Origin of the sequence: Clostridioides sp. GD02377, assembly GCF_045899875.1 — a bacterium.
In the GTDB taxonomy this organism is placed as follows: domain Bacteria; phylum Bacillota; class Clostridia; order Peptostreptococcales; family Peptostreptococcaceae; genus Clostridioides; species Clostridioides difficile_A.
The window spans coordinates 1-49356 of sequence record NZ_JBJODA010000025.1 but is presented as its reverse complement, the minus strand read 5'-3'; the positions used below and the strand labels follow the sequence as shown (position 1 = coordinate 49356).

At 29.6% G+C, this 49356-nt stretch carries 45 protein-coding genes and 1 pseudogene; 40 read left to right on the top strand and 6 right to left on the bottom strand.

The annotated features are described in order from the left end of the window. Positions 1-77: 77 nt before the first annotated feature. Both Q3304_RS18425 and Q3304_RS18420 read left to right on the top strand, forming a co-directional pair. Positions 78-548 (top strand): annotated as a pseudogene (locus Q3304_RS18425) (metallopeptidase TldD-related protein); the annotation flags it as partial. 189 nt (positions 549-737) lie between these two features. Continuing rightward, positions 738-1547: an alpha/beta fold hydrolase gene (locus Q3304_RS18420; protein ID WP_054271459.1), complete on the top strand. Its 810-nt coding sequence runs from the start codon at positions 738-740 to the stop codon at positions 1545-1547. Positions 1548-1791: 244 nt separating this feature from the next. On the opposite strand, the gene Q3304_RS18415 is transcribed toward Q3304_RS18420, so the two are convergent. Both Q3304_RS18415 and Q3304_RS18410 read right to left on the bottom strand, forming a co-directional pair. Beyond that, on the bottom strand, positions 1792-3027 hold the full coding sequence (locus Q3304_RS18415; protein ID WP_407814702.1) for an MFS transporter: 1236 nt from the start codon (positions 3025-3027) through the stop codon (positions 1792-1794). 148 nt (positions 3028-3175) lie between these two features. Then, a complete protein-coding gene (locus Q3304_RS18410) occupies positions 3176-3649 on the bottom strand; it encodes a MarR family transcriptional regulator (RefSeq protein ID WP_054271457.1) in 474 nt (157 codons plus the stop codon). Between the two features lie 246 nt (positions 3650-3895). On the opposite strand from Q3304_RS18410, the gene Q3304_RS18405 reads away from it, so the two are divergent. The 34 genes from Q3304_RS18405 (at position 3896) to Q3304_RS18240 (ending at position 41003) form a co-directional block, all read left to right on the top strand. Continuing rightward, complete coding sequence (locus Q3304_RS18405) at positions 3896-4336, top strand: hypothetical protein (RefSeq protein WP_407814701.1); 441 nt, start codon at positions 3896-3898, stop codon at positions 4334-4336. Beyond that, positions 4333-5925, top strand: coding sequence for a sigma-54 interaction domain-containing protein (locus Q3304_RS18400; protein ID WP_407814700.1), 1593 nt, complete (start codon positions 4333-4335; stop codon positions 5923-5925). The genes Q3304_RS18405 and Q3304_RS18400 overlap by 4 nt, the downstream gene beginning before the upstream one ends. A 259-nt stretch (positions 5926-6184) precedes the next feature. Then, positions 6185-7384 (top strand): dipeptidase, encoded by a 1200-nt coding sequence (locus tag Q3304_RS18395; protein WP_407814699.1) that lies wholly within the window; start codon positions 6185-6187, stop codon positions 7382-7384. A gap of 55 nt (positions 7385-7439) precedes the next feature. After that, the gene (locus tag Q3304_RS18390; RefSeq protein ID WP_054271454.1) at positions 7440-8135 is read left to right on the top strand and encodes a DUF5058 family protein; all 696 of its coding nucleotides are present in this window, start codon (positions 7440-7442) and stop codon (positions 8133-8135) included. 13 nt (positions 8136-8148) lie between these two features. Continuing rightward, the gene (locus Q3304_RS18385) at positions 8149-8826 is read left to right on the top strand and encodes a hypothetical protein (RefSeq protein ID WP_054271453.1); all 678 of its coding nucleotides are present in this window, start codon (positions 8149-8151) and stop codon (positions 8824-8826) included. A gap of 105 nt (positions 8827-8931) precedes the next feature. After that, a complete protein-coding gene (locus Q3304_RS18380) occupies positions 8932-10533 on the top strand; it encodes an N-acyl-D-amino-acid deacylase family protein (protein ID WP_407814698.1) in 1602 nt (533 codons plus the stop codon). 1016 nt (positions 10534-11549) lie between these two features. Next, the gene (locus Q3304_RS18375; protein ID WP_054271451.1) at positions 11550-12875 is read left to right on the top strand and encodes a uracil-xanthine permease family protein; all 1326 of its coding nucleotides are present in this window, start codon (positions 11550-11552) and stop codon (positions 12873-12875) included. Between the two features lie 373 nt (positions 12876-13248). Continuing rightward, complete coding sequence (locus Q3304_RS18370; RefSeq protein ID WP_407814697.1) at positions 13249-13728, top strand: (2Fe-2S)-binding protein; 480 nt, start codon at positions 13249-13251, stop codon at positions 13726-13728. Further along, on the top strand, positions 13721-15973 hold the full coding sequence (locus tag Q3304_RS18365) for a xanthine dehydrogenase family protein molybdopterin-binding subunit (protein ID WP_407814696.1): 2253 nt from the start codon (positions 13721-13723) through the stop codon (positions 15971-15973). Before Q3304_RS18370 ends, Q3304_RS18365 begins: the two co-directional genes overlap by 8 nt. A gap of 110 nt (positions 15974-16083) precedes the next feature. Continuing rightward, on the top strand, positions 16084-16818 hold the full coding sequence (locus Q3304_RS18360) for an SDR family NAD(P)-dependent oxidoreductase (RefSeq protein ID WP_054271448.1): 735 nt from the start codon (positions 16084-16086) through the stop codon (positions 16816-16818). Positions 16819-16843: 25 nt separating this feature from the next. Then, positions 16844-17803, top strand: a complete 960-nt coding sequence (gene mch, locus Q3304_RS18355) for a methenyltetrahydromethanopterin cyclohydrolase (protein ID WP_407814695.1) — start codon at positions 16844-16846, stop codon at positions 17801-17803. Positions 17804-17838: 35 nt separating this feature from the next. After that, a complete protein-coding gene (locus Q3304_RS18350) occupies positions 17839-18819 on the top strand; it encodes a thiamine pyrophosphate-dependent dehydrogenase E1 component subunit alpha (protein ID WP_054271446.1) in 981 nt (326 codons plus the stop codon). Beyond that, complete coding sequence (locus tag Q3304_RS18345) at positions 18819-19796, top strand: alpha-ketoacid dehydrogenase subunit beta (protein ID WP_407814694.1); 978 nt, start codon at positions 18819-18821, stop codon at positions 19794-19796. The genes Q3304_RS18350 and Q3304_RS18345 overlap by 1 nt, the downstream gene beginning before the upstream one ends. A 17-nt stretch (positions 19797-19813) precedes the next feature. After that, a complete protein-coding gene (locus tag Q3304_RS18340) occupies positions 19814-21079 on the top strand; it encodes a dihydrolipoamide acetyltransferase family protein (protein ID WP_407814693.1) in 1266 nt (421 codons plus the stop codon). Between the two features lie 123 nt (positions 21080-21202). After that, complete coding sequence (locus tag Q3304_RS18335; RefSeq protein ID WP_243193316.1) at positions 21203-22600, top strand: amidohydrolase; 1398 nt, start codon at positions 21203-21205, stop codon at positions 22598-22600. A 26-nt stretch (positions 22601-22626) separates the two neighbouring features. Next, entirely contained in the window at positions 22627-23634 is a 1008-nt protein-coding gene (locus tag Q3304_RS18330; RefSeq protein WP_407814692.1) for a dihydrofolate reductase family protein, read from the top strand. A gap of 59 nt (positions 23635-23693) precedes the next feature. Further along, positions 23694-25094, top strand: coding sequence for a dihydrolipoyl dehydrogenase (lpdA, locus tag Q3304_RS18325; protein WP_407814691.1), 1401 nt, complete (start codon positions 23694-23696; stop codon positions 25092-25094). A 109-nt stretch (positions 25095-25203) separates the two neighbouring features. Beyond that, complete coding sequence (locus tag Q3304_RS18320; RefSeq protein WP_407814690.1) at positions 25204-25554, top strand: TIGR03792 family protein; 351 nt, start codon at positions 25204-25206, stop codon at positions 25552-25554. 71 nt (positions 25555-25625) lie between these two features. Continuing rightward, positions 25626-25859, top strand: a complete 234-nt coding sequence (locus Q3304_RS18315) for a hypothetical protein (RefSeq protein WP_407814689.1) — start codon at positions 25626-25628, stop codon at positions 25857-25859. Between the two features lie 182 nt (positions 25860-26041). After that, positions 26042-27331, top strand: coding sequence for a hemolysin family protein (locus tag Q3304_RS18310; RefSeq protein WP_167640392.1), 1290 nt, complete (start codon positions 26042-26044; stop codon positions 27329-27331). 28 nt (positions 27332-27359) lie between these two features. Then, entirely contained in the window at positions 27360-28040 is a 681-nt protein-coding gene (locus Q3304_RS18305) for an HAD family phosphatase (RefSeq protein WP_054271438.1), read from the top strand. Between the two features lie 101 nt (positions 28041-28141). Next, the gene (locus tag Q3304_RS18300; protein ID WP_407814688.1) at positions 28142-28681 is read left to right on the top strand and encodes a putative ABC transporter permease; all 540 of its coding nucleotides are present in this window, start codon (positions 28142-28144) and stop codon (positions 28679-28681) included. A gap of 178 nt (positions 28682-28859) precedes the next feature. Further along, positions 28860-29876, top strand: coding sequence for a Gfo/Idh/MocA family protein (locus Q3304_RS18295; RefSeq protein ID WP_243193319.1), 1017 nt, complete (start codon positions 28860-28862; stop codon positions 29874-29876). Between the two features lie 48 nt (positions 29877-29924). Further along, positions 29925-30359, top strand: coding sequence for a Gfo/Idh/MocA family protein (locus Q3304_RS18290; RefSeq protein ID WP_407814687.1), 435 nt, complete (start codon positions 29925-29927; stop codon positions 30357-30359). 1 nt (position 30360) lies between these two features. Further along, positions 30361-30894 (top strand): hypothetical protein, encoded by a 534-nt coding sequence (locus Q3304_RS18285; RefSeq protein WP_407814686.1) that lies wholly within the window; start codon positions 30361-30363, stop codon positions 30892-30894. Positions 30895-31137: 243 nt separating this feature from the next. Then, complete coding sequence (gene dltD, locus Q3304_RS18280; RefSeq protein ID WP_407814685.1) at positions 31138-32328, top strand: D-alanyl-lipoteichoic acid biosynthesis protein DltD; 1191 nt, start codon at positions 31138-31140, stop codon at positions 32326-32328. 120 nt (positions 32329-32448) lie between these two features. Further along, positions 32449-33963: a D-alanine--poly(phosphoribitol) ligase gene (locus Q3304_RS18275; protein WP_407814684.1), complete on the top strand. Its 1515-nt coding sequence runs from the start codon at positions 32449-32451 to the stop codon at positions 33961-33963. Continuing rightward, entirely contained in the window at positions 33963-35111 is a 1149-nt protein-coding gene (gene dltB, locus Q3304_RS18270) for a D-alanyl-lipoteichoic acid biosynthesis protein DltB (protein ID WP_407814683.1), read from the top strand. Before Q3304_RS18275 ends, dltB begins: the two co-directional genes overlap by 1 nt. Before the next feature lie 18 nt (positions 35112-35129). Then, positions 35130-35360: a D-alanine--poly(phosphoribitol) ligase subunit DltC gene (dltC, locus tag Q3304_RS18265; RefSeq protein WP_003422749.1), complete on the top strand. Its 231-nt coding sequence runs from the start codon at positions 35130-35132 to the stop codon at positions 35358-35360. 215 nt (positions 35361-35575) lie between these two features. After that, positions 35576-36361 (top strand): DeoR/GlpR family DNA-binding transcription regulator, encoded by a 786-nt coding sequence (locus Q3304_RS18260; RefSeq protein WP_407814682.1) that lies wholly within the window; start codon positions 35576-35578, stop codon positions 36359-36361. Between the two features lie 173 nt (positions 36362-36534). Further along, on the top strand, positions 36535-38445 hold the full coding sequence (gene phnW, locus Q3304_RS18255) for a 2-aminoethylphosphonate--pyruvate transaminase (protein WP_407814681.1): 1911 nt from the start codon (positions 36535-36537) through the stop codon (positions 38443-38445). A 300-nt stretch (positions 38446-38745) separates the two neighbouring features. Further along, on the top strand, positions 38746-39567 hold the full coding sequence (locus Q3304_RS18250; RefSeq protein WP_407814680.1) for a polymer-forming cytoskeletal protein: 822 nt from the start codon (positions 38746-38748) through the stop codon (positions 39565-39567). 40 nt (positions 39568-39607) lie between these two features. Beyond that, a complete protein-coding gene (locus tag Q3304_RS18245) occupies positions 39608-40375 on the top strand; it encodes a polymer-forming cytoskeletal protein (protein ID WP_407814679.1) in 768 nt (255 codons plus the stop codon). A gap of 7 nt (positions 40376-40382) precedes the next feature. Beyond that, positions 40383-41003 (top strand): YhbD family protein, encoded by a 621-nt coding sequence (locus Q3304_RS18240; RefSeq protein ID WP_054271428.1) that lies wholly within the window; start codon positions 40383-40385, stop codon positions 41001-41003. Between the two features lie 222 nt (positions 41004-41225). Here Q3304_RS18240 and rbr read toward each other — a convergent pair whose 3' ends face one another. Both rbr and Q3304_RS18230 read right to left on the bottom strand, forming a co-directional pair. Next, the gene (gene rbr, locus Q3304_RS18235) at positions 41226-41813 is read right to left on the bottom strand and encodes a rubrerythrin (RefSeq protein ID WP_054277428.1); all 588 of its coding nucleotides are present in this window, start codon (positions 41811-41813) and stop codon (positions 41226-41228) included. An 85-nt stretch (positions 41814-41898) separates the two neighbouring features. Next, positions 41899-42336: a MarR family winged helix-turn-helix transcriptional regulator gene (locus Q3304_RS18230; protein ID WP_407814678.1), complete on the bottom strand. Its 438-nt coding sequence runs from the start codon at positions 42334-42336 to the stop codon at positions 41899-41901. A gap of 103 nt (positions 42337-42439) precedes the next feature. Between Q3304_RS18230 and Q3304_RS18225 the strand changes: the two genes are divergently transcribed. Continuing rightward, the gene (locus Q3304_RS18225; protein WP_407814677.1) at positions 42440-43438 is read left to right on the top strand and encodes a YhdH/YhfP family quinone oxidoreductase; all 999 of its coding nucleotides are present in this window, start codon (positions 42440-42442) and stop codon (positions 43436-43438) included. 102 nt (positions 43439-43540) lie between these two features. On the opposite strand, the gene Q3304_RS18220 is transcribed toward Q3304_RS18225, so the two are convergent. Beyond that, complete coding sequence (locus Q3304_RS18220; RefSeq protein ID WP_054271424.1) at positions 43541-44467, bottom strand: carbon-nitrogen hydrolase family protein; 927 nt, start codon at positions 44465-44467, stop codon at positions 43541-43543. Positions 44468-44850: 383 nt separating this feature from the next. Here Q3304_RS18220 and Q3304_RS18215 point away from each other — a divergent pair, with 383 nt between their 5' ends. Continuing rightward, positions 44851-46455, top strand: a complete 1605-nt coding sequence (locus tag Q3304_RS18215; RefSeq protein WP_074179761.1) for an amidohydrolase — start codon at positions 44851-44853, stop codon at positions 46453-46455. Between the two features lie 188 nt (positions 46456-46643). On the opposite strand, the gene Q3304_RS18210 is transcribed toward Q3304_RS18215, so the two are convergent. Continuing rightward, positions 46644-47186: a helix-turn-helix domain-containing protein gene (locus Q3304_RS18210; protein WP_054277425.1), complete on the bottom strand. Its 543-nt coding sequence runs from the start codon at positions 47184-47186 to the stop codon at positions 46644-46646. Between the two features lie 346 nt (positions 47187-47532). Between Q3304_RS18210 and serS the strand changes: the two genes are divergently transcribed. Both serS and Q3304_RS18200 read left to right on the top strand, forming a co-directional pair. After that, complete coding sequence (gene serS, locus Q3304_RS18205) at positions 47533-48804, top strand: serine--tRNA ligase (RefSeq protein WP_407814676.1); 1272 nt, start codon at positions 47533-47535, stop codon at positions 48802-48804. 187 nt (positions 48805-48991) lie between these two features. Beyond that, positions 48992-49356 (top strand): cupin domain-containing protein (locus tag Q3304_RS18200; protein WP_407815456.1); only part of this gene is annotated, 365 nt, incomplete at its 3' end.

Sequence of the window (49356 nt, the reverse complement as noted above, 5' to 3'; positions counted from 1 at the left end):
GGTAAGACATATTTTAGTATGCGAAATTCTATGAAACAGGAACCCTGTGACTTTAGTCATGGGAGGTTCAGGATGAGGGCGTAGCTACATTTAAAAAAGAAGTCATTTCAAATGGAAAGCTTATAACTTTACTTCATAATTTAAAGACAGCTAATAAGGCAAGTGTAAAGACTACAGGAAATGGAATAAAATCTTCATATTCATCACCTATAGGTATACATCCAACTAATTTCTATATAGAGAAAGGGGATAAACCTCTAGATGAAATTATGAAGTATATAGGTGAAGGTTTGATGGTTACTAGTTTCGCAGGTCTTCATTCAGGTGCAAATTCAGTAACAGGAGATTTTTCTTTAGCAGCTAAAGGTTTTTATATTAAAGAAGGTAAAAAAGTATTTCCAGTAGAGCAAATTACAGTAGCAGGGAACTATTTTGACTTGTTGAAAGATATTGAAGTTATAGGGGATGATTTGGAATTTCCAATGAGTAGTATAGGTTCACCTTCAGTTGTTATTAAAGAACTATCAGTAGCAGGTAAGGATGAATAATTAAAAATAATTGTATAAGTAAAAAGCCAGATTAAATAGAATAATTTTAGATGAAAAGGTTCATGTAGGTCTATTTAAAAAAGCAATAGAAAAGTATTGTAGATAAACTCAAAAGTTTAGTTATTCATCATTTTATTCATATATATAAAATTACTATCATACATTTTCTTGAAGGGAGTTGCTATTGATATGTATTATGTATATGTAAATGATATAAATATAGCAGTTTATGATTTAAATCCGAGTGCTAAAAAAACAGTACTTTTTATACATGGTTGGCCATTAGGACATAAGATATTTGAATATCAAACTAACATACTGCCAAAACTCGGATATAGAACAGTTTCAATTGATTTAAGGGGTTTTGGTAAATCTAGTGCAACATCAGGAGGATATACTTATAGCCAATTAGCAGATGATATTTATAAGGTAGTACATGCTATTGGATTAAAAGATTTTACTCTTGTTGGTTTTTCAATGGGAGGAGCAATTGTACTTAGATATATGAGCCTGTTTCATGGATATGGAGTATCAAAGTTGGCATTGTTTGCTGCTGCTGCACCATCATTTGTACAAAGACCTCCAGAGTTTCCATATGGCATGACACGTGAAGATGTTAATAAACTGATAGCTCAGGCATGTACTGATAGACCAGCAATGGTAAGCCATTTTGGAGAAAAAGTATTTGCATCAAATCCACCTGAAAGCTTTAGAAGGTGGTTTGACGATATTGGTTTTAGAGCATCAGGCATTGGTACAATTGCAACAGCAGTATCTTTAAGAGATGAAGAATTATTTAACGATTTAAAATGTGTAAGAGTGCCAACAGGTATCTTTCATGGAAAACTAGACCAGGTATGCCCATATGAGTTTGCAGTTTTTATGAATGAAAAAATAGAAAATTCAACTTTATATACTTTTGAGTATAGTGGCCATGCTATATTCTATGATGAACTCAAACTATTTAATCAGGAATTTTTACAGTTTTTAGAGGGATAGAAATATTTTAGAATATTTAAAATAAAGTAATATTATATAAAGTGGTATAGATGAAGTCTTATGTCACTTCATATACTATAGACAAATGGGGTTTTAGAACTATCACTAGTTCTGAGACCCTATTATTATATGTTCCTAAAGTTAAGTGTTATGTATATTATTTAGAAAAAATTTCTTTATAAATAATATTAATAAATATATAATCGAAAATAAAAATAGATACTTATCTGAATAAAGTATGTGTTCACTCATTTATTTGTATACCCTTGTATAGGACTGATATAGCTGCTGATATAAGTATTATACCCATAAAAGCAGGAGAAGCATGACCAAATAATACATAGATTTGACCTCCAATAATAGGTCCAATTATTCTTGCTAAAGATTGAATTGACTGGCTACCTCCTTGAATTCTTCCTTGTTCACTAGAATCTACAGATTTGGATACCATGCCGTTAAATGAAGGTCCAAAGATTGAATCACCAAAGCCAAATATAAACATTCCAATAATAAAAAGAGGATAGAATGAGAATAAAGCTGATGTGGCTATAAAACAGTAACCTGTAATCTCTGAAACCATTCCTAGAATTACTATTTGTATATCACTAAATTTTAACAAAAGTTTTGGCATTATAAAGCCTTGTGAGATTATATCTTGTATACCCATAATTGAAAACATAAGTCCAATTAGTGTAGGTCCCCAACTAAAAGTATCTAATGTAAATTGAGAGAAGACAGCCTGCAAAGAGCCATTAGGTATCCAAAGTAAAAATCCTGATATAAGCAACCTTTTTAATGTCTTTATTGAAAGTACATTCGTGAGTTGCGTGAATGGGTTCAATCTCGCCAATGTAATTTTCTTAAGTCTATTAGTTTTGTCAAGGCTCTCAGGCATATAAAAGAATCCATAGATAAAATTTAATAAAGTAATTGTAGCACCAAAATACATAGGTACAGAATAACCAAATCTTGCAAGTAATCCACCAATAGTGGGTCCTATAGCAGCACCTGCACCTGCAACTGCACTAACCCATCCAAAGTATTTTGTTCGTTGTTCTATAGGAGTGATATCTGCAAAATATGCCAAAATAGTACTTATACTACCTCCTGTTAGACCTTCTATTATACGTCCAACAAATAGTATCCATAGAGCTCCTCCTATACCAAAGACTAAGTATCCAATTGCAGAGCCTAAGAAGCATATTAAGAGTAAAGGGCGTCGACCATATCTGTCACTCAAAGCTCCAAGCCCAGGAGCAGCAAAAAATACACAGAATGCATAAATGGATGTAAGTAGAGTAACGACTATAGCTTGATTTTGAGGATTAGTTATATAAGGCTGTACTAAGAATGGGACAACAGGATTTATAATACTGAAGCCTATTCCACAAAGAAACACAGACATAAGACCAAATGTTAAAGCTTTTTTATTTAGAGTTTGTTCTGTGTTTTGTTTATTGTTTGATTTAAATTTGAACATTTAAATTCTCCTTTCAAAAGTTGATTTTGATTCCTTGGAAACATATTTATCGTATCATCGTTTTGTTTCTTTGTCAACAAAAATTGGAAATAAAAAAGCAACCTGTTCTCATTAGAGTCTGGTTGCCTGTAATTTTATTCATTTGAATTTATTCTGATTTAATATCTATATCAAGTTTTTTAATCTCTGCGTCCAAATGCTTATTATATTTTTCTACAAGGTTAATCATACTGTTAAGTTGTTCTTCTGTTACATCTTCAAATACAGTTTTATCTCTTTCTTGAAATTCTCTATGAAGTTCCTCATGAACCTTATTAATTGCTTTTCCTTGCTTAGTAAGCCTAAAATAGATTTCTTTTTTATTATCCTGTTTTTGATAACTTTCAATATAGCCTTTTTTCATGAGTTTTTTAGTTACTTTACTCATAGCCCCTCTAGTCATATAAAAAGATTCTGCAAGTTTTGTTACGTTGGAATCTGTATTTTTTGCAATGTATTCTATACAATGTACCTCAGAAGGTTTATAATCCTTAAGAGCTTCTTCCATCTTAGACTTATTAAGCCAAGCCAGTTTGTTAAATAAGTTCCTAAAGCCTGTTATGACTTGTTCTTCTTTATTCATGAACCATCCTCCAATTCGTTGATGCATTAGCAATATTATATTAAATTTTTGTTATTATTTCAACAACGTCAAAATAATCATACTAGAAATTAAATGATATATAAAAAAGACAGCATACACAGGCTTTTTGTAGAAAATAATACCAAATGATATAAAATATGATTTTTAAGATTTAAAACTTTTTCAAAAAGTGCTACAATAGACCAAATTATTAGTTTCTATATTCACTAAACAGGAGGTGATGGTATGAAAAAACATAATATTTTATTTATATCAACAGATGACAAAATAAATATAGATACATCAAAACAGTTAGAAAATATATTTGGAGAATTTTGTAATATAGATAACTTGGTCTATATAGATAGAATTGATATTGAAGTATTAAAGTATGAGCTTATAGTATGTTCAGATAATGAGATAAAAGAACATATACACAATAATATCGATAAAAATATACCTATTGTAATAATACATCGTACAATAAACATTGAAAATATAAACCAGATAATAAGTATAGAAAATGATTCTGAAGTTATGGTCATAGATGATTATAAAGAGTCAGCAGATGAAACAGCCAAGATAATTAGAAAACTAGGCCTAATTCATATTATCCAGGATGCAATAAGTCTAAATGTGAAATTGGGATTATTACAGGAAGTAGAAATAATGTACCACAAAATGTGAAGCAAATAATTGATATAGGGGATAAAATAATCGATATAAATACAGTCATAGAAATCTTTACAAAGCTGAACATATCTATAGATAAGTTACATATTATTAAAGAAAAATATAATGAAGATACAGTAAGTGGATATAGGTATTATACAACTATGAATAAAACTATGAAGAGTTTTTTGGAGATTATTGATGAAGGTATTGCTTCTATTGATAAGCTAGGAAAGTTTATATATTGCAATAAAGTATTTTCTAATCTAGTTGGGATAGACCAAAATGAGATTATATCTAATAATTTTATGGATTTATTTAGTGATAAAATTATTAAAAAAATATTTTTTCAAGAGGATGAAGTTAGTGATGAAGTAGTGAGTCTAAATAACAAAAAACTCATAATTAATAAAGTAAATGTGTATGAAAATAATGAACGTATAAAAAGTATTATAAGTATTAAAGATATAAGTGCAATTCAGATACTTGAGGATAAGATTCAAAACAAATTTCAGACAAAAGGATTTGTATCAAAGTACACATTTGATAATGTTGTAGGCGAAAGTAAAATAATAAAAGAAAAGATTAATATTGCAAGAAAAATAGCATCTACAGATTTTTCTGTGTTGATACTTGGTGAAAATGGAACAGGAAAGGAAATATTTGCTCAAGCAATACACAATGAATCTCTAAGAAAAGATAAGCCCTTTGTTGCAGTAAATCTATCTTCTTTATCAGATACACTTATTGAAAGCGAACTTTTTGGTTATGAAGAGGGAAGTTTTACAGGAGCTATAAAAGGTGGAAAAATAGGGATATTTGAAAGAGCACATACAGGAACAATTTTTTTGGATGAGATAGGTGACATCTCTCTAGATGTACAACAAAGATTGTTAAGAGTCTTACAAGAAAAAGAAGTCATGAGAATGGGAGGAAGTAAAATTATACCTGTGGATGTTAGAATTATAGCTGCAACAAATAAGGATTTAAAGAAAAAAATCAAAGAAGGTTCTTTTAGAGAAGATTTGTATTATAGGATTAATGTATTGCATATAGAAATACCTAGGCTTAGAGAACGTAAGGAAGATATACCTCTTATAAGTAAGTATTTCTTGAATGAAATAAATAGTAATAAGTGTTTTACAGAAAAGTCGATGCAGGTATTAAAACTGTATGAGTGGCCAGGTAATGTAAGAGAACTTAAAAATTTGATTTATTATATAGACACCATAGTGGAGGAAGATAGGGTAGACTATGAGCATTTGCCAGAACAATTTAAATTTGAAAATAACAATACTCTAGTTAATGAAAATTTTGATTCAATTATACTAGATTTTAAACAATCAAATTTCTTTAGTGAGAGTATTTGTATATTGATGAGTATAGAAAATTGGAATAATAAAAATATATCCTTAGGAAGAAATAAATTACAAGAAATTTTAAAAGAAAGAAGCATAGCATTAAGTGTAGACCAAATTAGAAAAAGAATAGATAAGTTAAAAAATCATGGATTACTATCATCTGGAGTAAAAAAACAAGGGAGCTTTATAACTGATGAGGGAAAGAACTTTATATCATATGTAAAATTTAAGGGGGAAATATAGGGGATTAAAAATAAAAAATCCCCTAAAAATCCCCTGAGATAATCTTAGACAAATAAAATTATTTCAAATATTGAGATAATTTAAAAAATATTGAATTAAAAATAAAAAATATTATTTCGAATAAACAGTAGTAAATTGTCATTTTACTACCGTTTTTATTTTTTGAAAAATTTAATGTGCAATTAAAACTTATATTTTGGCATATCAATTGCTATATAGTGAAAATATAAAAAAATTGTAAAATTTGGAGGATGTTGTTATGAAGTCAGCTTATAAAGGATACGAAGCTTATAGTTATTTAGAAAAGGGAAAAGATATCTCATCTATTGAGATGTGTAAAGGAGATAAGAGAGTAGAAGAGTATCTTATCGAGTTAGATGATGTTCAAGAAGCTAAAGTTAAAAGTATAGTAGATGAAAAAGTATTTATATCTCTACATGAACATCCAGTTTTATTCCCAGAACATTTAGAAAGAGATATATTTGAATACAACAGAGAAGGAAAACAAAGATGTGCCTATGAAGCATTGTCAAGAGGATATTATGATGCTATATTTGATAATTTAATGGATGGTGTGTGCACAATAACATCAAATGCTGGATGGAAATGGGATGATATACTAATTGATTTAGGTATGAGGTTATGTGATTTAGCACACCAAGATTTTGTTATAAAGTGTGAAAAAGTGGAAGACATATATAGAGCTAAAAGTGAAGGTAAAGTGGCATTGATACCAACACTAGAAGGAGCAGCACCAATAGAGAATGAGCTTGATAGAATAGATATATTATATGGATTTGGTATAAGGTTAATGGGAATCACGTACAGTGAATCCAATGCATTAGGCTCTGGATTAAAAGAAGAAAAAGATGGAAGTCTTACAAATTTTGGTAGAAAAGCTATTGAAAGAATGAATAAGATTGGTATGGCAATAGATTGTTCTCATGTTGGAGTACAAACAACACTTGATGTTATAGAGTATAGTAAAGACCCAATAATATTAAGTCATGTTGGAGCAAGAGGATTATGGGATACGAAAAGATTGACTCCAGACGAAGTGTTAATAGCATGTGCTAAAAAAGGAGGAGTTATAGGTGTAGAAGCAGCACCTCATACTACTATAACTGAGAAAAATAAAGAACATTCAATAGATTCATTTATGGAGCATTTTGAGTATATCAAAAACTTAGTAGGAATAGACCATGTAGCATTTGGTCCAGATACAGTATATGGTGACCATGTAAAATTACACTCAGTGTTAGCTGCTAAATTTGATATAAAAAAGATAACAGGTACAAAAGAACATCCTAAAGTAGAATATGTAAAAGGGCTTGAGAATCCAACTGAGACTTCAAAAAATATTGTTAGATATTTAGTAAAAAATGGGTACAGTGATGAGGAAATAGAAAAGGTACTAGGAGGAAATATACTTAGAGTGTTAAAGCAGGTATGGAAATAAGTAAATAGAGTAGAAGTATTAATAAAAGTTGAGGATTTATAGGGAGGTTTTATAAATGGATTATTTAAAATTAGCTAATCATCCACTCTTGTGGATAGCAAGTACAGTAGCAGTATCAATAGTAGTGGTACAATCCCTTATATTTGCTATAAAGTCTTGTAAAGTTGGTAAAACAATGGGAATAACAGATAAACAAATAAAATCAGCTGTTAAAAGTAGTGCTATTTCAGCTATAGGACCTTCAATGACTATATTTGCTGGAATGGTATCGCTTATAGTTACAATGGGTGGACCTATAGCATGGATGAGATTATCGTTTATAGGTTCTGTAATTTTTGAATCTATGTCAGCAGGGTTTGGAACAGATGCGCTAGGTATAACTTTGGGTTCTCCTGAAATGACAGAATTGGCATTTACAAATGCAGTTTGGACTATGATACTTGGTTCTTTAGGATGGATAATATTCACGTTACTGTTTGGGCATAAATTGGATAAGATAACTAATGTTATATCTAGTGGAAAGAAATCATTTATACCAATAATATCTTTAGGAGCGATGCTAGGTTCATTTGCATATTTAAATGCTGATAGGGTGTTACGTTTTGATAATGGAACAATTGCATGTATAAGTGGGATGGCTATAATGATAATATTATGTATGATTGAAAAAAAGAAAAATATAAAATGGTTAAGAGAGTGGGGGCTTACAATATCAATGTTCAGTGGAATGATAATAGCTTCAGTAATATAAAGGGGGAAGTTTTATGAGTAAAGTAAAATCTATATACAATGAAGAGTACTTACCTTTTATGATAAGGTATGGAAGATTGACATTATCCTTAGGTATTATAGCAGCTTTGGTTCCTGGAATAATTTTGAGTTTTGGATTTGGTATTATGCCTCCAATATCAGCATTATTGGCAAGTACAATGGCAATTGTTAGCATGAGTGCTCCAAACTACATAATAGAGCCAGTTTCTTATTCGCCAATTTTAGGTATACCAGGAACTTATATGAGTTTTCTTTCTGGAAATATATCTAATATGAGACTACCATGTTCAATAGCAGCTCAAAAGGCAGCAGAAGTTGAATCAGGAACAGAAGAAGGTTCAATAATATCTACAATAGGTATAGCTGTATCTATCTTAGTGAATATAAGTATATTAACTATAGGAGTAATTCTAGGAGGAAGTGTATTATCTAAGATTCCAGCTGAAGTAGTAGAAAAACTAAATTTAATATTACCAGCTTTATTTGGGTCAGTATTTGGACAAGTATTTTTACAAGATAAAAAATTAGGTATAGTAGCAATTGTAATATCTGTATTAACGATTACACTATCAAAGCAAGGTATAATACCACAATCTTTAGTAGTTCTTATATGTGTATTTGGGACTATATTAATTGCAAGAGCTATGTATAAAGATAAACTTAGTGATTAATAACATTTAAATGATAATAAATTCTTAAATATTATAATTCAGTTTTAATGTACAAAAAGTTACAGAAAAAATTACTTAAAAGTACAGTTTTAGGGAGGGAATATCTTGATATACGATTTAATCTTAAAAAATGGATTTATAGTAGATGGTACTGGAGATGTTGGTTTTTATGGAGATATAGCAATTAAAGACAATTTAATAGTTAAAATAGATTCTGAGATAAATGAAGAAACAAACAAAATAATTAATTGTCATGGAAAAGTTATAACTCCTGGATTTATTGACCCTCATGTTCATGAAGAGATAGTAGCAATACTAGATGGCAAATTTGAAAAATTCCTAAAACAAGGAGTTACAACAACTATAAATGGTAATTGTGGGCATTCTATAACACCATATTCTTCTGAAAATGTATATGAATATATGTATAAAAACGGCTTATTACTTGAAGAAGAGAAAAAATATCTTATAGATAAAAATAAATATTGGAATAATTTTACAGAATATTGTGACCTTATATCTAAAAGTGGTATTTCTATCAATATGGGATTTTTATTGGGTCATGGAACTATAAGATGGAGTGTTATGGGAGGCTCTAAAGATAGGCCACCTACAGAAGAAGAAAAAAAAGAAATCACAAATATAATAAATGATGGTATGAAAAGTGGGGCTTTTGGAATATCTACTGGATTGGCATATATTCCAAGTAAGTATGCTGATATCGATGAACTGGTTGATATCGCAAAGTTAATTAAAGAGCATGATGGTATATATACATCCCATATCAGAGATTATATAGGAAGATATAATGCAGTAAAAGAAACTATAGAGGTTGGTCAAAAAAGTGGGGCTAGAGTACAAGTATCTCACTTAAGCCCCGTTGAAATAGAAGCCTTTGATGAGATATTAAGAGCTAGATACAATGGCGTTGATATAATGGTTGATACAGTACCAAGAAGTTCTGGTCATTGTATGAAGAAGAAAAGAGTGATTCAATTTATTATGGCAATATCATCTAGCTTATTTGAGCTAGGTATGGATGGAGTAATGGATGCTCTTAAAAATGAAGAAGGAAGGGCACTTATATTAAAAGAGGCATTTATACTTGGAGATAGAGGAAGTATAATACTTCTAAACACTAAAGATACTGATATAGAAAAAAAATCAATACGTGAAATAGCCATTCAAAAATGTGTGAATGAAGACACATTATTACTTGATTTACTTTTATATGGAGATGAAGAGCTTATATTTTGTTTAGGTGGGATGTATAGAGCTGATTTCCCAGATAAATTACATAATAATAAAATAATTGACAATCCATTTGTTATGGTTGGCTCAGATTGTTTGTTTAGTGTAGGTGGAGATATGTCATGGTTTGAACTACAAAGAAGAGGAGCATTTCCAATTTTCTTCAATATGTATAGAAAATCAGGTGTAAGACTAGAAGAAATTGTAAGAAGAGTTACTTCATTACCAGCTAGACAATTTAAAATAAAAGATAGAGGTATCCTTGAAGAAGGAAAAATAGCTGATATAGTTGTTATTGATATAGAAAACTATAGTTATCCTAGGTCAGAAGAAGTTGATTTCTCAAAACCACAATTATTAGCTAAAGGTGTTGAATATGTAATTGTAAATGGTAAAATCGCATTGGAGGAGGGGAAGGTCACTGATATTCAATGTGGTGAAGTATTAAAAAAATAAATTCTTGAAAATAATAGGAATTTATAAATAAAATAAGTATCCAATAAGTAAAGACGAAGTGTGAAATTTATTTAAATAAAAATCATATTTCGTTTTTACTTTTAGTAATAAAATTTAATTTATTTTAATAATAGTGAAGATGAATATAAAAAAGATACAAAAAATATTTTCATTATACAATGAAAAATTAATATTTTTAATCGTTAAATTATGTAGAAAAATTAGATAAATAAATAATTATATCGCTTTGGAAAAAATGTTTTATAAACAAAAAATGATAAAAGTATAACGGCTATATAAAAACTACATTAAAGGAATAATTATATATTTTACGACTTAAAGGTCATAGAAACAATTGAAATTATGTTGTATATATTAAAATAATATAACATATAGTTAGAATTTTAGAGATATATTTATTAGTCATTAGTATATGTAAAATGTAGTATTTATTATAGTATGACAGTTGTTTGATGGAGAATAATTCTAACTGGTTAAGAAGGGGGCTTGGTGAGTGTTATATATTATGTTTATTGTAGGAATATAACATGTAAAGTTGCATTAGATTGAGTTGGAATTGTTTATATATATCTTATAAAGTTGATTGGAAATGATAAAAAAATAACTATAATTTAAGAATTAAAGAATTTTAATACTGACTTTATTCTACAAAATAAGTATTATTTTTATTTTAAGAAATTCGAATAAAGACGAAAATAAATTGTCAGAATAATCTTGACAGTCTAAAATCGTGACTGTATAATACAATTAAAAATCGGATTAATTACCTAGTTTACAGAAAATAAAAATAATGCTAAGGCAAACGTTTTATTTTTTTAGTAAGTAATCCTCCGCCACTCCTTAAATTAGAGCTTTTCTAATTTCAAAATGTATAACTAAAACTTCATAATTTAACTGTGCAATATTTATTAGGCTCTAACTTTTAAGGTTACTAATAATTTATTACATAGCTCCATACATTTGGCGGCAATGGCGGGAGCGATAAGGGGTAAGATATGGAAAATTACAAGTATGGATTTAACGACAAGCCAAAGCTTCTAACAGCAATACCGCTTAGTATGCAACATGTTTTTTCTGCTTTTGCGGGTACTATGTCTGGTGCTATTTTAGTAGCTGTTGGCATGGGTCTCTCACTAAGTGAGACTGCATTTTTGATTCAATGTTCGATGTTGATTGCAGGAGTGAGCACCATACTGCAATCTATGGGGATTGGGCCAATAGGGTCACGGTTACCAATTGTTACTGGTGGTAGTTTCACCTTTGTAGCACCATTAATTGCCTTAAGTACGAATAATGATGTCGGTATTGCTGGAGCTTTTGGGGCAGTACTTGTAGGAAGTTTAGTCTTAACTTTAGTAGGACCATATGCAGTAAAATATTTGCATAAATATTTTACACCTACAGTTACAGGAAGTGTTGTTTTAGCAGTTGGGTTATCACTTATGAGTTCTTCATTTGACTATGCAGTATCATTTGATGTTCATAGCCCTGATGTAGTTGCTAATTTTTCTTTGGCTATATTTACACTGTTATTGACACTAATTTTAAATCAATTTGGAAAAGGTTTTCTGAAAGTGGCATCTATAATAATTTCAATAGTGATAGGGTATATAGTAGCAGTGATATTTGGTATGGTTGACTTTTCTAGTATGGCACAAGCAAATTGGTTTGCGATGCCAAGACCTGTATTTTGGGGACTGGAGTTTAACTTAGGGGCTATTGTAACCATATGTACGATTCATATTGTGACAGTTATGGAGATAATAGGAGACACTACAGGTGTTGTCAGCTCTGTTGAAAATCGATTACCTACACAAAAAGAATTGATGAGAGCAGTAAGAGCAGATGGAGTTGGAAGTTGCTTTGCAGCTTTGTTCAACGGGCTTCCAGTTATATCAGGTAGCCCAAACATAGGCATAATCTGTATGACAGGTGTTGCAAGTAGGTATATAGTAGCACTTGGAGGAGTAATAATAGGGATTTTAGCATTTTTTCCAAAGTTTGCACAAATATTAGCTTTAACGCCAAATCCAGTTATTGGAGGAACATTAGTTATGATGTTTGGAACAATTGCATCATCAGGTATTAAAGTTATTGGTATGGGTAAAATGACAAATCGTAACATAACAATTTTAGCAGTTTCATTAGGTATTGGTATGGGTGGTTATTTTAATCAAGCTGCATTAGCATTTTTACCAAGTATAGTAGTCACTTTAATGACTGGTATATCTGGAACAGCTTTATTATCTCTAATACTAAATATCATATTACCTAAGGAAAAGGAAGATGTAGTTGAGAGTGAAGTAAGTTGTAAAGCTTAGAGAACGTAATTCTAAAGGATATCCAAGAAGGAGCGCCTTGCTTCTATTTTTTTTACCAAAAATAGGATTGAACTTTGAAGGAAACCCAATAGCTTATAAATACAATCTGAAAGGATATCCAAGAAGGAGCGCCTTGCTTCTATTTTTTTTACCCAAAAACCTTAAAAACTTGAATAATCAAAAGATATGATACTCATTTTAATAAAAGTATAATCTGAAAGGATATCCAAGAGGAGCGCCTTGCTCCTCTTTTTTTATCAATAATTAGAGGATTTTGTGTAAAAAAGAGCTTAAATAATACAGACAAAGTAATTAAATTTAAAATTTCATAGAGATATACATAATTAAATTCTGTAGGTGGAAGGTGAAGGTTATGGAGGTTATTGAACTTGATATAAATGGCACAGTGAAAGAGGTAGCCATAGAAAATAAGTGGACTTTACTTTATGTCTTAAGAGAAAAATTAAATCTAACTGGAAGTAAATGTGGATGTAGTACAGGTGATTGTGGAGCTTGTAAAATAATTTTAAATGGAGAAGCAGTGAATTCATGTCTGATTTTAGCAAAAAACGCAGTGGGTAAAAAAATCATGACAATTGAAGGTTTATCAGATGGAATCAATATACATCCAATCCAACAAGCCTTTATTGATTGTGGAGCTATACAATGTGGGTATTGTACTCCAGGTATGATAATGTCAGCAAAAGCTTTGTTGGATAAAAATCCAAATCCTTCTGAAATGGATGTTAGAAAATCCATAGATAATAATCTTTGTAGATGTACAGGATATGTAAAAATTGTCGAGGCTATACTTTTATCAGCAAAAAGAATGGGAGGTGTAGCATTTGAGTAGTGAACTGAATGTTATAGGTGAAAGAGCTCCAATAAGGGATGCTGTGCTTAAAGCTACTGGTCAACTTAAATACACTGCAGATATGAAAATCCCCAATATGCTATATGCTAAGGTATTATTTAGCCCTGTGGCACATGCAAAGATTAAGAGAATAGACACATCAAAAGCAGAAAAATTAGAAGGAGTAAAAGCTATAGCTACATATAAAAATTCACCAAGAATAGCTTTTAACAGTGCAATGAGGTTTTATGAACATGAATTGCCTGAAGTTGAATACATTTTTGATGATATTGTTCGTTTTGTGGGGGATAAGGTCGCAGCTGTTGCAGCAGAAGATTTAAAAACAGCTGAAAAAGCACTGAAACTTATTGAAGTCGAGTATGAAGAATTGCCTTCAGTATTCGACCCAGAAGAAGCAATAAAAGAAAATGCATATCCAATACATAAAGATGGTAATAAACTTACAGAAAATGTGCAGGAATGTGGAAATGTAGAAGAAGCTATGAAAAAAGCTGATTACATCTTTGAAGATAAATATAAACTTCCAGCTATACATCATGGAGCTATAGAAACTCATGTTGCTATTGCAGACTATGATTATAGTGGAAAACTTACAGTCTATAGTCCCAATCAAAATACTTTTGCTTTTAGAGTAATATTATCTAAAATATTTGAATTGCCAATGAATAAAGTAAGATTGGTAAGCCCAGCTATTGGTGGCGCTTTTGGAGGAAAATTGGAAATTACTATTGAGCCAATAGTAGCTTTACTGGCAAAGTTATCAGGCAGACCAGTAAAACTAGAGCTTAATAGGAGAGAAACTATGGCTTCAACAAGAACTAGACATGGTGCAGTTGTATATCTAAAAACAGGTACTATGAAAGATGGGCAAATTATAGCGCAAGATATGAAAGTTATTACAAATACAGGAGCATACACATCAAGTGCTCTAAATGTAATAGGAGCTATGAGTCATAAAGTATTTAAATCATATAAGATTGAAAATATGAGATATACTGGGATACCAGTGTATACGAATACTCCAATTGCAGGAGCTATGAGAGGATATGGTTCTCCACAAGCTTTCTTTGCTCAACAATCACAACTAAATAAGATTGCGAAGAAACTCAACATGGATATTTTAGATTTACAACTTAAGAACTTAGTTGAGCCTGATGGGATAGACCAGAGATTTAAAAGTCCTCATGGAAATCCAAGACCAATAGACTGTATAAAGAAAGGAATGGAAATGTTTGAATGGAAAAAACAGATTAAACAGCAAAATGGTTCAAGTGGGAGATTCTTAATCGGCATAGGTATGGCAGTTGGTTCACATGGAAATGGATGCTTTGGTGCACATAGAGACATGACAGCTTTGATGCTTAAGATGAATGAAGATGGTTCAGCTGTATTATATACAGGTACTCATGATATGGGAAATGCATCTGTAAGTGTTCAAGTGCAGATTATATCTGAAATACTTGGAATAAGCCAAGAAAAAATAGAGTGTATACAAGCAGATACAGAAGCATCACCATGGAATCTAGGTGACTATGCAAGTAGAGGAGTATTCGTATCTGGAAATGCAGCTTTAAAAGTTGCTAACTCAGTAAAAAAACAACTTTTAAAAGAAGCATCACAACTTCTAGAAGAGGATGAAGAATGGATAGAATTAAAAAATGACAGAGTTTATTCTATTAAAAATACTGATAAAAATGCTACATTGTGTGATGTCATGATACATGCACAAAAAGTAAATTTAAGGGAAATTATTGGAGTTGAGACATTTTCTTCAGACACTGGTGCAAGTTCATATGGTGCACATTTTGCTAAAGTTGAAGTTGATACAAAATTAGGAGATGTAAAGGTACTTGAATATGTAGCAGTACATGATGTAGGAAAAGCACTAAATCCAATGTCTATAGAAGGTCAGATTGAAGGGGCAATTCAGATGGGAATAGGATATGCTTTGACGGAGGAACTTGAATTTGATGATAGAGGAAGAATAAAGACTAATTCATTTCGCTCATACCATATGATAAAAGCAAGTGAAATGCCTAAGGTAAAAGTAGGCATGATAGAATGTGGAGAACCTGGTGGTCCGTTTGGAGCTAAGAGTATAGGAGAATGTTCAGTAGTACCTTCAGCACCAGCAGTGTCAAATGCTGTGGCTAATGCACTAAAGTGTGACTTTTATAGTTTGCCATTAAAGAAAAATACTTTATTAGAAAATATAAGTATTTAATCTTGTCTTATAAAAAATAAGAAACCATTTAAGATGTTTTAGAGATTGTAGTAAGGCACTTTTTTCTAGCTGTAAATATAAATTATGTGAATGTAAAGGGTGTGGTGGTTGTGGATTTAAGATTTAGAGATAAGGTTGTTGTGATAACAGGAGCGGGTCAAGGATTAGGGGCAGGTTTTGCTTTAGATTTTGGTATAGAAGGGGCAATTGTAGTTTTGATTGGAAGAACTAAAAGTAAGTTGGATAATATTGCAGATAAAATCATCAAATCTGGTGGTAGAGCATTCGTTTCAGTTTGTGATGTAAGTAAATCCAAAGAAGTAGATAATTGCTTTAAGAACTTAATAGAAAAGTTTGGGACTGTAGATATCTTGATTAATAATGTTGCAATTCATAAATCATGTCCAGTAATTAATACTACAGTTGAAGAGTGGAATTCTCAAATAAATACAAATTTGAATGGAACTTTCTATTGTACGAAAGCTGTTCTAAAAGCAATGATAGATAAAAGATATGGAAAAATAATAAATATTAGTTCCACAGCAGCAAAGCACTTTTTTCCAGGGTTTGGTGCATATTCAGCTTCTAAAGGAGGTGTGGTAAGTTTTACTCAAACTTTATCTGAAGAAGTAAAAGAATATGGAATTAATGTAAATGCAATATATCTAGGAATGACAAATACAGAATATACAAGAAAACGATTTGACTCTGATGATGCAGTTACAATACCACTTGAAGAAATGTTGCAAGTAGAAGAAGTATCAAAGGTCGTAACTTTTTTAGCATCTGATGAAGCTAGTCCAATAATGGGAGCTGCGATTGATGTCTGTGGAAAAAAAGCATAAATAAAATATATTGAGAGGTATGAAAATGATAAGTTTAAATAAAAAGGCGATGGTAGTAGTAAGAGAAATATTGGAAGATGCAGAATCATTAGGGTGTGAAGTCATCAAGACAGATTGTGGAGCAACCATAATTGATATGGGTTTAAATTGTAGTGGAAGTTGGAAAGCAGGTGTTTTATTTACTAGAGTTTCTATAGGTGATTTGGGGATAGTAACATTGGGAGATTTTAAACTAAATGAAGAATACTCTTTTTCATCTGTTGAAGTATTCATAGATAAGCCTTTAATTGCATGTATGGGTTCACAGATTGCTGGATGGAAACTCGGTGAAGGAGAGTTTGCGACTATAGGGTCAGGTCCAGCAAGGGCTTTAGCAAGAGTTAAATCAGATTGGTATTTTGAAATGACTCCATATAAAGATGATTATCATGAGGCAGTCTTGTGCATTCAAGATATAAAATATCCTGATGAAAAAACTATTTTAGAAGTTGCAAATGCTTGTAAAGTAAAACCAGAAGACACATATATATTGATTTCACCTAGTACGTGTATTGTAGCATCAATGCAAGTATCAGCAAGAATCATTGAGCAAGTATGCCATAAAATGTTTGAAAAAAACTTTGATGCAGGTCAAATTGTACTTGCAAGAGGAAAAGCACCAATAGCACCAATAGTAAAAGACGAAATTAAGACTATGGGAAGAATCAATGATGCATTAATTTATGGTAGTGAAACTGAGTTTTGGGTAGATTCAACTGACACTGATATTGCAAAAACTATACATCAATTGGTGGGGAAAACATCATCTCCAAATTATGGAGAATTATTTGAGGATGTATTTGAAAAAGCAGGAAGAGATTTTTTCTATGTAGACCATGATGTACATTCGATTGGCAAAATACAGATACACAATATAAATACTGGAAAATCATTTTCATCAGGAGAGATAAATTATTCAGCTCTTGAAAGAAGTTTCTTAAAATAAATGATTTAAATTCTATTAATTTAGGGGGAGACAAAATGGTGTTAGATAAAACAAGATTAGAAAAATTATACCGTGATATGGTTATGATTCGAAGATTTGAAGAAGTAATAGAAGAGTATGCTGCAAATGGTACCATACCAGGATTTGTTCATTTAAGTATAGGTCAGGAGGCTTGTCAAGCAGGTATAGTAGATGCACTTAGAAAAACAGATTATAAATTTCCAGACCATAGAGGACATGGGACTATAGCACTTTGTGGAACCGACCCAAAACTTGTAATGGCTGAAATATTTGCTAAAGCTACAGGTATAAATGGTGGCAGAGGTGGTTCAATGCATATAAATGATATTGAATGTAGAAATATGGGATTCAATGGAATACAAGGTTCTACTATGGTAACTTGCTTAGGCACAGCTTTTGCATCTGTATATAAAGAAACTGACGATGTAACAGCAGTATTTTTAGGAGATGGTACTTTAGGAGAAGGTACTTGTCATGAAAGTCTTAATATGTCAGCTACATGGAAACTACCAATAATATACTGTTTGCTTAATAATCAGTATGCTATATCTACACACTATACAGATTCTCATCCTCAAAAAGAACTAAAAACATGGGGGGAAGGATACGAGATTCCAAGTTATAGAGTGGATGGGAATGATGTAGAAGCAGTAATTGAGATAGTAGAAAAAGCAGCAGATAGAGCAAGAAAAGGTGAAGGTCCAACATTAATAGAGTTTCTTACTTATCGTTGGCAAGGTCATTTTGCAGGAGACCCAGCAGCATATAGACCTGAAGAGGAAGTTAAGTATTGGAAAGACAGAGACCCAATAAAACTAACTAGAAAAGTACTTATTGAGAGAGAAGGTATGTCAGAAGATGTACTTAAAGATATTGAAGAAGAAATAGAGGCTGATGTTCAAGAAATGCTAAGATTCTCATTGGAGAGTCCATCACCAGATATTAAAGATGCAGTTACACACACATATGTTGATAGAGAGGTGGAAATAAGATAATGGGAAGAAAACTTTCGTATGGAATGGCAATAAATGAAGCACTTCATCAAGCCATGGAAAATGATGATAGAGTTTTTATATTAGGTGAAGATGTTGCTAAGATGGGTGGAGATTTTGGAATTACTAAAGGAATAATGGCTAAATGGCCAAATAGAATCAAGGATACAGCTTTATCAGAGTCAGCTATATTAGGATTATCAAACGGAGCAGCTCTTTGTGGATTAAGACCTGTACCTGAGATAATGTTTGCAGATTTTTTAGGTGTTTGTTTTGACCAACTTGTAAATAATGCAGCAAAACTTAACTTTATGTTTCAAGGGAAAGCTCATTGTCCAATTACTGTTCGTGCAGTGCAGGGAGCTGGTATACGTTGTGCATATCATCACTCAGTTTGTGCAGAATCATGGTTTATGAATACTCCTGGACTTGTAGTGGTTTCACCAACAACACCTTATGAAGCTAAGGGAATGTTATTATCAGCTATAAAGAACGATAATCCAGTATTGTTTTTGGAACATAAAATGCTATATAACGTTAAGGGTGAAGTACCAGTTGAACCATATGAGATACCTTTATATGAAGCTGAGATTGAGAGAGTTGGCAGTGATGTTACAATAGTGGCTACACAAATGATGTTAGGTCTAGCACATAAAGCAGCAAATGAACTTCAAAAAGGAGGAATTAGTGTAGAGATAATCGACCTTAGAACTGTTTTTCCTTATGACAAAAAAACTATAGTAGAATCAGTAGCAAAAACTAGCAGATTAGTTATTGCTCAAGAAGGACCAAGAGTAGGAGGTTGGGCAGCTGAAATATCTGCAATGATAAATGAAGATGTATTTGAGTATCTAAGTGCACCAATAAAAAGAGTTACATCAATTGATGCTCCAGTGGCATATGCACCAGTTTTAGAGGATTTTGTTTTGCCAAAACTAGAAAACCTAATTAAAGCCTGTAGAGAAGTTATGCAATATTAATCAAGGGAGGATAAGTCATGATTACAGAGGTTAAAATGCCAAAGTTTGGTCTTTCTATGGAAGATGGGACAATTGGTACATGGTTGATTGAAGAAGGTAACATTGTAAATAAGGGCGATGAACTTTTAGAAATTGAAACTGATAAGATAACTAATACAGTTGAAGCAACAGAAGATGGAGTACTAAGAAAGATACTGTTTGAAGAGGGAGAAGTTGTAAATTGTGGAGAAATAATCTGTATAATTGCAGATGCAAATGAAGATATTAGTGGACTTAATCCAACAGTTAAAACAAATATAGAGAAAGAAGAAGATACTCCAAGCTTAGAGCTGATAACAGAGGTAAAAAATTTGGAGATAGAAAAGAGAATAACTCCAAGAGCTAAAAAAATAGCTGAAGAAAAAGGCATTGACTATTCAAACATAGAAGGTACAGGAATACATGGAGCAATAACAATTGATGATTTGAAAAACTTCATGAATAAAAATCTAGAAGAAAAGGTAATTGAAACTAATCAAAGTGAAGTAGTTGAAAAAGGAGTACGGCAAGATGCTACATCTATTCCTCAAATTAAGAGCGCTAAGACAACTATAAGGGAAAATGATGTGGTAACTAAAATGACTCAAATGCAAAATATAATAGCAAAAAAAATGCACGAAAGTTTGTTGACAACAGCTCAAACTACGATTGCTACTGAACTAGAAATTACAAATCTAACTAAAGTATATAAAAGTTTAAAAGAAAAATATAAAAATGCAGGTATTAAACTGAGTTATACAGCTCTTATAATAAAAGCTGTAGCTCAAGCTCTTGAAAATCATCCTAAACTTAGAACACAAGTGTTTGATGAAAATCATTTTAAAATAAATGATGAGATTAATGTAGGTGTGGCTGTAGACATTCCAAATGGATTAGTAGTACCTGTAATAAAGAATGCAAACTTGAAAGACTTAAGAACAATATGTATAGAACTAAGTGATTTAAGTGAAAAGGCTAAAAATAATCAATTAAATCAAGATGAGATGAGTAATGGAACTATTACTATAACCAATTTAGGTATGTTTGGAATAACATACTTTACTCCAGTATTAAATACACCAGAAAGTGCAATTTTAGGGATTGGAAGTATAATAGAAAAAGTTCTTGTTAAAGAGGGTGCATTTTATGCTGGTTCTGTAATGAATATGAGCTTGACCCATGACCATCGAGTGGTAGATGGAGCTCCTGGAGCACGCTTTCTTCAAGAAGTTACTCAAAATCTCTTAGATTTTAGATGGATGTAAAATAATATTATAAGCACCACATTAATCGACAGATAGTTTGTTATGCGTTTCTCGAAAGATTTTTTCTCTCCAAACTATCTGTCAAAATTAAAGTATGGCAGAAAATTATATGGAGGTTACTGCATGAGAAAAGTAGATTTGATAATTAAAAACGCTTATCTAATTTCAATGAATACGGAGAGGGAAATATTAAAAGATGCTTGTATAATAATTGAAAAGAGCAAGATAATTGATATAGGAAAAACTAATTTGTTAGAAAAATATATTTCAGAAAAAACTATAGATGCTAAAGGTAAAGTGGTTTTTCCTGGATTCATAAGTACTCATTCTCATCTATTTCAGACTTTATTAAAGGGATTAGGAAGAGATAAATTATTACTAGACTGGCTTGATAGTTCTGTTAGAAGAGCTATCCATAAGATAGATGATGAATGTTGCTATTATGCAGCATTAACAGGGTGTATAGAAGCAATTAAGACAGGTACAACTACTATACTTGATTATATGTATTGTCATGGAAAAGAAGGTCTTGATGATAGCATAATACGAGCATTTGAAGACTTAGGAATAAGAGGGATACTGGGAAGAGGATTTACAGATACAAGTAAATTTCCTGAGGAATTTGGTTGCACTTATCATGATACAGAGCAAAAATTCTTTGATGATGTGAGAAGATTAAATAAAAAATATAAAAACCATTCAAGAATTGGTATGGCATTGGCACCTGGAATTATATGGGACAACACTGAAGATGGCTATAAAGAGATAAGAAAGATAGCTGATGAGCTTAATATACCAATAACAATGCATTTACTTGAAACTGAAGATGATGATAAATATTGTTTAGACGATAGAGGTATGAAAACTGTACCATATCTTGAAAAAATGGGGATTTTAGGCCCTGATTTTATTGCAGTTCATTGTATACATATGTCAGATGAAGACATAGAGTTATTTAAAAAATATGATGTCAAAATATCTCATAATCCTGTATCTAATATGGTTCTAGCAGCAGGAGTTGCACCAATTCCAAGGTTTATAGAAGAGGGATTAACTATAAGTCTGGCATGCGATGGTTCGGCTAGTAATGATACTCAAAATATGCTAGAAGTAATGAAGATGACTACATTATTACAAAAGGTTACTCATAGAGATGCAAAACTCTTACCTTCATCAAGTGTACTTGAAATGGCAACCTTAGGGGGAGCAAAATCTATAAATAAATTAGATTCACTAGGTTCAATAGAGGTAGGAAAAAATGCCGATATTGTAATTTATAACCCATATAAAAGTTCAATTTCTATACCAATTCATGACCCGATTAGTTCACTAATATATTCATCTACTCCAAATAATATAGAAACTTCTATTATAGATGGAAAAGTGGTTATGGAGAATAATCAGATAACTACTATAGATGAAGAAAAGGTACTATATAAAACTCAACAAATAGCAAGTAAATTAATAGCTGATATTGGTCTAGGTAATGTACAGTGGGGAAAAAGAATTTATGGATTGTAAAACAATTAAGAGAGGATGGTAAGAGTATGAATAATCTTGAATTTTTCAGTATACCAAGAGGTAATTTAAAAATAGATGTATTAAATAGAAATGAAAAGATATTAAGTACAATAAAATCAAATTCTAAAGAAGATGTATGTATACCAGATGTTATAGAGTATTATACGGAATTATTTTTTCCTCAGGCAAGTGAAAAAAGACCATATACATTTTCTTCTATGGTTTTATCTTCTGATGGAAAGATGGCATATGAAGATAATAAGGCAGGCCCCTTGATTGGGAAAAATAATTTTATAGACCTAGATGGTGCTCTAGCAGAATTTTGGGTTTTAAATGTATTAAGAGCATGTTCAGATGCTGTGATTATTGGAGCTAGAACTTTACAAAATGAACCAGGAATAACATGTCATGTATTTGACGAAAGTCTGACACAACAAAGAAAAGATTGTTTAAATAAAAAATATCAACCATGTGGGGTAGTAGTTTCTTTTGATGCTACAGATATTCCATTTAATCACTATACATTTAATGTTGATAAAAGCCAAGAATATAAAATGGTTATAGCTACATCTCCAAACGGCTGGGAGTATATAAAAGAAAACTCTCCTCTAAAACATGTGTGTATAGGAAGTTTTAGTTCAATTGAGGATGTTGATGATTGTACATTTGAAGAATTATATAAAGATTTTGATGTTTTTCCTGTGATTATAACTGGAAAAGATAGTACGCCAGATTCTGAGGTGTTGCTTTATGTACTTAAAAATTTAGGTATAGAAAAAGTGTGTGTAGAATCTCCTTCATATTGCACACATTTGATAGAAAATAAATTATTGGATGAATATTTCATAAATTATTCGATGGTGTTTGTAGGTGGAAGAATGACTCCAGGTTGCACAATAGCTTATAGCCATTTAGAGCATCCACATTCAGAATTATTGACAATAGGAATTCATAGAAATAATTTTATTTTTACACGTCAAAAACTTCATTATGATATTAAAAGTCAAATAGATTTAACTGGATATAAATATTAATAGCAAAATTTTGGACATAGTGAATTAATATTTATGATTTAAAAGGAGGAATAGTGAAGATGAACACTGATTTAATCGTAATTGGTGGTGGACCAGGAGGATATGTTGCGGCAATTAGAGGAGCTCAACTTGGATTAAATGTTGTAATTATAGAAAAAAATGAACTTGGAGGTACTTGCTTAAATACAGGTTGTATCCCTACAAAGACATTATTTAAGGATGCACAAATTTTAAATTATTTTAAGCATGCTGAAGAATATGGCATAAAAGTTGAAAAATATGAACTAGACTTAGAAAAAGTACAATCAAGAAAGAAAAAGGTAGTAAAAACTTTAACCAGTGGCGTAAAAGGGCTTTTAAAGGCTAATAAAGTAGTAATAGAAAAAGGTGAAGCAAAACTAATAAGTAGAGATTCTGTAGAAGTCAAATTGGAGGATGGGTCTAAGAAAATAATTAAAGGTAGAAATATTTTAATTGCATCTGGTTCAAAATCTTCTAAGCCACCAATAAAAGGAGCTAATTTAGAAGGTGTAATAACAAGTAAAGAAGCCTTAGAAATGAATAATTTGCCTAAGAAAATTGTAATCGTTGGAGGTGGAATTATAGGAATTGAGTTTGCAGGAATCTTAAACGAATTTGGTTCAGATGTGACTATTGTTGAGTTTTTGGATACTATAATTCCTATGGTTGATAAAGAGGTATCCTCTAGATTAAGTAAATTGCTAAATAAAAGAGGAATTAAAATAATAATTTCATCAAAAGTAGAAGAAATATATAAGAATGGCGAAGGATTAGTTGCAGATATAAGTAAGAATGGAGAAAAAACAAAAATAGCCTGTGACAATATACTTATATCAACAGGAAGGGAACTTGATGTAGATGGGTTAAACCTAGAAGGTATAGGTATAAGATATGATAAAAAAGGAATAAAAGTTGATGAAAATTATTGTACTTCTGTACCAGGAATATATGCAATTGGAGATGTGATTGGAGGAGTGATGCTTGCACATGTTGCATCTGAAGAGGGGAAAGTTGCTATTGAACGAATGGTAGGAGAGAAAACGAGTGTAGATTATAATTTAGTGCCAAATTCAATTTTTACTTTTCCAGAGGTGTCTACAGTTGGATTATCTGAAGAAGAAGTTAAGGATAAAAATTTAGATTATGTTGTCAGTAAATTTCAGTTTTCTGGAAATGGGAAGGCGCTTACAATGAATGATTCAGAAGGCATGGTTAAGATAATTGCCTCAAAGGATAAAACTACAATATATGGCGTTCATATTATAGGACCTAATGCTAGCGATTTAATACATGAGGCTGTGGTTGCAATGAAAGCCATGTTGACAGTTGAAGAAGTTGCAAGTATTATGCATGGACATCCAACTTTATCAGAAGCTTTTTTAGAAGCATCCATGGGAATATTAGATAAATCAATACACATGCCACCTGTGAGAAAATGATGTTGTAATAAATAAATGTAAGAATAAGAAGTGGTTATATATAGGTAAATTAAGTTGAAAACAGTTGTATAGAAAAAATAGTCAAATATTAAAGAAGGAAGTATATAATATGAAATTAAAAGTATTTGAAAAGCCTTTGTTTGTTGAAGAACTAACTTTCAGGATAAATATCAACTTAATAGAAAAATACTTACAATTAGATTATGAGATTTGGGTTAAGGGTTTAGAATTATTAGAGGGATTTGCTGGTTCTGAGATATGGATTAGTGAAAGTAATCCAGGAGAAATAACATCAATAGTATATTGGACTGATTATAAGTACTATAAAAATATTGATAAAAATTGGCTCTATGCTAGAAAGAAAAAAATGTCTGAACTGATGGGTGAGGGCCATTTAGAGTTTATAAAGGCAGAACACGAAATCAATAAAAGGTACAAACTTGTAGAGTGCAAAGAATAAGATTGAGTGTCACTAAAAACTATACATAGATAATATTGTGGTCAAAATAAATATCGTTCAAGTTAGCTGATATGATGGGAGCTACAACGATTGTTACTATTAGAGCTATGAATAGAGAGGTTACAGATAAAGAATTAGAGTCTGCTACGATGGGAAATGCATTGTCATCTATAATAGTATCTATATTTAGTTCAATACCAACTATACCTTCATGCATAATAGGAGGTGTTACTTTAGCAGATGGATTTATAATAGGTTCTCCTAGAATTTATTTGCTGATATATAATTTAAATAACCCCTTTTAATGTTTATTAGATAGTCTACCATAAATATTAAAAGGGGTTATTTGGTATATAAAAATTATTTGTAATAAAGTAAGATATATTAATAAATATGATAGAATATATATTATAAATTAAATTTTAGAAATATAAGGGGGGAACTTTGAGTTCTTATAGATTTCTTATATTATAAGAACCAATACTTTATGCGGGATTTATTAAATGTAACACTTATAGCAATACTTGTTTTGATAAATGCTTTTTTTGTAGCTTGTGAATTTGCTATGGTAAAGCTTCGTAGTTCTAGGATAGATACTATGATAGCTGAAGGCAATAATAATGCAATAAGATGTAAAACAATAAAAGACAATTTAAACTCCTATCTTTCAGCATGTCAACTTGGAATAACACTCTGTTCACTTGCATTAGGTTGGATGGGAGAATCTACAGTTAAAGAGTTAATTTTACCAATAATAAGTATCTTTAATCTTAGTGAAAGTATTATATATACCATATCAATTTCTATTTCATTTTTAATTATAACAATGGTAGAAGTTGTAATAGGAGAATTGGTTCCTAAAGCTTTAGCACTTTATAATACGGAAAAAATAATGTTAAGTACATCTTTTTTATTAATAGGATTTTATAAGTTAACATATCCAGTAATATATTTTTTCAACCTAAGTACTGATTTATTTCTTAAACCATTTGGATATTCACAAGCTGATGAGGTTGATGAGCCACATACAGGTGATGAAATAAGGTTATTAGTGGAAGAAAGTTATAGAAGTGGTCTTATAGATGAATCAGAACAAAGATTTGTTGATAATATTTTTGAATTTGAGGAAAAGAAAATTAGAGAAATAATGGTGCCTAGAACTGATATGGTATGTGTATATGAAAGTGATTCAGAAGAAAAGATATTATCTACTTTAAAAGAAGAAGGTGTCACAAGATATCCAGTATGTAGAAAAAATAAAGATGATATATTAGGTTTTGTACATATAAGAGATTTATATAATCAAAAGATAAATGAAAATAAAATTGAACTGAAACAAATATTGAGAGATATTATATACATATCTGAAAACTTAACTATAGATAAGGCTCTTGAGAGAATAAGAAAAGAGAAGCTTCAACTTGCTATAGTAGTTGATGAATATGGTGGTACATCTGGAGTGGTTACAATAGAGGATATACTAGAAGAGATAGTTGGAGAAATTCAAGATGAATTTGATAAAGAAGAGACTCATATTAAGAAAATAGGAGCAGGTTCTTATTTGGTTGATGGAACTGAGTCGATTAACTATATTAACAAGTATTTTGGGCTTGATATAGAACATGATGGGTTTGACAGTATAGGTGGATGGATATCCTATATGCTAGGTTCAAATATTAAAGTAAATCAAAGTGTGACTTTTGAAAACTATAATTTTACAATATTAGAATTGGATAAATTGAGGGTTGTAAAATTAATCATAAAAAGTGTAATATAATTATATCAAAAAATATTGGAGGAATTGTATGCAAAAAGTAGAAGGAATTATTTTTGATATGGATGGAGTTTTGTTTGATTCAGAGAGAATATCTCTTGAATTTTGGATAGAGACATTTGAAAAGTATGGATATACTATGACTAAAGAAATATACACATCAGTTATGGGAAGAAATCGTAAGGGTATAATAGAAGGTCTTACAAATATATACGATAGTTCTGTTCCAATAATAGATTTGTACGATGAAAAAACTAAAAACATGATTGAATTTATGGATAGAGAAGGAGCACCTATTAAATTAGGAGTTAATGAATTAATCTCATTCTTAAAGGAAAGTGGATATAAAATGGCTGTTGCAACATCTACAAAAAGAGAAAGAGCAGTAAAGAGGTTAGCCAAAGCAAATTTAAAAGAGTACTTTGATGCTATAGTATGTGGGGATGATGTTGTAAACTCTAAGCCAAATCCAGAAATATTCTTAAAAGCAGCAAAAAAAATAAATATAGAACCACAAAATTGTATTGTTATAGAGGATTCCCCTATGGGTGTGGAAGCTGCATATAATGGTGGTATAAGATGTATAAATGTACCAGATTTAAAAGAACCAGACGAACAGATTAAAGCACAATCACATAAGATACTTGAAAACTTATTAGAGGTTAGAGAATACCTAAAAAGTTTGAATTCTAAAACATGTAATAATCTATAATATAAAATATTAGATTAAATAAATTAAATATAATTTCTTCGATTTAGAATAAATCCATGAATATGAGAAAAAATAATTATAAACAATTAGGAGGAATATTCATGGATAATTCAGGTTCTCTATTATATTTTTTATTTAATTTTTTCTTGTATGGTTTTATAGGTTGGATAATTGAAAACTTATACAGTTATTATACACAAGGACATTTTCAAGAGGATGGATTTTTAAATGGCCCATTTAAACCAATGTATGCAATTGCAATGTCGATTATAATCGAGGTCTCAAGATTTATTGACCCAAATAATATATTTGCATTGCTTTTATTATGTTTAGTGGTACCAACAACAGTAGAATACATTACAGGTATACTTATGAAAATATATTTTAATAAGGTATATTGGGATTATTCTGATTACAAGTACAATAGTAGAGGAATAGTATGTTTAAAGTTTTCTATGTACTGGACTATACTGACTTTTATTGGGGTAAGATATTTTCAAGTATATATAATTGACAATTTGTATCGACTTATAATGCCTTATTGGCCAATTCTTGCAACTGTGCTATTGGTAGCACTGTTTGTAGATGAAATTTTTACTATAAAACTATTGAGAGGAAATAGAGATATAGTGGAAAGGTAATTTTAAAAGTATAGGTTAAACTTAGATTGTAGTAGAAAGAAAGCTATGTTAAAATGATGAAATCATTTAAAATTAGCTTTCTTTTTTATTTGATGAATTTATTTGAGAATATTATAATAGGTTATAAAGTTTTCTATTTAAATCAAAATAAAATATAGAAAATAGGGAGTGATTTATAATGAGTAAAGTAAGATTTGGCATTATTGGGACAAGCAATATAGCAAAAACATTTCTAAGAGCTGCTTTTAGGATTAAAGAATTTGAATTGGTTGCTATATATTCAAGGGATTTAGAAAGAGCTAAGGAATTTGGAGAGCCATATGGAGTAAGTATTTTTTTTGATGACTTAGAAAAAATGGCTAAATCAAGTGATATAGATGCTATATATATAGCTTCTCCAAATGCTATACATTCAAAACAAGCTCTTACTTGTTTAAAATACAAAAAACATGTACTTTGTGAGAAATCATTAGCATCTAATTTAAAAGAAGTAAAACTGATGATAGAAACAGCTAGAGACAATAATGTACTTCTTATGGAAGCTATGAGAATTACATGTGTTCCAAACTTTAAGGCAGTTAAAGAAAACTTATACAAAATAGGAAAGATAAGAAGATACTTTGGAAGTTATTGTCAATATTCTTCAAGATATGATAAGTATAAGAATGGAATTATAGAAAATGCTTTTAAAAAAGAGTTATCGAATGGTGCATTGATGGACATAGGAGTGTATTGTATACATCCAATGGTAAATCTATTTGGAGCTCCAAAATCAGTAAAAGCAATTTCTCATATACTTCAAACTGGAGTTGATGGAGAAGGCTCAGCTATATTTAAATACGATGATATGGATGCAATAATTCAGTATTCAAAAATAGCTGATTCTTATATACCATCTGAGATACAAGGAGAAGAGGGAAGTATAATAATTGAAAAACTGAATCTATTTGAGAAAGCTATTATAAAGTATAGAGATGGAAGAGAAGAAGATATATCTATTTTAAAAGAAAAAGAAGAGGAAAAACCTAGAGAAATAGAAGGTATGTACTATGAACTTGTTGAGTTTATAAGTCTTATAAATAACAATAAAATAGAGTCTAAAATAAATTCTTATGAAAACTCAATAATTGTAATGGAACTTATGGATGAGATAAGAAGACAATGTAATATTGTTTATCCAGCTGATAGTATGTAATTTATATTGTAAAGTATTGATAATATATAAAAGTGTGAGGAGATGTATATGTATAATATAAAGTGGGCTATATTGGGACCTGGGGCTATTGCTTCAGAGTTTGCACAAGCTATGAATAAGTTAAATTGTAGCATGTATGCAGTTGCTTCAAGAAGTATTGAAAGAGATGAGAATTTTGCAAACAAGTTTGGGATAGAAAAAGTGTATGATGATTATGATAAAATGTTAAAGAATGAGGATATAGATGTAGTGTATATATCTACTCCACATTGTAACCATTATGAATATATAATGAAAAGTTTAGAAAATGGAAAACATGTTTTTTGTGAAAAAGCTATAACGGTAAATGGAAGTCAACTAAGAGAGATTGTAACCTTAGCTAACGAAAAAAATTTGATAGTGGCAGAGGCAATGACTATTTATTACATGCCTTTATATAAAAAATTAAAACATAGTAGAGTCTGGAAGTTTGGGAAAAATTAAAATGATACAAGTATCTTTTGGAAGTTGTAAAGAGTACGATGTTAATAATCGATTTTTTAGTCAAGATTTAGCTGGAGGGGCATTACTTGATATTGGTACATATGCACTTTCATTTACTAGATACTTTATGTCAACTCAACCAAATGAGATTTTAACAACTGTTAAAAACTTTGAAACGGGTGTAGATGAACAATCTGGAATAATTTTAAAAAATTCTAATGATGAGATGGCTGTAATATCATTAACTATGAGGGCGAAGATGCCTAAAAAAGGTGTTGTTGCAGGTGAATTAGGATTTATAACTGTAGAAAATTTCCCAAGAGCATCGAAAGCAACAATAACTTATACAGATGATGGAAGAGTTGAAAATATAGAATGTGGATATACAGAAAAAGCTTTAAAATATGAAATTGAATATATTAATAATTGTATCTTGAATAAAATAAAAGCTGATACTATAGAATTGTCTGTAGATGTTATGAACTTAATGGATGAGATAAGAAAACAATGGGGATTAAGGTATACTTTTGAGTAAATTTAATTTTAGATTAAGTTAAAATGTATACATATTTAAGTATTAAAATGTCAAATTATAAGTATAAAAAAGTACTAAGAAGAGACTCTCTCTTAGTACTTTTTTTCTGTTTTTTTTACAATTTTGTAACAGTATCAAAAAAAGTTTTGGCGATTTTATTACAATTTTGTAGTTGAATATATACATCAAAACTAATATTATTAATAATAACATAAATTTGAATATTTTTAGAGGAGAGAAAATATGAGAAAATTGATATACTTTATTACTCCGTTTATAATAGGCGTAGTATTTTTATTTGGGCTAGACAAATTTCTTGATTCTAAAACTGATGAACTTTTGAGGGAGAAAAATCTACTTCCAATTATGGATGATACTTTAAGTGATATAAAGGACAAAGGTGTTATAGCAAATAATCATTTTTTAAGAGAAAAGGATATTATGATTTTGGGGTCATCAGAACTTGGTAATTCAACAAAACAACATCCGAAGTACTATTTTAATACGGATAGGAGCAAAAACAAGGTGTTTGCAATTGGGAGAGCCTATACTCAGACATTACAAGATGCTGCAATATTAGGAAGTATGAATCCTAATATTGATAATAAGAAAGTTGTCTTGTTAGTTTCTATGCAATGGTTTATGGAGAAAGATGGGGTAACAAGCCATCATTATCAATCTAGATTTTCACCAATACAATTTTATAGATTTTTAGATAATCCAAAGATATCTAAAGAAAATAAGATTGAATATGCAAAAAAATCAAGCAAACTATTGTGGGGAAGTGACGAGTATAAAGCAGAGGCACTATATGCAAAGCTATATGAACCTAAGACCTTGTCAGAAAAAGCTGAGAAGGTGATTTTAGAGCCTTATTTTCAAGGAAGAAAGTATTGTATAGCTCTTAAAGAAAAAGGGATACTTTATAAAAAATTAATTAGGCTAGATGAAAGAAGAAAAGGAAAAAGAAAAGGGTCAATAAATTGGTCACATGAGAGAAAGAAAGCTATTGAAGATGCTAAAAAAAGAGTTGGTAAAAATCCATTAAATATTGATAAATATTATTATCAAATGCATTTTAAGGATGGTATAGAACAATTTAAAGGAAGAGACAAAGACGTAGACTTGTTAACTTCTAAAGAGTTTGACAGTTATAAACTTATGCTAAATGTCTGTACTGACTTAGATATTAAGCCAGTTGTTGTACTAATCCCAAGTATGGGTAAATTCTATGATTTGACTGGTATATCTGAAAAAGAAAGAGACCAATACTATGATAAAGCACAAAAAATAGCAGAAAGTAAGGGTTTTGAAGTTCTAAATCTTAAAGATAAAGGGTCAGATAAATATTATTTAAGAGATGTAATGCATCTTGGTACGAAAGGATGGGTAGATGTCTGTGAGAGATTATTTAAAATATTTAAAGAGCAATAAAGAATTGGTAACTAGTATTTGTTTAACTATGGTTATAATATTGGCGATAGGAGTACTAACATTTACTCCATTTAAAGAATTGCCATTTATTTATAACGGATTTTAAAGGAGCATTTTTATATGAAAATTATTGAAGGAATAAAAAAATATTCAAATACAGATAGAATAGCACTAATGTGTAATGGAAATAAACTTTCTTATAAAGATTTAAATCAATATTCAGATGCTATATCAGTTTTTCTAAAAGATGTATACAAAGAAGAAGATACTCCAATAGTGATTTATGGAAATAAAGAAAATATGATAATGGCGTGTATGATAGGAGCTTTAAAATCAGGTAGAGCATATGTACCTCTTGACATTAGTTTTCCAATAGATAGAGTTTTTGAAGTTACTAAAGAGATAAAACCAAAGGTATTATTTAATTTTAGTGATGAAAAAGATTTTGGAGATATCAATGTAATTGATATGAACAAGCTAAATGACATAATAAATGAATATCAAGGAAAATCATTACATAAAGAAAACTGGGTAAAAGATGATGAAAATGCATATATACTATTTACTTCAGGAAGTACAGGAAAGCCAAAAGGGGTTCAAATAAGTTCAAACAATTTAGATAGCTTTTCGGATTGGATAAGTCCATATCTAAATATAGATGGAAGTGAAAAAGTAATAATGAATCAAGCAGCGTATTCTTTTGACCTTTCAGTTACAACTATATATCCTGGTCTTATTCATGGAGCGACATTATTTTCAATATCAAAAGATGTATTAGCAGATTATAAAGAGCTATTTAGACAGTTTAGCATGTCAGATATAGCTGTATGGGTGTCAACTCCTTCTTTTGCAGGTGTATGTATAACAGAAAAAGAATTTAATAGTAAAATGCTTCCTAAACTTGAGTCGATGATATTCATAGGAGAAGCACTTTCAAAAAATCTTACTAAGGAACTTATGAGTAGGTTCCCAAATACAAGAGTCATCAATGGATATGGACCAACTGAAGCTACTGTTGGTGTAAGTGTAAATGATATGACTAAAGAAGCCATAGATGATGAAAAAAGTCTTCCAGTTGGATATCCTATGTCAAACTGTAAAATAAAAATACTTGGTGAAGATGGAAATGAGCTTGAAGAAAATGAAAAAGGTGAGATTATAATAATTGGACCATCAGTTTCTAAAGGTTACTTTAATAATAAAGAAAAAACTGACGAAGTATTCTTCTATGATGAAATAGATGGTGTAAAATGGAGAGCTTATAAAACTGGAGATATGGGATATCTTCTAGATGGAAATATATACTATTGTGGGAGAAAAGATTTTCAAATAAAATTAAATGGATTTAGAATTGAAATAGAAGATATAGAGAATAACTTAAGAAAAGTACATAATGTAAAAAATGCAGTAGTTTTACCAATATATAAGGATGAGAAAATTGCTTACTTAAAAGGTATTGTTGAGTTAAATGAAAAGAATGATTTAAGTAACATTAAAAATGGGATGATAATAAAAAAGGAATTGGGAAAATATATACCTTCATATATGATTCCAAGAAATATTTCAATAATCTCTAAGTTTCCAACAAATATCAATGGTAAAATAGACAGAAAGAAACTTATGGAGGAAATTTAATGATTTTTTCACAGTATGGAGATTATTTTTATCTTTATATATTATTATTAACATCAATACCAGCAGTGATTTTAGGTCTAATGGGTAAGAATATAAAGTATTATGGTATGTTGGCAAGTTTATTTATGATATTCTTAATTGTAGGGATAGATGTCCAACTAAAATACCTAGTAATATTTATTATTCTTGAAGTTATAATAGTTAAAGGATATGAATATGTAAGAAGAAAAACTAAAAATAAATACATATATTGGGGATTCTTGTTTGCATCAATGCTCCCAATAATAATAAATAAAATATCTCCAGTTACTTCTTTTGGGATAATTGGATTTATTGGAATATCATACTTAAATTTCAGAACTATACAAATGGTTATTGAAATTTATGATGGAGCTATAAAAGAAGTTAAAATTTCAAAGATGCTTTATTTTATGCTATTTTTTCCAACATTAAGTTCTGGTCCTATTGATAGGTCAAGACGTTTTGAGCAAGATTTGGAAAAACAAATATCTAGAAAAGAGTATCTAGAAGAATACTTACTGCCTGGAATAAAAAATATTGTTATGGGTGTAGGTTATAAGTTTGTTATAGCATTTTTGATAAATACATATTGGGTATCCAGAATACCTAAAGATATGAGTTTTATAAATATTTTAAGTTACATGTATGCATACAGTTTATACCTATTCTTTGATTTTGCAGGGTATAGTTTGTTTGCTATAGGTGCAGGATACATATTTGGAATACAAGTACCAATAAACTTTGATAAGCCATTTATAAGTAAAGATATGAAGGAATTCTGGACAAGATGGCATATAAGTCTTTCAAGATGGTTTGGAGATTATATTTTTTCAAGATTTGTTATGTCATCAATGAGAAAGAAAAGATTTAAGAAAAGAACTACTGCTGCTCATGTAGCTCAGATGATAACCATGATAACGATGGGATTTTGGCATGGATTAACATGGTATTATGTTGCTTATGGAGTATATCAAGGGCTGGCACTTGTTTTGACTGATATATATCAGAGAAAATCTAAGTTTTATAAAAAACATAAAAAAGAGAAATGGTTCGAGAGAGTTCAAATTTTCATTACATTCCACATTGTATGTTTTGGATTACTGATATTCTCAGGTTATTTAGCTTAATTTTAAGGAGGCAGATTTATGCAAGAAACAGTTATAGAAATATTTGAAGATGTATTAGGGACTGATGAGATAAGAGAAGATTTAGACCTTAACTTATTTGAGACAGAGCTTTTAGACTCATTAGCTATAATTGAAGTTTTACTTGAAATTGAAAATAGACTAGGAATAGAACTTCAGCCAACTGATTTAGAGAGAAAAGATATGTCTACTGTAAATAATTTAGTAAAATTCTTGGAAACAAGAAAATAAATTAATAATTAAGTTTTAAATATTAATTTATAAAATAAAGTTTTATAAAGTCCATCTGATATTAATATTTGATGGACTTTTTTTATTATAATATACATTATTTTAAATTGAACTTTAATTGAGTGAAAATGTGTATCATGGAATAATAATTTTGTAAAGGTAGGTATTATTGTAATATTATAGGAGAAAAATATACATATTTAGGAGGAAAAGTGATGTCTTTAAATTCAATAGATAGAAAAAAAGAAATACTTAAATTATTAGATTCAAAAGGTAAAGTAAATACAAAAGAGTTAGTAAAAAAACTAGAGGTATCATCAGAAACAATAAGAAGGTATTTAGAAGAGTTAGAAAATGAAAATAAATTGAAAAAGGTTTATGGTGGTGCTATAAAAATAAATTATGGGGTGATTGAACCAGCACATATAAAGAGAAATAGTACTAATTTGGATAAAAAACAGAGTATTGCTAAATATGCATCTAAATTTGTGAATGATAATGAATCAATTGTCATAGATGAAGGTACTACTAATTTACAAATTGTGGATTATATAGTATCTGTAAAAAATTTAAAGGTTATTACAAATTCTTATCCTGTACTATCAAAGTTGATTTCCTATGAAAGTCAAGGTTTATTTGATGGGGAAGTTATATTTATTGGGGGAAAAGTAAATTTAAAGCATCAAAGAACAGCATGTCAAATGTCAATAGAGACTATGAGAAACTTATATGTGGATAAAGCCTTTATATCTAGCGAAGGTATACTTGATAGCTTTGGAATTAGCAGTATAGACCAAAATAAAGCATTATTGTCAAGAGAATATATAAAAAATTCAAAAGAGAGTTTTATATTGTGTGATAGTTCCAAAATTGGAATTGTCAGTATGTATAAGATAGCAGAGTTAGAAGAATTGGATTTTGTGATTTGTGATACAGAACCTCCAAATGAATGGAGAGATAAATTAAATGAAATAAACATAACATGGATAGAAGCAAAATAAATACAATAAAATTATAAAATGTAACTAGCTCATAGATTTATATTAAAAAGGAAATTTCAACTTATAATTTGGAGTTTTGTGAAGTTTTTATATGGAATAGTAAAAACAAGTATAACCAAGTAAAAACAATTAAAAACACAAAAATTCTAAAAGAATCTATGGAGGCTATAAATATGAAAAAGATATATGGAGAAAAAATAAAGGCAGTAGTATTTGATTGGGCTGGAACAACAGTTGATTATGGATGTTTTGCACCTCTTAATGTATTTATAGAGATATTTAAAAGAAGAGGTATAGATGTAACAATGGAAGAAGCAAGAAAACCTATGGGAAAATTAAAGATAGACCATATAAGAGAAATGTGTGAAATGGATAGAATAAAAAACCTTTGGTCAGAAAAATTTGGCAAAGCACCAACTGAAGAAGACGTAAATAAGCTTTATGCTGAATTTGAGCCAATGTTATTTGAAACATTAGAAGAATATACAACTCCAATTCCTCATGTTGTCGAAACTGTTGAGAAATTAAGAAAGAATGGATTAAAAATAGGTTCTACAACAGGTTATACAAGAGAAATGATGAACATAGTTGAACCAAACGCAGCAAAAAAAGGATACTCACCAGATTTTCTTGTAACTCCATCAGAAGTATCTCAAGGAAGACCATATCCTTGGATGTGCTATAAAAATGCTGAAGCTCTAGGGGTATCTCCTATGAGTTCTATGGTAAAAGTGGGAGATACAATCAGTGATGTAAAAGAAGGCGTAAATGCAGGAATGTGGAGTGTTGCTGTAATAAAAGGTTCAAGTGAGTTAGGACTTACACAAGAAGAAGTGGATAACATGGATAAAGAAGAACTAAAAGCTAAGATGGATGCAGTTTTAAAGAAATTTAAAGAAGCAGGTGCACATTTTGTAATAGAGACTATGGCTCAATTAGAAGATGTCTTAGTAAAAATAGAAAATGAAACTATTAAGTCAGACTTTGTACCAGAAAATGATTACATATTGCTTACACCAGGACCACTATCTACTACTAAATCAGTAAGAGCATCTATGCTAAAAGACTGGTGTACTTGGGATGTTGAATATAATGACTTAGTGCAGGATGTTAGAAGAAGATTAGTATCTCTAGGAACAAAAAATACAGATAAGTACACAAGTGTATTAATGCAAGGAAGTGGAACTTTCTCAGTAGAGGCTACAATAGGAAGTACTATTCCAGAAGATGGTAAACTTCTTGTAATTGCAAATGGGGCATACGGAAAGAGAATGAAAGATATATGTAATTATTTAAATATAGAATTTATTGATTGTACATTTAAAGATGTAGAGGCAGTTGATTTAAATGTAGTAGAAAATTTATTGAAGGAAAATAAAGATATAACACATATATCAATGGTTCACTGTGAAACTACTACAGGTAGATTAAATCCTATACAAGAAGTAGGAAAACTTGCAAAAGAATATAATAAGATTTATATAGTTGATGCTATGAGTAGTTTTGGAGGAATTGAGATTGATGTTGAAGACTTTAATATAGATTTTTTAGTTAGTAGTTCTAATAAATGTATACAAGGAGTACCTGGATTTGGTTTTATAATAGCTAATAAAGAAGAATTAGCTAAATGTAAAGGTATAGCTAAGTCATTGTCTCTTGATGTGTATGCACAATGGGATACTATGGAGAAGAATAATGGTAAATGGAGATTTACTTCACCTACACATGTTGTAAGAGCTTTTTATCAAGCATTATTGGAGTTAGAAGAAGAAGGTTCTGTTGAAAAAAGATATGCTAGATATAAAGAAAATCAGTTTACAATAGCATCAAGATTAAAATCTTTAGGTTTTGACACTTTGGTAAATGATGGTGCCCAATCACCTGTAATAACAACTTTTTTATATCCTAAAAATGCAAAATTTGAATTTATGGAATTTTATACGTATTTAAAAGAGAATGGATTTGTTATTTATCCAGGAAAATTGACTGATATAGACACGTTTAGAATAGGTAGTATAGGAGAAGTTTATCCAACTAATATGGAGAGATTGGCTGATGTAATCGAAAAATTCATCAATATGTAGAATAGGATGAATTGTAAATTATTGTAGAGTTTAGAGAATAATATTTTAGAGGTTTATATAACAAATATATATAAAGATTGAATAATAGGGATGTATCTCACTTAAATCATAAATCTAAATAATTTAGATTTATAGTTTGAATAGAGTGTTTTCCCTATTATTTTTTTTATTATTTATATAAATTAAAATAGAACTTAAATGAAGGTTGTTTTACTGAATATAATTATTATACTTGACAACGTAACAATGTTTTGTTATATTAGTTTCAAGGATAAAATACATTAAGGAAAGGATATCATTATGAATGAAGGATTAAGTTCACTAAACTTTAATGGAGTTGGAAAGTGTAAAGGTGGAATTTTTGATAGTGTTAATGTAGCAGGAACAGGAAAAATAGAAGGAAATATAAAATGTAGTAAATTTGATTCTTCTGGTTCAGCAAAAGTGCTTGGAACAACAGAATGTAATGAATTTTTTACATCAGGTCTAAGTAAAGTAGAAGGAAATATATTGGCATCAAAAGTGGAGATATCTGGACTTCTTAGATGTACAGGAGATATTAATTCTATTGAAATTGATACGGGCGGAATTATTAATGTTGAAGGAAATATAAAGTCGGATATTATTCATGGAAAAGGATATTTAAAGGCCAATGAGAATATAGATTGTGAAAATATCAATTTAAGTGGAATTTTAAATTGTAACGGATTTTTAAACTGTGAAGAAATTAATATTAGTTTGAATGGAATTTCTAATTTTAATGAAGTTGGAGCAAGTAGGATAAATGTAAAAAAAGGTCATGGAGACTATTGTAAAAAGTTTCGTATGTTGGAGAAAAAGCCTATAAACTTTGAAAAAGTATCTTCAAATTTAATAGGTTTAGGTCTATTATCAATTAGAACATATACAGAAAGTAAGTTATTTGCAAATATTATAGAGGCAGATGAAATAAGCTTAGAAAATAGTGAAATCAAGGTTGTAAGAGGCAAAAATATTAAAGTAGGTAAAGGTTGCTATATAGAAAGTTTGGAGTACAGTGAAAGTATAGAGATTGATGAAGATTCAATAGTTGCTGAAATAAAGAATATAAATGAGACAGTAAACTTAAAGAAAGATAAGTAATAAATAGTTTTAAAAATAAAATTTAAAATGAGGTAATAATATGGAAAAAGGGTCTATAAAAATACTTGGAGAAGGATTTATAAGTAGTGGTGAATATGAAAGCATAAAAATCATGGGAAGTGCTAAATCAAAAGGAAATATAACAAGTGATGAAGTAAAAGTGTTTGGAGATTCAAAGTTTGAAGGTGATATAAATATAAAAAACTTTGTTGTAAATGGAAAAGCTGTTATAAGAGGCAATCTTAAAGCTGAACGTGTAAGGGTGAATGGTCAACTTAGTATAGATGGAGATGCAGAAATAGATGACTTGGTTATAACTGCTCAACAGAAAGTTGATGGCAAACTGAAATGTAATAATGTTACAATAAAAGGACAATTAAGTGTAAATGAAAATATGTATGCACAAGATATAAAAATATATGGTGAAATGAGAAATAAAGCAAATATAGAATGTGAAGATATAAAGGTATATGGAGCTATAAAATGTGATGGTCTTTTAAATGGAGAAAATATATATGTTTATTCAGGAGGAGGCTCTTATTGTAAGGAGATAGGTGCAACTAATATACAAATAGGAAGAAGTAAAAATGCTTTTCAATTGATTAAAATTATTAATATTTTTTCTGGAAAATTTAAATGTGATTTGATAGAGGGAGATACTATTGAATTAGAGGATGCATCAATAAAAGATATACGTGGGAAAAATATATCTTTAGTAGATAATTGTGATGTTGGAAATATTGAATACAGTGATAATTTATCAGTTTCAGATAATTCTACTGTAAAAAACAGTATAAAGGTGGGCTAGAGAAACTATGGAAGAATTAATATCTAAGAAAGATTTACTGAGCAAAACTAATATATCTTATGGGCAATTATATAGATGGAAGAGAAAGAATATTATACCAGAGGAATGGTTTATAAAAAAATCAGCTTTTACAGGACAAGAGACTTTCTTTCCAAGAGATAAAATACTAGAGAGAATAGAACTAATATTATCTATGAAAGAAGAGACTTCTCTTGATGATATTGCAAATATGTTTATGAAAAAAGATACTAATAAAGAGTTCGATATTGATTTTATTCTCAGTAAAGAAGTAATATGTAATTACACAAAAGAAATATTTCAAAACTTATATAAGAAAGAACAGAATATAGGTAAAAAAGAACTACTTATATTGAATATAATAGAGAAATTTTTAGTTAAATCAACGATAACCTTTGAAGAATTAAAATTAATAGTGAACATAATAGAAGAAAATTTTACAGCAATATACAATGAAAATGGTAAAATTTATTTGTTTAGAAAGTTTGGAGTTCCATTTGTAGTGGGATGTTTAGATTATAAAAAAGTAAGGTTTGAAAAAGATGTAGTTAAAATTATTGAAATCGATTTGATGAAAGAAATAAATGATATTAGTATAAGATTATCATAGTAGGTTATCCTATCTAATTATCTCATATAAATTTAGACGATGTATTATAGTTTTGAAGGAATAATAAAATGAACCATAAAGGATTACTATAAATGTTCAAAGTATATTTTATATCTATAGTAATATTTATGGTTCATTTTATTGTTATCAAGATAATATGGTATTTATAAAAATGTTTGCTATAAATATCATAGATTATTTAAATACAATGATTATCTTAGTCTATTCAAATAATGAGTTTTTAAAATCTAAGAAATATCCTTGTGGATGAAGACATACAGGACAAGCCTTTGGTGCTTCTTTACCAACATGTATATGTCCACAATTTGTACATATCCATTGAATATCTTCATTTCTTCTGAATAAAGTACCTTCTTCTAAGTCAGTAGCATACCTACCAAATCTATCACCATGAACTTTTTCTATTTCAGCTATGTTTTCAAATAATTTAGCTATAGCTTCAAATCCTTCTTCACGTGCTGTTTTACCAAAATTCTTATATACATCATCCCATTCTTGAAGCTCATTATGTTGTGCAGCTTTAAGATGTTGTGCTGTTTTGTCGTATAAATCTACAGGATATGCTCCTGATATACTTATGTTTTCACCAGAAAATTCTTTTAATTTAGTAAAGAATTGTTTTGCATGTGATTTTTCTTGGTCAGCAGTATAATTAAATAAAGATTCTATTATATACAACCCTTCTTTTTTTGCTACAGATGCAGAAATATTGTATCTATTTCTAGCTTGACTCTCTCCTGCGAAAGCTCTTAATAAATTTTCTTTAGTTTTACTATCTTTTAAATTCATATTCTACCTCTCTATCACAATAAATTTTTACAATATTTAATTCTTTTTATTTATTATTCCAATAGAAGATATAATTATGCTAAGTTTAGTCAGCATTTTTAAAATTGTCATTGATTTTTTTTAAAATTCTAAGAAATTCTTGTTTTTCATTTTCTGTAATATTATGGTATGCAGTGTCTTTTACTTGTGTTGAAATACTGTCAAAAGTATCCTCTATAAGTAATGCCTTTTTCGTAAGTTTTATATATGTAATACGCTTGTCATTGGCACATTTTTGTCTTTCTATATATCCTAGATTTATGAGTTTATTAACCAACACTGTGACAGTGGACTTATCCTTTCCTATTTTAGTTGCAATTTCCTTCATTGTAAGTATTCTATTGTTTTCATAAAGTGCAGTTAAAATATTTCCATGAGTAGGTATTAATTCATCTAGACCATTTTGACTAAGTTTATTTTCAATGAATTTAACCATATTAGCCTTTGTTTTACTTATGAAATGTATAATATATTTATCTTCCATAAATTAATCTCCAATCTTTAATTTATTTAAATTAGTTTGACATAAAACTATTTATAAACTATAATTAGTTTAACATAAAACTAATTGTATTGGGAGGAAATTTATGAATAAAAAATTTAAATCATTATATATTACAGAAGAAGAAGGCGGTTTTAAGAGAAATATAATTGAAAGAGAAATAGATTCATTACCAGAAGGAGAAGTTATAATAAAGGTAAAATTTTCTTCTCTAAATTACAAAGATGCACTTTCTGCAAATGGAAATAAAGGTGTTACTAGAAAATATCCACACACACCAGGAATTGACGCATCTGGGATAGTAGAATATAGTAGTTGTGATGATTTTAAGGTTGGAGATGAAGTTTTAGTAACAGGTTATGATTTAGGTATGAATACTTCTGGTGGTTTTTCAGAATATATAAGAGTTCCTTCTAGCTGGGTAGTGAGACTTCCAAAAGACCTTTCATTGAAAGAAGCAATGGATTATGGTACAGCAGGATTTACAGCAGCTTTATCTGTATATAAATTTATAAACTCTGTAGATAAAGATATGGGAGATGTATTAGTTACTGGTGGTACTGGAGGAGTTGCAGTAATTGCAGCTAAAATATTGATTAAATTAGGTTATTCAGTTGTAGTTTCAACAGGAAAATTAGAAGAACAGAAAGATGTATTGCTAAATTTAGGTGTTAAAGATGTTATACATAGGTCAGAAGTGGATGATAACTCAGGTAGACCTCTACTTAGACCAAGATGGGCTGGAGTAATAGATACAGTAGGAGGTAATACTTTATCAACAGCAATAAAGACAACTAATTATTGTGGAGCAGTGACAACTTGTGGTAATGCAGGTGGAATTGAGTTTACAAGTTCAGTGTATCCATTTATCTTAAAGGGAGTTACTTTATATGGTATAGATTCTGTAGAATGCCCAATGAATGTAAGATTAAAGATATGGGATTTATTATCTAATGAATGGAAATTAGATGATTTAGATGATATGGTAAATGTAGTATCATTAGAGGAATTAAATAATAGTATAGATTTAATAATGGCAGGAAAGCATGTAGGAAGAACAGTAGTTGATTTAGAAAAAATATAGATAGCCAAATTAAATTTATAAATATAATTTTAGAATATTAAGAAAAAATGAGATACCTTAAAGTTATTTAGGAGTATCTCATTTTGATTTTTATGTAAAGGATTATTCATGAACAATTAATTCAAACACATCAGGTCTTGAATAATGACCTTCTGAGTCAAAATCTAATCTGCTAAGAACTATTTTTTCTAGGTCTAAATCAGCTATTAACATTTCTTCTTTATTGAAAATAGGCCCTGCTACGTATTTTCCAAAAGGGTCAACTATACAGCTTCCTCCTGGACACATAATTTCTGGCTCTACATCTAATTCTTTATAGTAATTAAGGTCAGTTGGATACATATTTTTTTCAACATATTGATTACATCCAATAACATAACATCTTCCTTCTAAAGCAATATGTTTCATAGTTGATTGCCATTCTTCTCTTGAGTCTGCAGTAGGAGCTATATAAAGTTTTACTCCTTTAGCATAAAGAGCTGTTCTAGCTAATGGCATATAGTTTTCCCAACAAATCAAGCCCCCCATTTTTCCATATGGAGTATCAACTACTGTAAGGGTACTTCCATCTCCTTCGCCCCAAATACATCTTTCTGTTCCTGTAGGTTTAAGTTTTCTGTGTTTACCAATAAGTTTACCTTCTGGAGAGAAAAATAAGTTTGTACAATAAAGAGTACAGTTTATATCATTACCATCTCTTTCTGTTATACCCATTGATAAGTATACTCCTGCTTCTTGAGCTGCTTTTCCTAATAAATCTGTTGTAGCGCTAGGAACTGGCACAGAATTATCATAGTATCTTTTCCAATCTTCTCTACCTTCCATCGTTCTACTTCCAACAACAAATCCAAATGAAAGACCTCTTGGATATGCAGGTATGAATGCTTCTGGAAAAACTACAATATTTGCCCCTTTTTTACCAGCTTCTTTAATTAATCCCAATGCTTTTTCAACTGTTTTTTCTAAGTCCATTATAATTGGTGATGCCTGAACAACAGCTATTCTTACGTTTTTATTTTCTTTGTTCATAAAAAACCTCCTGAGAATATTTAAATTTATTGATTTGAACAGACTACATCAAATGATTTTGATAAGTAAAGTATTTATATTCTGAATAATGATGTAACTGTATACTTAAAATGATACATCATGATTTGAAAAATTACAATTGTGCAAAAACAATCAAGTTCAAATATTTAATTTCACTATTTCACAACCCCTTTTTTAGCTATATAGAGCGCATTAAATTGTTTTATTTATAATGAATAGTATTTATTTCTTAGCGAACAATAATTAAAAACAAAAATTTTGAATGAATAAAGTCTAAAGAAACAAATTTAATACAACATAATATAATTAAAAAGAAAATAATAAAGAAAATTTATAAAAATAGACAACCTAAGGAGAATTTTATGAAAGAAAAAATTTATTACAATGGAAATATCATCACAATGGAAGATTCAATATGTGGAGATGCTATTCTTATAAAAGATAAAATAATAAAAAAGATAGGAACAAAAGAAGAAATACTTGCTTTAAAAAATAAAGATACAGAAATTATAGATTTAAAAGGTAAGACATTGATGCCTTCTTTTATTGATTCACATAGCCATTTGATAGCTTTTGCTACTACGCTAAAATTAATTCCTTTAGAAGATGCAACTAGCTTTAAAGATATAGTAAAAAAAATACAGGATTTCAAAGAGAAAAATAACATAAAAAAAGGTGAATGGATAATTGGATTTTCATATGATAATAATTTTGTAGAAGAAAATAGGCATCCAGATAAAGATGTACTTGATAGTGCCTCTTCAGAAAATCCAATACTAATTTCACATGCTTCTGGTCACATGGGAGTTGCAAACACTCTAGGATTAAAGCAACTTGGTGTTACTCATGAAACACAGGACCCTGAAGGTGGACATATTGGTAGAATAGAAGGAAGTAAAGAACCAAATGGATACTTAGAGGAAAATGCATTTTTTAATGTATCATCTAAAATAAAACAACCATCACCAGATGAGATTTTTAAATCAATTGAAAAAGCACAGGACATATATCTAAGTTATGGTATTACAACAGCTCAAGAAGGTTTAATGGCAGAGAATCAGTTTAATCTTCTAAAAGCTATGGCAGGTCAAAAGAAATTAAAGATGGATATTGTAGGATATGTGGATTTGAAAAAAAGTAAGTCTATAGCAGATGCAAATAGAGATTTTGTAAAGAAATATACAGATAGATTTAAAATAGGTGGATATAAGATATTTTTAGATGGTTCTCCACAAGGTAAGACAGCTTGGTTAACCAGACCATATGAAAATTCAGATGATGATTATTGTGGATATCCTATATATAAAAATGAAGAAGTAGAGGAATTTATAAATACTTCACTAAAAGAAAAAATGCAACTTTTAACTCATTGTAATGGAGATGCAGCAGCAGACCAGTTGATAGATTCATTTGAAAAAGTTTTAAACTTAGAAGAAAAAAATAATAAAAATGGTGTAAGACCAGTTATGATACATGCTCAAACAGTAAGAGAAGACCAAATCGATGATATGAAGAAAATAAGTATGATACCTTCATACTTTGTGGCTCACACATACTATTGGGGTGATATTCATATCAAAAACCTTGGAGAAGATAGAGCATTTAAGATTAGCCCACTTAAGACAACTATAGAAAAAGGTTTAATTTACACTCTACATCAGGATACACCAGTAATAGCTCCTAATATGTTTGAAACAGTATGGTGTGCTGTTAATAGAATTACGAAAAGAGGTGTGCAAATAGGAAAAAATGAAAAGATAAGTCCATTAGAAGCTTTAAAGGGCGTTACTATAAATGCAGCATATCAATATTTTGAAGAAGATAAAAAAGGTTCAATTAAAGAAGGTAAACTAGCTAATTTGATAATAATAGATGAAAACCCACTTACAATCGACCCTATGAAAATAAAAGATATTAAAGTATTAAAGACTATAAGAGAAGGAGAAGTATTATATTCTTTAAAATAGATGTAAATTATGTGAGATTGTTACCATATAAAAATAGACTTAATTAATAAATAGGTAGAACTAAATAAGATTGTAGTTAAATCAACAATTTATTATGTTGAAGATTTATCAGTATAATCTTATTAATTCTACCTTCTTAAATAAATATGAATTTATTGAGTTATCTATGTAGTATGTGAGATAATGGTCTATGAAACAATTATGTATATTACTTTACTTTCAATTTCATTAGGATTTCCCCATTTATGTCTCATGCCAAATGGAATTTTGACACTATCCCCTTCGTTTAGTTGGAATACATCATCTTCCAAGTTAAGTTGAACACTTCCTTTAAGAACATATGCTACTTCATCTCCATCATGTCCATTTTTTTCTTTACAATAAGATTTAGGAGCTAAGTTCATAATTGCAAACTCAAATTCATTGAATGGATTGCTTGATAACATTTCATATAAAATATCTTTTGAGTCTGGCAGAATTAATATTCTTCTTTGATTATTTCTAACAATTAGCTCCAGATTATCTATAGAAGGAATAAAAAAATTGACTAATGGTACATTTAAAGCATTTGAAATTGATTTTAAAAAACTTATGGATGGATTTACACTTCCTTTTTCTATTTGGCTTATTAATGAAGGTGTAACTTTAATTAATTTAGACAAGTCTTTTATACTGAGATTCTGTTTTTTTCTACATAAAGTCAATTTCTTACCTATATTTGAATTGTTCATTTAAATCCTCCTATTAAAATAAATGATTTATAAAGAATTATATCATAAGGTAAAAAAATTTATATGAAAGCGAATAATTACATAAGATTGATAAAGAAAAAGTCAAAATAGATAATTGATTAGCAAAATCGATATAATTATAATGAAGTTAACTATAGAGATAGTAATCAAAAATTAAATTATATTAATTTAATTAAATATAATTTGACAATATATAAAAAAGTGAGTAAAATATAACTAAATAAATGAAATAAAAAATATTTCTTAACCTCAGACAGAAAATATATTATCAAAATTATTTGAGATTAAGAGAGAACGTCCAATCTTAAGTACTGAGGAGGAAAAAATGCTTGATATAAAAAGAATAAGAGAAAATTTAGATTGTATAAAAAAAGCTATGGAAAGAAGGGGTGAGAAAGCCTTTAGTCTTGATGAAGTAGTTAAGTTAGATGATGAAAGAAGAAAAATTCTTCAAGAAGTTGAAGTCATGAAAAATGAATTAAATACAGCATCTAAAAATATGCCAAATCTTATAAAAGAAGGTAAAGATGTAGAAAATGAAAAGGCTAAGTTAAAAGATTTATCTGATAAGATTAAAGTTATAGACCAAAAGCTCAAGGAAGTAGAAGATAAGATGGAATATTTGTTAATGAGAATACCAAATGTACCCCATCCAGAAGTGCCACAAGGTGAAACTGATGAAGATAATATTGAAGTAAGAACTTGGGGAGATACTACTAATTTTGACTTTAAATCTAAAGCACATTGGGAAATTGGAACAGAACTAGGTATACTTGACTTCGAAACAGCAGGTAAAATAACAGGTTCAAGATTTACTCTTTATAGAGGATTAGGAGCTAGGTTAGAAAGAGCCTTATTAAATTTTTATTTAGACACAAATACAACAGTAAATGGATATACAGAGATTATTCCACCATTTATGGCAAATAGAAATAGTTTTCTAGGTACAGGTCAACTACCTAAGTTTGAAGAAGATATGTTTAAAATAGAGGGATTGGACTATTTTTTAATTCCGACATCAGAAGTTCCTTTGACCAACATACATGCGAATGAAATACTTAAATTTGAACAATTACCAATAAATTATACAGCTTATACTCCATGTTTTAGGTCAGAAGCTGGTTCTGCTGGAAGAGATACAAGAGGATTGGTAAGACAACATCAATTTAATAAAGTAGAAATGGTTAAAATAGTAGCACCAGAAGAATCTTATAATGAGTTAGAAAAGCTTACTAACAATGCTGAGAATATGTTACAATTATTGAAATTACCATATAGAGTAGTAAAGATATGTACAGGTGATTTAGGATTTACAGCTTCTTTTAAATATGATGTAGAAGTTTGGATGCCAAGTTATAATAGATATGTTGAGATTTCATCTTGTTCAAACTGTGAAGATTTCCAAGCTAGAAGAGCAGGGATAAGATTTAAAAGAGATAAAGATTCTAAAGCTGAATATGCACATACATTAAATGGCTCTGGTTTAGCTATTGGAAGAAGTGTTGCAGCTATATTAGAAAATTATCAACAAGAGGATGGTTCTGTAGTTGTTCCTGATGTTTTAAGACCATATATGGGAGTTTCTATTATTAAATAAGAGTAAATTATGTACTTTTAAATAATACAATAAACTAGAAAAAATTAAAAAATAATAATAAATATAAAAAAGTGTACAAACTAATGAATATTGATATAGTGAGCTATCATATGAAAGAGTATGTACATTTTTTTATTTATTAAATTTACTGAAAGATAAATAATTTACAAGTAGAAAGGAATCTTTTATGAAAATTCAAAAGACAGAGTGGGGATATATCGAATGGAAACATACTTATGATGAAAATAATCATAAACAAGCTATGAATATATATATTGCAGTAACTATGCAAGGTAAAAAACATTTTAACCATGTTCATTATGGTCAAGAACAGATGATATATATTTTAGAGGGGGAAGGTTTGTATATCATAAATGGAGTATGGAAGCCATTTTATCAAGGGATGATTTTTTATATAGAATCTGGTAGTACACATGAAACTATAAATACAGGCGATAGACCAATAAAAGAACTTATTGTTTCAAATAATGTAAATGATGCAGGAGAGAGTGAAGTCATAGATATTAATCCTAATAAATATCTAAAGAAAAC

Bases quoted from the DNA above. Each gene is read 5' to 3' on its own strand.
- Q3304_RS18315 (WP_407814689.1), top strand. From the start codon at position 25,626: ATGATGGGAGCTACAACGATTGTTACTATTAGAGCTATGAATAGAGAG.
- Q3304_RS18390 (WP_054271454.1), top strand. From the start codon at position 7,440: ATGGATTATTTAAAATTAGCTAATCATCCACTCTTGTGGATAGCAAGT.
- Q3304_RS18305 (WP_054271438.1), top strand. From the start codon at position 27,360: ATGCAAAAAGTAGAAGGAATTATTTTTGATATGGATGGAGTTTTGTTT.
- Q3304_RS18210 (WP_054277425.1), bottom strand. From the start codon at position 47,186: ATGAACAATTCAAATATAGGTAAGAAATTGACTTTATGTAGAAAAAAA.
- Q3304_RS18215 (WP_074179761.1), top strand. From the start codon at position 44,851: ATGAAAGAAAAAATTTATTACAATGGAAATATCATCACAATGGAAGAT.
- dltD (WP_407814685.1), top strand. From the start codon at position 31,138: ATGAGAAAATTGATATACTTTATTACTCCGTTTATAATAGGCGTAGTA.
- Q3304_RS18260 (WP_407814682.1), top strand. From the start codon at position 35,576: ATGTCTTTAAATTCAATAGATAGAAAAAAAGAAATACTTAAATTATTA.
- Q3304_RS18330 (WP_407814692.1), top strand. From the start codon at position 22,627: ATGAATAATCTTGAATTTTTCAGTATACCAAGAGGTAATTTAAAAATA.
- Q3304_RS18275 (WP_407814684.1), top strand. From the start codon at position 32,449: ATGAAAATTATTGAAGGAATAAAAAAATATTCAAATACAGATAGAATA.
- Q3304_RS18420 (WP_054271459.1), top strand. From the start codon at position 738: ATGTATTATGTATATGTAAATGATATAAATATAGCAGTTTATGATTTA.
- Q3304_RS18350 (WP_054271446.1), top strand. From the start codon at position 17,839: ATGGTGTTAGATAAAACAAGATTAGAAAAATTATACCGTGATATGGTT.
- dltB (WP_407814683.1), top strand. From the start codon at position 33,963: ATGATTTTTTCACAGTATGGAGATTATTTTTATCTTTATATATTATTA.
- serS (WP_407814676.1), top strand. From the start codon at position 47,533: ATGCTTGATATAAAAAGAATAAGAGAAAATTTAGATTGTATAAAAAAA.
- dltC (WP_003422749.1), top strand. From the start codon at position 35,130: ATGCAAGAAACAGTTATAGAAATATTTGAAGATGTATTAGGGACTGAT.
- Q3304_RS18375 (WP_054271451.1), top strand. From the start codon at position 11,550: ATGGAAAATTACAAGTATGGATTTAACGACAAGCCAAAGCTTCTAACA.
- Q3304_RS18230 (WP_407814678.1), bottom strand. From the start codon at position 42,336: ATGGAAGATAAATATATTATACATTTCATAAGTAAAACAAAGGCTAAT.
- Q3304_RS18220 (WP_054271424.1), bottom strand. From the start codon at position 44,467: ATGAACAAAGAAAATAAAAACGTAAGAATAGCTGTTGTTCAGGCATCA.
- Q3304_RS18245 (WP_407814679.1), top strand. From the start codon at position 39,608: ATGGAAAAAGGGTCTATAAAAATACTTGGAGAAGGATTTATAAGTAGT.
- Q3304_RS18250 (WP_407814680.1), top strand. From the start codon at position 38,746: ATGAATGAAGGATTAAGTTCACTAAACTTTAATGGAGTTGGAAAGTGT.
- phnW (WP_407814681.1), top strand. From the start codon at position 36,535: ATGAAAAAGATATATGGAGAAAAAATAAAGGCAGTAGTATTTGATTGG.
- Q3304_RS18285 (WP_407814686.1), top strand. From the start codon at position 30,361: ATGATACAAGTATCTTTTGGAAGTTGTAAAGAGTACGATGTTAATAAT.
- Q3304_RS18320 (WP_407814690.1), top strand. From the start codon at position 25,204: ATGAAATTAAAAGTATTTGAAAAGCCTTTGTTTGTTGAAGAACTAACT.
- lpdA (WP_407814691.1), top strand. From the start codon at position 23,694: ATGAACACTGATTTAATCGTAATTGGTGGTGGACCAGGAGGATATGTT.
- Q3304_RS18415 (WP_407814702.1), bottom strand. From the start codon at position 3,027: ATGTTCAAATTTAAATCAAACAATAAACAAAACACAGAACAAACTCTA.
- Q3304_RS18410 (WP_054271457.1), bottom strand. From the start codon at position 3,649: ATGAATAAAGAAGAACAAGTCATAACAGGCTTTAGGAACTTATTTAAC.
- Q3304_RS18335 (WP_243193316.1), top strand. From the start codon at position 21,203: ATGAGAAAAGTAGATTTGATAATTAAAAACGCTTATCTAATTTCAATG.
- mch (WP_407814695.1), top strand. From the start codon at position 16,844: ATGATAAGTTTAAATAAAAAGGCGATGGTAGTAGTAAGAGAAATATTG.
- Q3304_RS18300 (WP_407814688.1), top strand. From the start codon at position 28,142: ATGGATAATTCAGGTTCTCTATTATATTTTTTATTTAATTTTTTCTTG.
- Q3304_RS18310 (WP_167640392.1), top strand. From the start codon at position 26,042: ATGCGGGATTTATTAAATGTAACACTTATAGCAATACTTGTTTTGATA.
- rbr (WP_054277428.1), bottom strand. From the start codon at position 41,813: ATGAATTTAAAAGATAGTAAAACTAAAGAAAATTTATTAAGAGCTTTC.
- Q3304_RS18345 (WP_407814694.1), top strand. From the start codon at position 18,819: ATGGGAAGAAAACTTTCGTATGGAATGGCAATAAATGAAGCACTTCAT.
- Q3304_RS18395 (WP_407814699.1), top strand. From the start codon at position 6,185: ATGAAGTCAGCTTATAAAGGATACGAAGCTTATAGTTATTTAGAAAAG.
- Q3304_RS18295 (WP_243193319.1), top strand. From the start codon at position 28,860: ATGAGTAAAGTAAGATTTGGCATTATTGGGACAAGCAATATAGCAAAA.
- Q3304_RS18370 (WP_407814697.1), top strand. From the start codon at position 13,249: ATGGAGGTTATTGAACTTGATATAAATGGCACAGTGAAAGAGGTAGCC.
- Q3304_RS18385 (WP_054271453.1), top strand. From the start codon at position 8,149: ATGAGTAAAGTAAAATCTATATACAATGAAGAGTACTTACCTTTTATG.
- Q3304_RS18340 (WP_407814693.1), top strand. From the start codon at position 19,814: ATGATTACAGAGGTTAAAATGCCAAAGTTTGGTCTTTCTATGGAAGAT.
- Q3304_RS18405 (WP_407814701.1), top strand. From the start codon at position 3,896: ATGAAAAAACATAATATTTTATTTATATCAACAGATGACAAAATAAAT.
- Q3304_RS18225 (WP_407814677.1), top strand. From the start codon at position 42,440: ATGAATAAAAAATTTAAATCATTATATATTACAGAAGAAGAAGGCGGT.
- Q3304_RS18240 (WP_054271428.1), top strand. From the start codon at position 40,383: ATGGAAGAATTAATATCTAAGAAAGATTTACTGAGCAAAACTAATATA.
- Q3304_RS18290 (WP_407814687.1), top strand. From the start codon at position 29,925: ATGTATAATATAAAGTGGGCTATATTGGGACCTGGGGCTATTGCTTCA.